Annotated in this window: 53 protein-coding genes (1 of these 53 running past the window's edge); 10 read left to right on the top strand and 43 right to left on the bottom strand. The window is 45.6% G+C overall.

Translation table 11 applies throughout. The features are described from left to right. Positions 1-187: hypothetical protein (locus OH459_RS21870; RefSeq protein ID WP_269988711.1), on the bottom strand; the 187-nt coding region annotated here is incomplete at its 3' end. 183 nt (positions 188-370) lie between these two features. On the opposite strand from OH459_RS21870, the gene OH459_RS21875 reads away from it, so the two are divergent. Continuing rightward, entirely contained in the window at positions 371-733 is a 363-nt protein-coding gene (locus tag OH459_RS21875) for a hypothetical protein (RefSeq protein ID WP_147270063.1), read from the top strand. Positions 734-787: 54 nt separating this feature from the next. Here OH459_RS21875 and recR read toward each other — a convergent pair whose 3' ends face one another. The 7 genes from recR to OH459_RS21910 form a co-directional block, all read right to left on the bottom strand. After that, positions 788-1387 (bottom strand): recombination mediator RecR, encoded by a 600-nt coding sequence (recR, locus tag OH459_RS21880; protein WP_017817816.1) that lies wholly within the window; start codon positions 1385-1387, stop codon positions 788-790. 30 nt (positions 1388-1417) lie between these two features. Then, on the bottom strand, positions 1418-1747 hold the full coding sequence (locus OH459_RS21885) for a YbaB/EbfC family nucleoid-associated protein (protein WP_005432961.1): 330 nt from the start codon (positions 1745-1747) through the stop codon (positions 1418-1420). An 82-nt stretch (positions 1748-1829) separates the two neighbouring features. Then, a complete protein-coding gene (gene dnaX / locus OH459_RS21890) occupies positions 1830-4004 on the bottom strand; it encodes a DNA polymerase III subunit gamma/tau (RefSeq protein ID WP_269988716.1) in 2175 nt (724 codons plus the stop codon). An 8-nt stretch (positions 4005-4012) separates the two neighbouring features. Further along, positions 4013-4558: an adenine phosphoribosyltransferase gene (gene apt / locus OH459_RS21895; protein WP_005452085.1), complete on the bottom strand. Its 546-nt coding sequence runs from the start codon at positions 4556-4558 to the stop codon at positions 4013-4015. 166 nt (positions 4559-4724) lie between these two features. Beyond that, complete coding sequence (locus tag OH459_RS21900; RefSeq protein ID WP_005452088.1) at positions 4725-5129, bottom strand: YbaN family protein; 405 nt, start codon at positions 5127-5129, stop codon at positions 4725-4727. 15 nt (positions 5130-5144) lie between these two features. After that, positions 5145-5276, bottom strand: a complete 132-nt coding sequence (locus OH459_RS21905; RefSeq protein WP_005452089.1) for a hypothetical protein — start codon at positions 5274-5276, stop codon at positions 5145-5147. A 227-nt stretch (positions 5277-5503) separates the two neighbouring features. Further along, positions 5504-6610 carry a response regulator gene (locus tag OH459_RS21910; RefSeq protein ID WP_005452090.1) on the bottom strand — a complete coding sequence of 369 codons (1107 nt, stop codon included), beginning with the start codon at positions 6608-6610 and terminating at the stop codon, positions 5504-5506. 284 nt (positions 6611-6894) lie between these two features. Here OH459_RS21910 and OH459_RS21915 point away from each other — a divergent pair, with 284 nt between their 5' ends. Further along, complete coding sequence (locus OH459_RS21915; protein ID WP_005452091.1) at positions 6895-7770, top strand: LysR family transcriptional regulator; 876 nt, start codon at positions 6895-6897, stop codon at positions 7768-7770. 75 nt (positions 7771-7845) lie between these two features. Here OH459_RS21915 and purF read toward each other — a convergent pair whose 3' ends face one another. The 10 genes from purF to fabB form a co-directional block, all read right to left on the bottom strand. Next, a complete protein-coding gene (gene purF / locus OH459_RS21920) occupies positions 7846-9360 on the bottom strand; it encodes an amidophosphoribosyltransferase (RefSeq protein ID WP_009698549.1) in 1515 nt (504 codons plus the stop codon). Between the two features lie 36 nt (positions 9361-9396). Next, complete coding sequence (locus OH459_RS21925) at positions 9397-9888, bottom strand: CvpA family protein (protein WP_005432921.1); 492 nt, start codon at positions 9886-9888, stop codon at positions 9397-9399. Between the two features lie 61 nt (positions 9889-9949). Continuing rightward, positions 9950-10546: an SPOR domain-containing protein gene (locus OH459_RS21930; RefSeq protein ID WP_049536866.1), complete on the bottom strand. Its 597-nt coding sequence runs from the start codon at positions 10544-10546 to the stop codon at positions 9950-9952. A gap of 14 nt (positions 10547-10560) precedes the next feature. Continuing rightward, positions 10561-11823: a bifunctional tetrahydrofolate synthase/dihydrofolate synthase gene (gene folC, locus OH459_RS21935; protein WP_269988719.1), complete on the bottom strand. Its 1263-nt coding sequence runs from the start codon at positions 11821-11823 to the stop codon at positions 10561-10563. A gap of 46 nt (positions 11824-11869) precedes the next feature. Further along, positions 11870-12796, bottom strand: a complete 927-nt coding sequence (gene accD, locus OH459_RS21940; protein WP_005452095.1) for an acetyl-CoA carboxylase, carboxyltransferase subunit beta — start codon at positions 12794-12796, stop codon at positions 11870-11872. 196 nt (positions 12797-12992) lie between these two features. After that, complete coding sequence (gene truA, locus OH459_RS21945; RefSeq protein ID WP_005452100.1) at positions 12993-13787, bottom strand: tRNA pseudouridine(38-40) synthase TruA; 795 nt, start codon at positions 13785-13787, stop codon at positions 12993-12995. A gap of 87 nt (positions 13788-13874) precedes the next feature. Beyond that, positions 13875-18779: a FimV/HubP family polar landmark protein gene (locus OH459_RS21950; RefSeq protein ID WP_269988721.1), complete on the bottom strand. Its 4905-nt coding sequence runs from the start codon at positions 18777-18779 to the stop codon at positions 13875-13877. A gap of 199 nt (positions 18780-18978) precedes the next feature. Then, positions 18979-19992 (bottom strand): aspartate-semialdehyde dehydrogenase, encoded by a 1014-nt coding sequence (locus OH459_RS21955; RefSeq protein WP_005448028.1) that lies wholly within the window; start codon positions 19990-19992, stop codon positions 18979-18981. Then, complete coding sequence (locus OH459_RS21960) at positions 19989-21122, bottom strand: 4-phosphoerythronate dehydrogenase (protein WP_269988725.1); 1134 nt, start codon at positions 21120-21122, stop codon at positions 19989-19991. The genes OH459_RS21955 and OH459_RS21960 overlap by 4 nt, the downstream gene beginning before the upstream one ends. Before the next feature lie 328 nt (positions 21123-21450). Further along, positions 21451-22662 (bottom strand): beta-ketoacyl-ACP synthase I, encoded by a 1212-nt coding sequence (gene fabB, locus OH459_RS21965; protein WP_005448024.1) that lies wholly within the window; start codon positions 22660-22662, stop codon positions 21451-21453. A 128-nt stretch (positions 22663-22790) separates the two neighbouring features. Here fabB and mnmC point away from each other — a divergent pair, with 128 nt between their 5' ends. Further along, complete coding sequence (gene mnmC, locus OH459_RS21970) at positions 22791-24809, top strand: bifunctional tRNA (5-methylaminomethyl-2-thiouridine)(34)-methyltransferase MnmD/FAD-dependent 5-carboxymethylaminomethyl-2-thiouridine(34) oxidoreductase MnmC (RefSeq protein WP_269988727.1); 2019 nt, start codon at positions 22791-22793, stop codon at positions 24807-24809. Positions 24810-25085: 276 nt separating this feature from the next. On the opposite strand, the gene OH459_RS21975 is transcribed toward mnmC, so the two are convergent. From OH459_RS21975 to OH459_RS21985, 3 genes are all read right to left on the bottom strand, one after another. After that, positions 25086-25610 (bottom strand): NADPH-dependent FMN reductase, encoded by a 525-nt coding sequence (locus OH459_RS21975; RefSeq protein WP_005448020.1) that lies wholly within the window; start codon positions 25608-25610, stop codon positions 25086-25088. A gap of 177 nt (positions 25611-25787) precedes the next feature. Further along, positions 25788-26051, bottom strand: a complete 264-nt coding sequence (locus OH459_RS21980; protein ID WP_005448019.1) for a YfcL family protein — start codon at positions 26049-26051, stop codon at positions 25788-25790. A 15-nt stretch (positions 26052-26066) separates the two neighbouring features. Beyond that, entirely contained in the window at positions 26067-26597 is a 531-nt protein-coding gene (locus OH459_RS21985; RefSeq protein WP_061065313.1) for an elongation factor P hydroxylase, read from the bottom strand. 327 nt (positions 26598-26924) lie between these two features. Here OH459_RS21985 and OH459_RS21990 point away from each other — a divergent pair, with 327 nt between their 5' ends. Further along, on the top strand, positions 26925-27548 hold the full coding sequence (locus OH459_RS21990; protein WP_005433103.1) for a trimeric intracellular cation channel family protein: 624 nt from the start codon (positions 26925-26927) through the stop codon (positions 27546-27548). Positions 27549-27631: 83 nt separating this feature from the next. Here OH459_RS21990 and aroC read toward each other — a convergent pair whose 3' ends face one another. Then, positions 27632-28717: a chorismate synthase gene (aroC, locus tag OH459_RS21995; RefSeq protein ID WP_269988730.1), complete on the bottom strand. Its 1086-nt coding sequence runs from the start codon at positions 28715-28717 to the stop codon at positions 27632-27634. Positions 28718-28938: 221 nt separating this feature from the next. After that, a complete protein-coding gene (gene prmB, locus OH459_RS22000; RefSeq protein WP_005433096.1) occupies positions 28939-29871 on the bottom strand; it encodes a 50S ribosomal protein L3 N(5)-glutamine methyltransferase in 933 nt (310 codons plus the stop codon). A 61-nt stretch (positions 29872-29932) separates the two neighbouring features. Here prmB and smrB point away from each other — a divergent pair, with 61 nt between their 5' ends. Further along, a complete protein-coding gene (gene smrB, locus OH459_RS22005; protein WP_005433105.1) occupies positions 29933-30463 on the top strand; it encodes an endonuclease SmrB in 531 nt (176 codons plus the stop codon). A 103-nt stretch (positions 30464-30566) separates the two neighbouring features. Here the strand turns inward: smrB and sixA are convergent, their stop codons facing one another. Beyond that, a complete protein-coding gene (sixA, locus tag OH459_RS22010) occupies positions 30567-31031 on the bottom strand; it encodes a phosphohistidine phosphatase SixA (RefSeq protein WP_005438776.1) in 465 nt (154 codons plus the stop codon). A gap of 377 nt (positions 31032-31408) precedes the next feature. On the opposite strand from sixA, the gene OH459_RS22015 reads away from it, so the two are divergent. Next, on the top strand, positions 31409-34186 hold the full coding sequence (locus tag OH459_RS22015; RefSeq protein WP_269988733.1) for an insulinase family protein: 2778 nt from the start codon (positions 31409-31411) through the stop codon (positions 34184-34186). Positions 34187-34256: 70 nt separating this feature from the next. On the opposite strand, the gene fadJ is transcribed toward OH459_RS22015, so the two are convergent. Beyond that, on the bottom strand, positions 34257-36371 hold the full coding sequence (fadJ, locus tag OH459_RS22020) for a fatty acid oxidation complex subunit alpha FadJ (protein WP_269988735.1): 2115 nt from the start codon (positions 36369-36371) through the stop codon (positions 34257-34259). Further along, a complete protein-coding gene (gene fadI / locus OH459_RS22025) occupies positions 36371-37678 on the bottom strand; it encodes an acetyl-CoA C-acyltransferase FadI (RefSeq protein WP_269988737.1) in 1308 nt (435 codons plus the stop codon). Before fadI ends, fadJ begins: the two co-directional genes overlap by 1 nt. 631 nt (positions 37679-38309) lie before the next feature. On the opposite strand from fadI, the gene OH459_RS22030 reads away from it, so the two are divergent. The 4 genes from OH459_RS22030 (at position 38310) to OH459_RS22045 (ending at position 42778) form a co-directional block, all read left to right on the top strand. Further along, positions 38310-38885, top strand: coding sequence for a sigma-70 family RNA polymerase sigma factor (locus tag OH459_RS22030; RefSeq protein ID WP_026000239.1), 576 nt, complete (start codon positions 38310-38312; stop codon positions 38883-38885). Beyond that, the gene (locus tag OH459_RS22035) at positions 38878-39609 is read left to right on the top strand and encodes a DUF3379 domain-containing protein (protein ID WP_009698563.1); all 732 of its coding nucleotides are present in this window, start codon (positions 38878-38880) and stop codon (positions 39607-39609) included. The genes OH459_RS22030 and OH459_RS22035 overlap by 8 nt, the downstream gene beginning before the upstream one ends. A 298-nt stretch (positions 39610-39907) precedes the next feature. Then, entirely contained in the window at positions 39908-41176 is a 1269-nt protein-coding gene (locus OH459_RS22040; RefSeq protein WP_017189317.1) for an outer membrane protein transport protein, read from the top strand. Between the two features lie 309 nt (positions 41177-41485). Continuing rightward, entirely contained in the window at positions 41486-42778 is a 1293-nt protein-coding gene (locus OH459_RS22045; protein WP_269988740.1) for an outer membrane protein transport protein, read from the top strand. A 90-nt stretch (positions 42779-42868) separates the two neighbouring features. On the opposite strand, the gene OH459_RS22050 is transcribed toward OH459_RS22045, so the two are convergent. From OH459_RS22050 to OH459_RS22130, 17 genes are all read right to left on the bottom strand, one after another. After that, entirely contained in the window at positions 42869-43648 is a 780-nt protein-coding gene (locus OH459_RS22050; protein WP_009698566.1) for an MlaA family lipoprotein, read from the bottom strand. Positions 43649-43846: 198 nt separating this feature from the next. Next, on the bottom strand, positions 43847-45064 hold the full coding sequence (gene ccmI / locus OH459_RS22055; RefSeq protein ID WP_005447982.1) for a c-type cytochrome biogenesis protein CcmI: 1218 nt from the start codon (positions 45062-45064) through the stop codon (positions 43847-43849). Beyond that, positions 45064-45549: a cytochrome c-type biogenesis protein gene (locus OH459_RS22060; protein ID WP_005447981.1), complete on the bottom strand. Its 486-nt coding sequence runs from the start codon at positions 45547-45549 to the stop codon at positions 45064-45066. The genes ccmI and OH459_RS22060 overlap by 1 nt, the downstream gene beginning before the upstream one ends. Next, complete coding sequence (locus OH459_RS22065; protein ID WP_005447979.1) at positions 45546-46100, bottom strand: DsbE family thiol:disulfide interchange protein; 555 nt, start codon at positions 46098-46100, stop codon at positions 45546-45548. Before OH459_RS22065 ends, OH459_RS22060 begins: the two co-directional genes overlap by 4 nt. Then, on the bottom strand, positions 46101-48086 hold the full coding sequence (locus OH459_RS22070; protein WP_005447977.1) for a heme lyase CcmF/NrfE family subunit: 1986 nt from the start codon (positions 48084-48086) through the stop codon (positions 46101-46103). Further along, the gene (gene ccmE / locus OH459_RS22075; RefSeq protein WP_005447975.1) at positions 48083-48568 is read right to left on the bottom strand and encodes a cytochrome c maturation protein CcmE; all 486 of its coding nucleotides are present in this window, start codon (positions 48566-48568) and stop codon (positions 48083-48085) included. The genes OH459_RS22070 and ccmE overlap by 4 nt, the downstream gene beginning before the upstream one ends. Then, entirely contained in the window at positions 48565-48771 is a 207-nt protein-coding gene (ccmD, locus tag OH459_RS22080; RefSeq protein WP_005447974.1) for a heme exporter protein CcmD, read from the bottom strand. Before ccmD ends, ccmE begins: the two co-directional genes overlap by 4 nt. A gap of 11 nt (positions 48772-48782) precedes the next feature. Further along, positions 48783-49526 carry a heme ABC transporter permease gene (locus OH459_RS22085; protein WP_005447972.1) on the bottom strand — a complete coding sequence of 248 codons (744 nt, stop codon included), beginning with the start codon at positions 49524-49526 and terminating at the stop codon, positions 48783-48785. Between the two features lie 109 nt (positions 49527-49635). After that, positions 49636-50304 carry a heme exporter protein CcmB gene (gene ccmB / locus OH459_RS22090; protein WP_005447970.1) on the bottom strand — a complete coding sequence of 223 codons (669 nt, stop codon included), beginning with the start codon at positions 50302-50304 and terminating at the stop codon, positions 49636-49638. 1 nt (position 50305) lies between these two features. Further along, complete coding sequence (gene ccmA / locus OH459_RS22095) at positions 50306-50923, bottom strand: cytochrome c biogenesis heme-transporting ATPase CcmA (RefSeq protein WP_005447968.1); 618 nt, start codon at positions 50921-50923, stop codon at positions 50306-50308. Positions 50924-51122: 199 nt separating this feature from the next. Beyond that, positions 51123-51614 (bottom strand): DUF2802 domain-containing protein, encoded by a 492-nt coding sequence (locus OH459_RS22100; protein ID WP_005447967.1) that lies wholly within the window; start codon positions 51612-51614, stop codon positions 51123-51125. A 14-nt stretch (positions 51615-51628) separates the two neighbouring features. After that, the gene (locus OH459_RS22105) at positions 51629-52123 is read right to left on the bottom strand and encodes a chemotaxis protein CheW (RefSeq protein WP_005438733.1); all 495 of its coding nucleotides are present in this window, start codon (positions 52121-52123) and stop codon (positions 51629-51631) included. A gap of 36 nt (positions 52124-52159) precedes the next feature. Next, on the bottom strand, positions 52160-53281 hold the full coding sequence (locus OH459_RS22110) for a chemotaxis protein CheW (protein ID WP_074050751.1): 1122 nt from the start codon (positions 53279-53281) through the stop codon (positions 52160-52162). Continuing rightward, positions 53271-54050 carry a ParA family protein gene (locus OH459_RS22115; protein WP_005448395.1) on the bottom strand — a complete coding sequence of 260 codons (780 nt, stop codon included), beginning with the start codon at positions 54048-54050 and terminating at the stop codon, positions 53271-53273. Before OH459_RS22115 ends, OH459_RS22110 begins: the two co-directional genes overlap by 11 nt. Positions 54051-54058: 8 nt before the next feature. Further along, entirely contained in the window at positions 54059-55174 is a 1116-nt protein-coding gene (locus OH459_RS22120) for a protein-glutamate methylesterase/protein-glutamine glutaminase (RefSeq protein WP_005448394.1), read from the bottom strand. A 29-nt stretch (positions 55175-55203) separates the two neighbouring features. Then, positions 55204-57444 carry a chemotaxis protein CheA gene (locus tag OH459_RS22125; protein ID WP_269988776.1) on the bottom strand — a complete coding sequence of 747 codons (2241 nt, stop codon included), beginning with the start codon at positions 57442-57444 and terminating at the stop codon, positions 55204-55206. A 9-nt stretch (positions 57445-57453) separates the two neighbouring features. Further along, positions 57454-57671: the 3' portion of a protein phosphatase CheZ gene (locus OH459_RS22130; protein WP_005448392.1), read on the bottom strand. 523 nt of this gene lie beyond the right edge of the window; the window shows 218 of its 741 coding nt (coding positions 524-741); its start codon lies off the right edge, out of view — the gene reads right to left on this strand; it ends in the stop codon at positions 57454-57456.

The following is a 57671-nucleotide window of genomic DNA, read 5'->3' on the forward strand; positions in this document are numbered from 1 at the left end:
TTAACATCTTTATTGAATTTTGATTTTCTATGTTCTCAATTGAACCTATCTTTATCTTCTTATCAAAAGTAAGAGTTTTTTTACTCTCATAACGATCTGAAGACTTATCCTTTTGAAAGGAAAATAAGGTAAAACTAATGACAATTAGCATTATAAAAAAAACAAAAAACCATATATTTTTGGTCATCAACACATCTACAACTCAACAAACATAAATACGAGCAATATAATAAACCCCAAAAATGAATGAAATTGATTTTATAAAAACTTAGACTTACACCTCAAAAAAATACAAAAAATTAATATTTTGGTTTATTTTATAGATAATGCAAATATGATAATAAAATCAAATACAAACATGGCTAGAAATATGAAAAAAATACTATTAGGCGTATTTTGCGCATTACTTTCTTGTAACGGTATAGCTCAAACAAATGCGGGGGCTGGACAAAAATGGTATGGTCCATTCACCATCGATAAAGTAGCTAGGTATTGGGATGGAGCGCATAAAATGTCGGTTCACGTTAATGAAACTCCAGAAACTCCTTGTGCTGTATCTAACACTGAAAAAAAATTCACTTATCAACCTAATAGTGCTGAAACAGCCATGGATATGTTCTCGGCAGTTGCAACCGCTCAAGCACAAAACAAGAGAGTGATGCTTTTGATTGATCGCGCTTGCCACAATGTCCTAGGCTTGAACTTGCACGGTGTCGAGATTTTGAGTGACTAATTGCTTCTCAAAACCGCAAGATCAAAAAAGCCGCTGAATTCAGCGGCTTTTTTATTAAATCTTGTGTCGACCTAAGAGTGAGTGTGACAAGGTTGTCCCATCTACGAGTTCAAGCTCACCACCTACAGGTACACCATGTGCGATGCGGCTGGCGTCGACTTGGTGTTCTTTACATAATTCTGCAATGTAGTGTGCTGTTGCTTCCCCTTCTACCGTAGGGTTGGTAGCAAGGATCACTTCAGAAATATCACCTCGGCGCAGACGGTAGTCAAGAACATCAAGACCAATATCACTTGGACCAATTCCGTCCAGCGGTGATAAGTGCCCCATAAGTACAAAGTATCGACCTGAGTATTGACCGGTCGCTTCTACTGCAGCGATGTCTGCCGGGCTTTCTACTACACAAATTTGACCGTTTTCTTGGCGTTTTGGGTTAGTACAAATATGACAAATTTCTTCTTCAGTGAAGGTACGACACTCGGTGCAATGACCGATTTCTGTCATTGCTTGGCTCAGCGCGTCTGCTAGTTGCAGACCGCCTTTTCTATCACGCTGTAACAAATGAAAGGCCATACGTTGCGCCGACTTGGGACCTACCCCAGGTAGACAACGTAAGGCCTCCATCAATTGTTCCAGCATATGACTGGTACGCATTGAAAATCCGCTTAGTTAGAATTCAGCAGATTAGAATGGCATTTTCATACCTGGTGGTAGTTGCATACCGCCAGTTACAGAAGCCATTTTCTCTTTTTGAGTCTCTTCAACGCGACGTGCTGCATCGTTGAATGCTGCAGCGATTAGATCTTCTAGCATCTCTTTGTCGTCTTCCATCAGACTTTCATCGATTTCTACACGACGCACACTGTGACTGCCAGTGATTGTAACTTTAACTAGACCAGCACCAGACTCGCCAGTTACTTCCATATTCGCGATTTCTTCTTGAAGCTTTTGCATGCGATCTTGCATTTGCTGGGCTTGCTTCATTAGGTTGCCCATACCGCCTTTACCAAACATGTTTATCTCTCTGGTTTAATTAGGTGTTGCATCTGTTAATGGGGTTATCACTTTATGTTTTCAACCCCATTCCGTTCAATTTTTAGATAGGGCGTACACTATCTTTATCAAGCTCTGCTGTAAATCGACGTTCGATGAACTGTACGTGTGGATCGTTTTCTAAACTGATCAGAGCCTGTTGTAATTTCTCTTGGTAGAGCCTATCTCTTAACTCTAGCGGGGTTTCACCATTTTCACCGACATCAATGCTTAAATGGCACTCTTCCCCTAGCACTGTATTGAGAGCATTTAATAACTCGCTCTGCGCTCTATCGGTGTTGAGGTGAGCTTGATTGCCTCTTAATTGTAGTGAAACCGTTGAACCTTCTTTATCAAAGTGCGAGTTCAAAGCCAATTGTTCCACCAATTTAGGTGTGTCCATTTGGCTAATTAGATTCGCCCATTCACTTCTTTCTAGAGATTCATCCACCAGCTTTTGCGCCATTTCTGGCGTTTTTTCATGTTCTAACGCTTGTTTGAGCTGCGTCGGTGTCAGTTCCGTATTGGCTTTCTTTTCGACCGGTTTTGTTGGTCGCCAACGGTATGCCTCATCATCTGGCTCTTGATTTTCAGCTTGAGGAGTAGATTTAGGCGACACCTGCGCAGAATTGCCATGCAATTGCGCTAAACGGTCAATAACCGATTCTTTTTGTGCAGGTGCCGCTTTAGGCTTTTTTGGACCACCAGTCGGAGCCGTTGCTTGTTGTTGTCCTTGACGCTGTGAGCGCAATTGATGGCGTAAACCACTCAAATTACCGCGAGAAGGCGCACTTTGTTGTGGCTGAGACTGTTGAGGAGCGTGCTGCGTTGGCGCAGGATTCTCACTCATTGGTGGAGCCATGTCATATTGCGGTGGTGCCATATCGTATCCACCCTGATACTCAGGTTGATACTGTGGCGCTTCGTTCTGCGTCGCTGGTTGGCTCATCCGTTGAGAAGCTGCATGCTGTGGCGCTGATTGCGCTGGGCGGCTTTGCATCTGCTGCATTGGCGCTTGTGCTGCAGGTGTTTGTTGCTTCGATGGCTGCAGTTGAGGTGATTGCTGCTGTGGAGCAATTTGTGGTTGGCTCACTGTCGCAGTCGGCGCGACTTGAGGCTGCGATGAGGTAGAAATTACGTTTGCGTTGTTATTTGCTGACGGACGGAATGCCATCATACGCAATACAATCATTTCCATGCCGACGCGACCATTTGGTGACAGCGTCAGGTCTTCACGACCTTTCAAGGCGATCTGGTAGTAAAGCTGAACATCTTGCGGTGTCAGAGCTTTACTTAATAATTCAATTTTTTCAGCATCAGGCTGCGATTGGTCCAAAGTCGAAGGCAGAGCTTGGTGCATCGCAACACGATGAAGCTGAGAAGCTAATTGCTGTAGTAACCCATCCCACTCTACACCATTTGATGCGAGTAGTTGGATTTTATCCATCGCTTGTTGAGGTTGCTTACTACTGATTGATTCCAGCAAATGGATAGCTTGGTCTGTATCAATCGTACCCAGCATATGGCTAACGATGTCAGTTTGAATCGTACCATTACCAAGGGCGATAGCTTGGTCAGTTAAGCTCAGTGCATCGCGCATACTGCCATCTGCAGCGTGCGAGATCATGCCAAGAGCTCTTGCTTCTGCAGAGACTTGCTCTTTTTCCAGAATATGGTCAAGTTGCTGATGGATATCATCAACACTGATTGGCTTAAGATGGAACTGCAAACAACGTGACAAAATCGTCACTGGCAGTTTCTGTGGATCTGTCGTTGCCAACAAGAACTTCACATACTCTGGCGGCTCTTCCAATGTCTTTAACAGCGCGTTGAAAGAGTGACGCGAAAGCATGTGTACCTCATCGATGAGGTACACTTTAAAACGTCCGCGCGCGGGTTTGTATTGAACGTTGTCTAACAGTTCACGAGTATCTTCAACTTTAGTACGAGAAGCTGCGTCGATTTCAAGTAAGTCTACAAAGCGACCCTCATCAATCTCACGACAAGTATCACATTTCCCACAAGGGTTAGCAGTGATCCCTGTTTCGCAGTTCAAGCCCTTAGCGAACAGGCGGCCAATTGACGTTTTACCAACGCCTCGCGTGCCACTGAATAGGTACGCATGGTGTAAGCGATTTTGCGCTAACGCGTTTTCCAGAGCAGTTAAGACATGACTTTGTCCAACCACTTGATCAAACTTGTTAGGACGCCATTTTCGCGCTAAAGCTAAATAACTCATTGAATGTATTAGTGTCCTTCAAACTCGCAAATGCTGTATACGTTAAGACCTAGACCTTCTAGGCGCTTATCACCACCAATTTCTGGTAGGTTAATAACGAACGCAGCGTGCTCTAATTCACCGCCAAGCTGACGGATCAGTTTTGTTGTTGCTTCGATTGTACCGCCAGTCGCTAGCAGATCGTCAACAACCAATACTTTATCGCCTTCTACGATTGCATCAGTATGAATCTCTAGCGTATCCACACCGTACTCAAGCTCATAAGATTGAGCCACAGTAGGACGAGGTAGTTTGCCTGGCTTACGCACAGGGACAAAACCCACACCCAGTTCAAGTGCTAGAGGCGCACCAAATAGGAAACCACGAGCTTCTGTGCCGACCACTTTCGTGAAGCCCATGTCTTTGTAACGTTCAACTAATAGGTTAATCGTTGCTTGGTACGCTTTTGCGTCTTCCAGTAGGCTAGTTACGTCGCGGAAAAGAATGCCTGGTTTTGGGTAATCTTGGATGCTTTTGATGCTAGATTTGATCAGCGAAATTGTTTCTGTAGTCATAATACCGATTTACTTAGATTGGCTCATCACCCTCTGTTCTTATCGCAGTATATATGAGGGCAATAAACAATAGGTTTTCAGCGCGACGTACTCATTATTTTAAAAGTTACAGGCGCTGAAAATACAAACGCCCACTCGAAGAGCGGGCACACTATTCTCTACAATCTTAGTGATTTTCTTCTCGGTCAGCAACCAGCTCAGTCACAGGTAGACGCATAAACCAGCTCAGTAAAACGATTAGCATCACTAAAAGCGCAATTTTTACCCAGACAATGGGAGCAACCAGAATAGATACGGTAAAACTGAGCACGATAAATACAGCACCACGCTGCTTCACTTTTCGTGTAACCGCTCGGTGTTTGTGCCAGTTTTCTAACATAGGTCCGAACGTTTTATGCTCATGCAGCCAACGATGAAAAGCAGGACTACCACGCATAAAACAGGCGCTGGCTAATAGAATAAAAGGTGTGGTTGGAAGTAATGGAAGGACGATACCAGCAATGCCAAGTATCATGCAGAGTCCACCAGCAATATTGAAAAAGTAACGCTTAATACGAATGGTGGACTCCAAAAAACAATCGTTTAATTAAAAACCTGCGTAACCGTTCAGTACGCGAATCCAGGTTAGCGTTGCAGGTAAAGTTGGGATCAAAAGAACTGCAATGAAACCTAAAAAGTAAAAAATATTATAAGGCTCTTTAAAATCTTTGTCTGCCATGATGCTTCTTCTCACTTGTTGACTTAGCTTTCTCCCAATTACATATCGTTAAATTATCGTTACGCAAATGGGTCATTATTGTTTTAAGCGCTGACTATACCTTAAACAGCAAACGCTAAACACCAACAAAAAGTAAGGCTATTGTGAGAATGATTATTAATAAGATATAGGATTTTAAACAATAAAAAAAGCAGCACATGAGTGCTGCTCGTGAATTTCTAAATTCATTACATTAAACGATTCAATCGTACAATGTTTAGGCTAAAGCTTGAGGTCCCTAAGCAGCCAATTGAAAGCTGTCCACCTGTGGTAATTGGAAGTTCGCGGGTAATAAAATTCTTCATACTACCATCACCAAGACGATTGCCGGCCGCGATGTGTTGATTAACATGTCCATCAGACCACTGGCTGTCCAGACCTGCCGGCAATATAGAGACTGACGATGATGCTAAATCAGCCACGCCGAACACTGCATTTACTGCACCTGCACACTCTGAACATTGTATGCCCTTTTCAATGATCTCAACCATGTCTTTAAGATCGGCACTAAAGCTTTTTAAGTTGCGTAGATAATCATCAAACAGAGCTCTCACCAGTAATGTGGTTGCTACGCCGTCTTGCTGCAGTGAAGCCGAATCCACAAGGTAGAAAGCAAATTGCCCGTTCATTAACCATCGGTAGTCAAACACCAATGGCATCACGTCTGTCGATTGCAGTAATCGGTACGAGCACTTCCAATCTCCCTGAGAGGTGTCTTTCTCAGGCAATAGAGCGTGCAACAAATCACGCGCTGCATTCGGGTTTTGCTGTAGATACTCAAGATGCCAATGAAGCTCTTGGTCATCTGGCATCTCTCCACCATCATCAACTCGGAACCACTGGCTCGAAAAATCTCGTTGTTCAGCAAAGTGGCAGTCCGAATCTTCCAGCGTATTGTCAATCGCTTGAGAGAGATGGTGATAATTTCCAATAGGTTTTGGTAGGAAGTCTTTGATACCAAATCGAAGCGCTTTTGCCACGTCAGACATTTCGTCTGTACCTGACACCACGATCAATGGCATCGATGGATATTCTAGGCTTACTTCCTCCACAAACTCGATTCCGTCTAAAACGGGCATGGATAAGTCGCATAAGACAAGGTCAGGCTCGCACTCACGCAATTGCTGCAGTGCTTCTAAACCGTTTTCAGCTTCTACTACCTTGTAACCCTGACTTTCTAAATAGGCACTAGTTACTCTACGAAATATGGGGTCATCGTCCACCAACATGATGAGCTTGTGATTGACCACTTCCTGCGCCGAGACCATTGCCGTTTGACCGTGAGTCTTAAACATACCTTTGCACCTCACAAAGCTCAGTCAAAAAACAAATTTATACGTTATTATTTTTGTTGTATTCACATCTTACAAAACGTTGTGCAGCAAGACGTCAGGCCCTTTCACCTTGTTATAAACCGTAGCCTTAAATTGACGTTTATACAAATATTCCATGGTTTATCAGTATTTACTAAGAGCGTCCTGCTGTGTTCAAATGGTGCAACATGTTGACTTAAAGCAAACTTTGATCACAAAGTTAATTATAAATTAGCCATAAACGGTAATTTAATGTGTCTGGAAATATGAAATTAGATGATCTAAACCTGTTTCGATTGGTTGTCGAAAATGGGAGCTATACCGCAACTTCGCGAAAAACCATGATTCCGGTGGCAACCATCACCCGACGCATTCAAGCGCTAGAAGACTCTGTCAATCTTCGATTGCTGAACCGTCATGCGCGTAAGCTTTCTCTCACTGAAGCTGGAGAACGCTTTTACCATGAATGCTCACCTCTGCTGCAACGCCTAACCTCGACAGCTGAGGAAATTACGGATGACTGCCGCGGTGCATCGGGCAAAATCAAAATTTCTGCGCCGTACAATCTGACGAAGCGCATGATGATGCCAATGTTCAATTCGTTCATGAAGCAGTACCCAGATATCAACATTGAGTTGACGACGGAAAGCAATGCGGATCAACTTGATCCGACCGAATGGGACGTGATCTTCCGTGTCGGTCCGCAACGTGATTCAAGTCTGATTGCACGCAAAATTGGTGAAGTAAAAGATATTTTGGTTGCAAGCCCTGACTACTTAACGGCGAACCCAGCTCCAAATCACGCTGAGGAGCTTTCTAACCACTCTTTGCTAAAAGGCTCACCGCTTATCAAGTGGACACTGATTAACAGCAAAGGAGAGTCTGTGGTGAACGTAGAGCGCGGTCGTTTTCAAGCAAACGCACTTAACGTGGTTCGTAGCTCTTGTTCAGAAGGTTTAGGTATTACTTTGATGCCTGACGTGATGATCAAAGAGTACATCGAAAGCGGCGATCTTGTGCGCGTACTACCAGATTGGAGCGCAAACCCGCGTGACATCTACATGCTCTACAACCACAAAGACCACTTACCTGAAAAGGTACGCTTATTCATCGACTTCGTAATTGCTTACAACATTCACTAAGCTAAAAACATAAGCCGATAGAAAACAAAAACCAGAGCCGAAGCTCTGGTTTTTTTATCTCTTGAGAAGTGCGATTTAAGCGCCTTCGTTGTGCAACTCTAAGTTTGCTAGGTCTTGCTGGATTTCGCGCTGTGTTTTCGCATCATCGTTGCGCAGACCATCAAGGAAATCCAGATATTGCTGGTCAATATCACCCGTCACGTACTCACCGTTAAATACGGATGTATCAAACGTAGTGATGTCTTGGTTACCAAGACCAACTGCCTCGACTAAATCATCGAGACGTTGATAAATCAGAGCATCCGCACCGATTTGCTTGCAGATGGTCTCGTTATCGCGTCCATGAGCAATCAGTTCTGTCGCACTTGGCATGTCGATACCGTAAACATTCGGGAAACGAACTTCTGGCGCGGCAGAAACCATAAACACTTTGTTCGCACCGGAATCACGAGCCATCTCAATGATCTGCTCTGAAGTCGTACCACGTACGATAGAGTCATCGACTAGCAGAACATTTTTGCCCTTGAACTCAGAGCGGATCGCATTGAGCTTGCGACGTACCGACTTCTTACGTTGCTGTTGTCCCGGCATGATAAAGGTACGACCTACGTAACGGTTTTTCACAAAACCTTGGCGGTATGGCTTATCAATCGCTTGAGCAATTTGCAGTGCGATATCGCAAGATGTTTCTGGAATAGGAATAACCACGTCGATGTCTAAATCTGCGTAGTCTTCGCTGATACGCTCACCGAGCTTCTTACCCATTTCAACACGAGCACTGTACACTGAAATCTTATCGATGAATGAATCTGGACGAGCAAAGTAAACGAACTCAAAAATACATGGGTTCAGCTTAGGGTTGTCAGCACACTGCTTAGTGTATAGCTCACCATCGAATGTCGCGTAAATTGCCTCACCAGGCGCAACGTCGCGAACAAAATCGAAGCCAACAGCATCCAATGCGACAGATTCTGACGCCACCATATACTCGGTTCTGCCGTTTACTTCTCGCTTGCCAAGACAAAGAGGACGAATGCCGTGAGGGTCACGAAATGCAATCATACCGTGACCAATGATCATCGCTGTTACTGCGTATGCACCGCGAATAGTGCGATGCACATTAGTCACCGCGCGGAACACGTCTTCAGAAGTTACGTTACCTTTAACGGTGTCGATTTCATGAGCCAGTACATTAAGAAGCACTTCTGAGTCTGAAGTGGTGTTGATATGGCGGCGGTCTTTTTCAAACAGTTTCTGACGAACTTCATGAGCGTTTGTCAGGTTACCGTTGTGGGCAAGTGTAATACCGAAAGGAGAGTTTACGTAGAAAGGTTGAGCTTCTGAGGCGCTTGAGCTACCTGCAGTAGGGTAACGAACATGACCAATACCCACCTCACCTTGCAAGCGTTGCATGTGTCTTGCTTCGAACACATCCTTCACTAAACCGTTCGCCTTGCGCAGACGAAAACGATTGCTTTCTATGGTACAAATACCAGCGGCATCTTGGCCACGATGCTGTAACACCGTTAACGCGTCATAAATAGACTGGTTTACAGGCGTTGTGCCCACGATTCCAACAATACCACACATGTCCTAATCCTCGATTTGCGACAGTAGCTGGCACTACTAGATAGTGCCAGACAGAAAACTTGATGTTGCTTTTAAATGCTCGAAGAATGGGGCGATGATACGGCTGAACTCAGGGACCAACTGTGACTCTTTCCACCAATCCGAGCTTGGGAATGCAGTAAACGCATCCATAAAAAACAGCACCGCAGAAACAATCAGTACTCCGCGTAAACCACCAAACACCACACCGAGAATTCGATCGGTTCCTGATAGCCCTGTTTTTTGTACCAGTTGACCAATGACGTAATTCACCACTGCACCAACCACTAGGGTTGCGACGAATAACGCCGCAATTGCGGCTCCGTTTCGAAACATTTCATCTTCGATGTTGGTGAAGTACACCGCCAATTTGGCGTAGTAGTTACTGGAGATAAAAAATGCTCCGAACCAAATCACCAAAGACAAAGCTTCTTTAGCAAAACCGCGAACTAAACTGATCAGAGCTGAAAATCCGATCACACCTAAAATGACAAAATCTAACCAATTCATGTTTTCTTCATCTTAAGTTGGCGCGCATTTTAACAGAAAAAATGCTGACGCAAACGTTTTCTTATGGATTTAATGGCTTAAATTTAAGCAATTGACCTTTTGAGCCTGTAATTTTTTGTAATTCCTTGACCTGTCGTTCAAGTTTACTTTTTGATACATCAGGACCAACAATTACTCGAGTAAAGGTATTCTCTTTTTTTACATGAGCTTGATACCCGCGCTTCTGTAAATCCTCTACTAATGCAACTGCATTCTCATGATTTTTCAGTGCCATCAATTGAATGATCCAAGCCGAATCCTCATATTGATTTTTTTCTTCAACCGGACGAACAGCGACCTCTACCTTTTCAGGCTGCTTGTTCGCGTGTTCAGGTTGAGTGGCAGGCTCTGTTTTTGGTACAGAAACGTCAGCTGGAGACACTTCAGATTCATCCACCGTCGCAGTTACCGGAGATTCTGGTAACGAAACGTTGTCTTCTTCAGGTTCCAAGATTTCAAAGTTTTCCACATCGCTATCAAGTTCTGGTTTGATAGGAATGCTGGCAAACTCTTCTTTGTAGTGCAGTTTCTTACCATCTAGGACGTCAGGGAGCACAATGACCCCCACCGCTACTAGAATGATGGTGCCGACTAAACGACTTTGGAATTTACTTGCCATCAAATTACCTTTGATTACTCATTATTTGATTGCCAATGCTCCAACACCTCGCCCACAGTATGGAAGGAACCAACCACCAAAATGACATCGTCGTGAGCTGCGTGAGTCTTCGCGCTCTCAAACGCCTCTACTGGAGCTTGGAACTCAACTTGACCTTGAGGTAAGTATTGGCACAGTTCATCTGCTGTCGCTGCTCGTGGACCTGTCAGCGATGCTGGATACCATTGCGTTGCAATTGGAGTTAATGCTTCGATTGTTGCTTTGATGTCTTTATCGTGCAGCATAGCAACCACAACGTGGATGTTCTTATCCGCGTATTGACGTTTCACCTTCTCAACCAAGTATTCAGCTGAATGAGGGTTGTGTGCAACATCAAGGACGATTTCCGGACCCGTTTGCAAAACCTGCATTCGGCCAGCCAAGCGAGCATTATTCAAGCCATTAACGATATTAATGTCAGTGATTTGCAATTCTGACGCGCCGAGAGCCATTAACGCTGTTGCTGCATTCGGTAACGGTAGAGATGGCAATGGCAGCTCTTCTAAATCAAATGCGCCACTGCTCCACTTCCAACCTTTCTCAGTTACCTGGTAATCAAATTGAATACCGACTTGGAAAAACTCAGCTTGAATATCATCAGCATGGGCAGCAACCGTCGCTGGCGGTGTTGGCTGACCACAAATTGCAGGCTTGCCCGCACGGTAAATACCGGCTTTCTCGAAGCCAATCACATTGATGTCATCGCCCAGCCAATCAACATGGTCGATAGCCAAGCTAGTGATCACAGACACGTCATGGTCAACCACATTAGTCGCGTCTAAGCGTCCACCTAGACCAACTTCTAACAGGACCACATCCACTTTCTCAACTTGGAAAATACGAAGCGCCGCTAACGTACCAAATTCAAACAAACTTAGGCTTATCTCGCCACGCTGTTTTTCGATGTAATCGAACGCCTCACAGTGTTTGCTATCTTCTGCATCGACGCCATTGATACGTACTCGCTCATTGTAGCGAATCAGGTGTGGTGAACTGTAAACACCGACAGAGTAACCGGCATCTAATAGAATGGCTTCCATCAACGCACATGTTGAGCCCTTGCCATTGGTGCCGGCAACAGTAATCACAGTAGGAGCTGGTTTGGTAAGGTTAGCCTTTTGCGCTACCGCTTGAACGCGGTCTAAGCCAAGGTCAATCGCTGAAGTGTGGAGATTTGTTAAATAATCAAGCCACATCGTTAGAGGAGATGTGGCTTGAGGAATAGAGTTTTGGGTCATCTAACTTTAACCATTAATTTCTTTGGTTTTTATGTTAGTTGATACTTTACCCTTTTTCGTCCGCTTCTGGTACAGAATATGGCTCTTCATTTGGAGATTCGTTAACCGAAACCACCATAGGAGACTTGTGGTTAGTTAGCTTAGCTACTAGACCACCCACACGCTGACGCATTTCACGACGGTCAACGATCATATCGATCGCACCATGCTCAAGAAGGAACTCGCTACGTTGGAAGCCTTCAGGAAGATCTTCACGTACTGTCTGTTCAATTACACGGCGACCAGCAAAGCCGATAAGTGCTTTAGGTTCACCAATATTGATGTCACCTAGCATTGCCAAACTTGCTGATACACCGCCCATTGTTGGGTCAGTCAGTACAGAGATGAATGGCAAGCCTTTCTCAGAAAGACGCTCAAGTGCCGCACTGGTTTTCGCCATTTGCATTAGAGACATCAACGCCTCCTGCATACGCGCACCACCACTTGCTGAGAAACAAACAAGTGCACAGTTGTTTTCAATTGCTGCTTCTACTGCTTTTACAAAGCGCGCACCAACAACAGAACCCATTGAACCGCCCATGAAAGAGAACTCAAAAGCACACGCCACTAGTGGCATGCCCAACAATTCACCTTGCATTACGATCAGTGCATCTTTCTCACCACTGCTCTTTTGTGCAGCAGAGATACGCTCTTTGTAGCGTTTAGAATCTTTAAACTTCAGTTTATCTTGCGGCTCAAGCTCAGTACCAAGTTCCACACGGTTACCTTCATCTAGGAATGTTTCTAGACGACGGCGCGCTTTCATACGCATGTGATGGTTACACTTAGGACAAACTTCTAGGTTACGCTCAAGCTCAGCGTGGTATAAAACCTGCTCACAAGAAGTACATTTGGTCCACACGCCTTCAGGAATAGAAGCTTTACGTGAACTTACTAGGTTGCTTTTCTCTAAAATCTTTTCAAGCCAACTCATGGAAGACCTTTTCTCTCAACTCTTCCGCTTCATTGCGAAAGATATAAATTCGGGAATATTGCGGATGGATTAAAACATATCTTGCCGCGACTGTAGATAAAAAACTGGTTGTACCTATTTTTGATATCATTAATAACGCACAGTTTCAGCACGTATCCAGCCTAAAGTACCGATATTTTGAAACAAAATCGCAAATTTAGTTCAAATTATCTGGCAAAAACAACGGACCGATCGGCACTCGTGGCAATCCAAACTCTTCTGGGTAGTCCACATCCACCAAATATAAGCCTTCAGCTTTGGCGGTCGCGCCTGCTAATTTGCGGTCTTTCGCTTCTAGTAGCCATTTTATCCATTCTGGTTTTTCTTCACCACGACCCACTTTGATCAAGCTACCGGTGATGTTTCGCACCATATGATGAACAAATGCATTGGCTTTGATATCAATCACGATGTAGTCACCATGACGAGTTACGTTAAGGTGCATCAAGTTACGGAATGGGCTCAATGATTGGCAATGCGCAGCACGGAATGAGCTAAAGTCGTTCTCACCCAATAGATACTGCCCTGCTTCATGCATTTTCTTCTCGTCGAGTTCACCATGGTAGTGGCTCACCCCAGAATTCAAAATACCTGGACGCAGTGCATGATTGAAGATGATGTAGCGATAACGACGCGCAGTTGCAGAGAATCGAGCATGAAAGTCATCGTTCACTTCCACTGCCCAGCGGACAGCGATATCACTTGGCATGTTTGCATTTGCACCCATAGTCCAAGCCACCATTTTACGACTCACGTTGGTGTCAAAGTGAACAACCTGACCAGTGCCATGCACACCAGCGTCTGTACGACCTGCACACTGAACTTCAACAGGGTGATTAGCTACCACAGACAATGCTTTTTCTAGCTCTTCTTGGACGCTTTTCACTTCTCTTTGACGTTGCCAGCCAAAGTAGTTTGTACCGTTGTATTCGATACCTAATGCGATTCTCATTTTAACCTTCGAACTCTAAAATGGGGCGGGAAGTATATACGTAAGTCCTTCCAGATACAAAAAGGGCAGCGTTTGCTGCCCTTTTTGTTACCTACCGTTAATCGTATCGATGAGGTTTTTAGCCTCTCGGCGAATATCATCTTCTCCGTAGACAATCGCTTCTTCTAGCAACTTAATCGCGCCTTGAGGATCGTTCATCTCAAGGTAGATTTTTGCGAGATCCAGCTTACCTGCAGCTTCTGCATTGGTATCTACATCGACATCGCCAATATCACCAATCACGTCAGGAAATTCGTTCAGACCCACATCGAGTTTGAGATCTTGCTCTTCAAACTCGCCACCGTCTTTATCCACTTGCGCCATCAATTCATCAATCGTCATGAATTGATTCTTCTTAGGATCAAAGTCCGTTAAGTCTTCTTGCTCACCCCAGTTTTCTTGCGCGATTTCTGGCTGTGCTAACGCGTCAGACGAACTCCATACTTCACGCTGATCTTCTGGTACCTCTGTTGCTGATGAAGTACTTTCTGGCGACAGTTTAAAGCCGTCCCAGTCATCACCAACATCCAGCATAGTCTCGAAGTCCATACCAGCGCTTGCAATCGTGTCACTATCTAGCTTGCCATCAAAGACCTCAGATTCAGCATTTTCCGATAACAGGTTCGCCATCGCTGATTCTTCGAAGTCATTTAACTCTGACTCAAAGGCATTGTTCGCTTCTGGCTCCACATCGGCACTGAAAGCTTCTGGTTGCGCAAAGACTTCGAACAAAGCATCGTGGTCATTATCAGCTTGCAACACTGGCTGAGGCGTTTCTAAGCGCTCATTCGATGCTTCTGGACTAATAGTGTCAGATTCAGCAGTTGATGGTTCTTCTGCCATTGATGCTAGCGCATCTTCTTCGCTGAATTCAGGAAGCTCTAAGTCGTCGAAGTTGAACTCTTCTTCTGCTTCCGCAACTGGCGCTTCAAGATCGGCTGTTTCCGATTCTGTTAGCGCTGGCTCCTCTGCCATTGACGCTAGCGCATCTTCTTCGCTGAATTCAGGAAGCTCTAAGTCGTCGAAGTTGAACTCTTCTTCTGCTTCCGCAACTGACGCTTCAAGATCGGCTGTTTCCGATTCTGTTAGCGCTGGCTCCTCTGCCATTGACGCTAACGCATCTTCTTCGCTGAATTCAGGAAGCTCTAATTCATCAAAGTTGAACTCTTCTTCTGCGTCCGCAACTGGTGCTTCAGGCTCAGCCATTTCCGATTCTGTTAGCGCTGGCTCTTCTGCCATTGACGCTAGCGCATCTTCTTCGCTGAATTCAGGAAGCTCTAAGTCGTCGAAGTTAAACTCTTCTTCTGCTTCCGCAACTGGCGCTTCAAGATCGGTTGTTTCCGATTCTGTTAGCGCTGGCTCCTCTGCCATTGACGCTAACGCATCTTCTTCACTGAACTCAGGAAGCTCTAATTCATCAAAGTTGAACTCTTCTTCTGCTTCCGCAACTGGTGCTTCAACATCGGCTGTTTCCGATTCTGTTAGCGCTGGCTCTTCTGCCATTGACGCTAGCGCATCTTCTTCGCTGAACTCAGGAAGCTCTAATTCATCAAAGTTGAACTCTTCTTCTGCGTCCGCAACTGGCGCTTCAAGATCGGCTGTTTCCGATTCTGTTAGCGCTGGCTCTTCTGCCATTGACGCTAGCGCATCTTCTTCGCTGAATTCAGGAAGTTCTAAGTCGTCGAGGTTGAACTCTTCTTCTGCGTCCGCAACTGGTGCTTCAGGCTCAGCCATTTCCGATTCTGTTAGCGCAGGCTCTTCTGCCATTGATGCTAGCGCATCTTCTTCGCTGAACTCAGGAAGCTCTAATTCATCAAAGTTGAACTCTTCTTCCGCGTCCGCAACTGGCGCTTCAACATCGGCTGTTTCCGATTCTGTTAGCGCTGGCTCCTCTGCCATTGACGCTAGCGCATCTTCTTCGCTGAATTCAGGAAGCTCTAAGTCGTCGAGGTTGAACTCTTCTTCTGCGTCCGCAACTGGCGCTTCAGGTTCAGCCATTTCCGATTCCGCTAACGCTGGCTCTTCTGCCATTGACGCTAGCGCATCTTCTTCGCTGAATTCAGGAAGTTCTAAATCGTCTAGGTTGAACTCTTCTTCATCGATATTAGATGCAGTTGAGTTAGCTGCAACTGGCTCTTGCTCTGTTTTGCCCTCTGGCTCAATATCATCAACTAGCCAATCTTCCTCTTGAGGAATACCAAATTCATTTTCAACTGTGTTCGGCGTCGGAGTGAAAGCAGGCTCTTCTTCAATATCAGAAGTTGCAATAGATTCACTTTCAGCTTGGTTCACTTGTGGCACGTCGTCTGATGGAAGCTCCGCTGTATCAAGCTGCTCAACAGATTCTTCTTCCACCGCTGGTTCTTCAACTGATGTTTCTGGCTCGGATTCAAGCTCCGCCTCATCCGCGAATTCCGTTTCACCGCCAATCAATGCGTCAAGCTCTGCAGCAAAGTCCGCACCTTCTTGCTCTGCAGGTTTTAGAGCTTCGCTGTCGGTATCGAAGAGATCATCCAGCTCCGTCATTAACGGGTCATGCTTTGGTGAAGCATCTTCTAGGTCACCAAAGAAATCATTGCTGTTGAAATTAACATCGGATTCAGACTGCTCGGCTTCAGCTTCTGTGCTGAGAGGCTCAGTCTGAGGCTGACTTTCAGCCTCTGGTTGGTTGTCACTAAGCAGCGCATCTATATCCAAACCGGAATCTAATCCAAGTGCCGCTTTTTCATCTTCTAAATCTAATGTTGATTCGACGCCAGCAGTAGGTTGAGGAGTCGAAGTTAACGCTTCTTCTACAGGCTCTAAATCATCAAAACCAAGCGAGGCAAGCAGGTCTTCATCATCTTGAATGTTCTCTGGTTCGTCATCTTCACGAATTAGATCATCAAATGGGTCAATTTCACTGTTCGGTTCGCTGTGCGATTCTTCGTTATCGTCATCTAACAGCTCGTCCAACAAATCAACGCTATTTTCATCAATGTCTGCCAGAGCATCGTCATTCTCGAAACCTGATAGCTTTTCTAGCTCATCAAGCGGATCAAAGTCATCGTCGGATGAGTCCTCATCATCAAAGCCAATCAATTCGTCGAGTAAATCGGTACTGTCTTCGTCGATCGCAGGCTCTTCGCTCAAGCCTGCGATATCCTCTAGCTCTTCAAGAGGGTCAAGCTCGTTAAGGGACTCACCATCATCTTCGCCGATCAACTCATCAAGAAGCGCCGATGCGTCATCTTCACTTGAGTCGTTTTCTGTTAGACCGGAAAGCGCCTCAAGTTCATCAAATACATCATCATCTGATTCGCTTGATGTTGGTTGCTCGTATTGTGCTAGCAGTTTATCGATGTCATCGTCCGTTGCTTCACCAGCTGAAAATGCGTTCTCAGTTACAGCTGGCTTATCTTCTTCAACGTCCAGATTGAGATCATCACCATCTAGGTCAGCAAACAAGTCGTCCAACATTGCTTGGTCTACGCCATCTGTTTGCAGCTCTTCTGCCGGTTCATCAGCTGCGAGTAATTCAGCAAAAGCATCATCAGACATCGCATCAGAACCATCTTCGTCAGAAAGATCGAAGCCAGCATCATCGTCATCTAGCACTTCAAGTTCAGGTGCCACCTCATCCAAGGCGCGCTCCATTTCTTCAAGACCCAGGGCTTTTTCTTCGCCATTAACCTTGATGCCATTGCTAGAGGAATCAAATTCATCAAAGCCAACGTCTAAATCGCCATCGTCACCGATGCCAGCAAATGGGTCCTCGCCATCATCACCTTCAAGATTGAAGTCAAGCTCGTCATCATCAAGGTTCCCGAAGACATCCTCTTCTTCAGTTTGCTGTTCTTCTTGTTCGAATAGGTTTTCAGCTTCGTCATCATCTCCGAACAAGTCGTCATCAAGGCTCAGCTCTTCGTCTAATTCATCTGCAGCTGCTAAACCAATTGGCGCAGCAAGAGGATCTGTACTTTGCTGCTCTTGCGCAGCCGCTTCTTCCTCTTTCGCTTTCGAGCGACGACCAAGCATCATCACGACTAACAAGGCGATTAACGCACCCGGAATCAACGCAGCAAGACCAACAAGCCAGCCATTCGATAGAATTTTATCCATCGTACTTGGCTGCATACGCTGTTGCTCGGCAACACGCTGACGCTCTTCAGCTAACAATTTTTCAACTTCTGAGCGAATACGCTCTTCGTCATTCAACGATGTTTTCAGCGTTTCAACTTCGCTTTGTACTTCAGAAAGCATCAAACGCAGGCGATGATTCTTCTCTTCCAAAGACTCCAATTCACTTTGCGAGCCTTGCAGCTTGTCTTTCAGCGCACTGACTTGCTTCTCGCCTTCTGGTGAGGTGGTCACTGCAGGCACTGGCGTCTCAGGTTTTACCACTTTTACCAGCTCTGGTTTCGGAGCTTCTGGTTTCGCAGCCTCTGGTTTTGGATCTGGCTTTGCGGTTTCAACCACTGGTTTTGGCGGCTCAACTTTCGGTTTTACAGGTTGAGTAGGCGTTGCTTTTGGCTGAGTGAGTCGAGCTTCATGCGCTTTCATAATGGCAACAGCTTGCGCAGTTGTTGCGCTTTGCACTTGCTCCAGAGAAGGGACACGTAATCGACTTCCAGGAATCAATTCGTGGATATTCTGTTTATCAAACGCTTGAGGGTTGATTCTATAGATGGCGAGCAGCGTTTGTTGTACGGAAACATTTCGAGAAAGTCGCAATTGAGAAGCGATCGACCATAAAGTCTCATTTTGACCTGTCGGGCCAAAGAAGCGCGACGGTTGGTCATTTTTAGGTGGAGCGGGCAACGCTCGTTCAATCTCCTCAGCAAAGCTCGGAGACGCTTGCACTTCACCAGAGGGTCCTACAAGACGAATACCTTCGGCTTGAACCAATGACGATGTCTGAGTCGCGCTCATCAGCACAAGGGCTGCTAACAAACGCTTATAATTTTGACGCATAGAAGGCTCAGTTTGGTGCTAGTAACAATTTGAAATAGTGATCGGTTAAATATATCGGATATAGCCCTCAAAACTATAGCTTTGAGGGTAAAAAATGTGTGGCTCTCACCATATTCGTACTAATCTCACACAATTTTACGCTATTCGAACAAAAAAGCCTCGCATAGTGCGAGGCTTTAAGGTTCTTAACGTGGTCGACTTAGTAGTAATCGCGAATCAGAACTTCTGCAATTTGAACTGCGTTGGTTGCTGCGCCTTTACGAACATTATCGGCAACAACCCATAGGTTCACGCCACTGTGATGGCTAATATCGTTACGAATACGACCAACCATTACATGGTCTTTGCCGCCCGCATCACGAACTTGTGTTGGGAAGTCTTCACCGTGGAATACTTCAATACCATCTGTTTGCTCAAGTAAGTTAATCACTTCTTGTGCATCGATTGGTGAGCGAGTCTCAATATGAACCGCTTCTGCGTGACCATAGAATACAGGTACGCGTACACAAGTTGGGTTTACTGTGATTGATGGGTCGTTAAAGATCTTTTGCGTTTCCCACACCATTTTCATTTCTTCTTTGGTGTAGCCGTTTTCCATCATCTGGTCGATTTGTGGAATACAGTTAAACGCGATCTGTTGAGAGAATTGCTTCTTGTCAGCAGGTAGACCATTTAGCAGCTTCGCTGTTTGACCTGCTAGCTCATCAATACCTGCTTTACCTGCACCCGATACAGATTGGTAAGTTGAAACGTTAATACGTTCAATGCCCACTGCATCATGAATTGGTTTTAGTGCCACCAGCATTTGGATGGTTGAACAGTTCGGGTTTGCAATGATATTGCGGTTACGAAATTCTGCAATCGCTTCTGGGTTTACTTCTGGCACAACCAAAGGAATGTCATATTCGTAACGGAAGTTCGACGTGTTATCGATAACGATAACACCTTCATCAGCGGCAATTGGTGCCCATTTTGCTGACAGTTCGCCACCAGCAGAGAACAGTGCGATGTGCGCTTGAGACCAATCGAATTCTTCTACGTTTTGAACACGTACCGTTTTACCATTGAAGCGGTAAGTCTTGCCTTCACTACGCTCACTCGCAAGTAGGAAGATTTCACCTACCGGGAATTTGCGCTCTTGAAGCACTTCCAAAATTGTTTCACCGACCGCACCGGTCGCACCTAATACGGCAACATTGTATTGCTGGCTCATTGACTTACCTCAACCTGAAAACCTAGTTCTGCTAATGGTGCAAGATTGCATGTTTCGTTACCCATTAGCGTGACAGCGCTGTACTCGCGGCGATCCCAGTAGTTTTTACGCATCAGGTCAAAAGAGCCTGGCTTACTGATTTCGCGGCGGAAAAGAGCGTCATCTTTACGCACATCATAGATTAACTGCGTGATGTTGTGCAGCGTTGCTTCATCCCATGCTCTGTCCAATACCATAGTAGGAACAGGCGCGGTTGGCAGTAAATCGCTGGCATGCGCACGTAATTCGTTATTTAAGAACTCACAGTAGCTATTGAAAATCATTGTTGTACCGCGAGCTTTCCCTTCCAGACCATAGCCTGCAACGTGAGGGGTTGCGAATGCTAGCAGAGGCAGAAGCTCCATATCAACCTCTGGTTCAAACTCAAACACATCGAGTGCCGCTGTAAAGCCGTCGTTTTTCAGTAAACGTTGCTTTAGCGCTTGGTTGTCAACGACCGGACCGCGCGCGGCATTGATAAGAATTTGATCGCTACGAAGACCATCTAGCACTGCCTCATCAATCAGGTGATGCGTTGGATGTGGACCATCTTTAGTGATAGGCGTATGCAGCGTAATGATGTCAGAACGTTCGATCAGCTCGGCTAGCGGAGTGAAGCTGCGAGAATCACCCTCTTCTTGTTTAAATGGATCATTGATGAGCACGTTTATGCCCATGCCTTTCAAACATTTTTCAAGGTAGCTACCGACTTGACCCGCGCCAATAATACCAACGGTTTTATCGAAAACTGAGAAGCCTTGTTGTTGTGCTAGCACCATCATGACGCTGAACGCGTACTCGGCAACACCAACTTTGTTACAACCAGGTGCTGCGGTGAAGAAAATACCTTTCTCTTGCAATAGCGCTTGATCAACATGATCCATACCTGCGGTTGCTGTACCAACGAACTTCAGCTTGTTTGCTTTGCTGATCAGTTCTGCGTTTACTTTGGTAACTGAGCGAATCATTAGCGCGTCGACATCGACTAAATCATCGGCGGTTAGTGTACGACCAGGTTTTAGAATCACTTCACCGAGTTGGCTGAATAGCTCTTCAGCGTACGGCATATTTTCATCAACAATAATTTTCATAGCGCCAGCGTTTAACATCCATTTGTATGAGTTCGTTTATTCGCAAGATGCGAAGCTAAAGCGATTGTGCCCTTTTCTTGAAAAATCTCAACAACTATACCCAAGTGACTTTCCTAAACAGGTTTCAGAAAAGAAAAAGCCCGGCTAAATTAGCCGGGCAAAGTTCCAGAACAAAAGGATCCTATCCCGCTCTCCTTGGGATAGAGTCTGCGTCTGTTCGATCAGTTTGACTGATCAAGCTCTGGAAACTGGTTTGTCGGTCCGTTGACGCCATTTGAGAAAATCATAGTGACATTCCGACCAACAAATTCAGTTAGCTTTGAGTCGCTTACGCTTGGTACTTTTTGATTACCAATGTCGCGTTTGTACCACCAAAACCAAAGCTGTTTGACATAACCGTCGTTAACTCAGCTTCACGAGCTTCCGTTACGATGTCTAGACCTTGTGCTGCTTCATCCAAGTTAGAGATGTTCACACTTGGGGCAATGAAGTTGTTGTCTAGCATTAGCGTTGAGTAAATCGCTTCGTGAACGCCAGCTGCACCTAGTGCGTGACCTGTCATTGCTTTTGTCGCAGAGATTGCTGGGCTGTTATCACCGAATAGTTCTTGGATAGCGCCTAGCTCTTTCACGTCACCTACTGGAGTAGAAGTGCCGTGGGTATTGATGTAGTCGATAGCATCAACATCTTGCATTGCCATCTTCATACAACGAACGGCGCCTTCACCTGATGGTGCTACCATGTCGTAGCCATCAGAAGTCGCACCGTAACCTACGATCTCACCGTAGATTTTCGCGCCACGAGCTAGAGCGTGCTCTAGTTCTTCGATAACTAGCATGCCGCCGCCACCAGAGATTACGAAACCGTCACGGTCTGCATCGTAAGTACGAGATGCTTTGTCTGGTGTTTCGTTGTATTTAGTTGATAGTGCGCCCATCGCATCAAACATCATAGTTTGAGACCAATCTAGCTCTTCACCACCACCTGCAAAAACGATGTCTTGTTTACCAAGTTGGATAAGCTCCATCGCGTGACCGATACAGTGTGCAGACGTTGCACAAGCTGAGCTCATTGAGTAGTTCACGCCACGAATCTTAAATGGTGTTGCAAGACACGCTGATACTGTTGAAGACATAGTACGTGGAACCATGTATGGACCTACGCGTTTTACGCCTTTTGCACGCATCGTGTCAGTTGCTACTGTTTGGTTTAATGCAGAAGCACCACCAGAACCAGCAACGATACCTGTACGATCGTTTGAAACTTGTTCTTCAGATAGACCAGCGTCTTCAATTGCCTGCTGCATTGATAGGTATGCATAAGCAGCCGCATCACCCATAAAGCGCATCTGCTTACGGTCAATAAATTCTGCTGGGTTGATTTTCAGATCACCCCATACCTGCGAACGCAGACCGTTTTCTTTAAACTGCTCAGACGCAGTGATGCCAGATTTGCCCGCTTTAAGAGACGCTAGAACTTCTTCGACGTTGTTACCGATACTTGAAACAATACCCATACCGGTGATTACGACTCGTTTCATTATGACATTCCTATAATTCAAAAATCCGCTAGATAATAACTAAGATAGTCAACAAAAGTGGTCAGCTTTCCCAGAAATTCGTACAATCGCCGAATTCTAACCGCGCCAAATCACATATTTGCACCATTATGACTTCGATTAAAAACGCAGAACTTGGTTGGAACGAAGCTGGTACACCGGTTTCTGACCAATTTGATGATGTTTATTTCTCCAACGTAAACGGTCTCGAAGAGACGCGTTACGTGTTCCTCAAACAAAATCATCTACCAGAAAGATGGCAGGAATTTGACCAAAGACGTTTTGTTATTGGTGAAACCGGATTTGGCACAGGGTTGAACTTCTTAGCCGTGTGGCAATGGTTTACCGAATTTCGTCGCGAATATCCAGAGGCAACCCTAAAAGAATTGCATTTTGTTAGCTTTGAGAAGTACCCACTAAGCAAAGCTGATTTAGAAAAAGCGCATCAATCATGGCCAGAATTGGCAGAGTTTGCCGAAAAACTGCAACAGCACTATCCAGCAGCAGTGCCTGAGTGTCATCGCATTGTTTTAGAAGACGGCGCTATCACACTCGATCTTTGGTTTGGCGATATCAAAGACTGCATGCCGCTTGTTCCTTATGAAGAGCAAGGCTTGATTGATGCTTGGTTCTTAGATGGTTTTGCACCGAGCAAAAACCCAGAAATGTGGAACCAAAACCTATTCAACGGTATGGCAAAATTGGCGAAACAGGATTGTACGGTCGCAACCTTTACGGCAGCGGGCTTTGTGCGTCGCGGCTTAAACGAAGCGGGCTTTGCAATGAAAAAAGTCAAAGGCTTCGGCACCAAACGTGAAATGATTGCAGGTTCGATGGAGCAGCGTGAAGCGCATTCAAACCACCTACCTTGGTTTAACCGCACGGCCTCGACCAATCATAATTCCATCGCGATTATTGGTGGCGGTATCGCTAGCGCGGCTTTGGCTAAAACGCTGATTCGTCGCGGTCAAAATATCACGCTTTACTGCAAAGAAGCTCAACCTGCAGAAGGCGCATCAGGCAACCGCCAAGGCGCAGTGTACCCATTATTAAATGGTCCACACAAAGGCGTTTCTCGTGTATTCGCTCCGGGCTTTTTGTTTGCCCGTCAGTTTGTTGACCAAGCAGCGCAAGATATCCAATTTGATCACGATTGGTGCGGCATTACTCAGCTGATGTGGGATGACAAGTCTGCAGATAAATTAGAGAAAATGCTTGCTGGCAATTTCACACCAGAGTTAATTCATAAACTATCTGCTGAAGAGACCGCAGAGAAGATAGGCTTGCCGATTGATATGGCATCGGTTCACTATCCTCTTGGCGGTTGGTTATGCCCTGCTGAACTCACCCGAGGCTTGATAGCTCAATTGGATAAAACAGAACTTTTTGAAGCGAAGTTCGAGCATCAAGTCGAGTCGCTCGCTTGGGACGAATCGCGCAAGGTTTGGATATTGAAAGCGAACGGTCAAAGCTTTGAACATTCAACTGTAGTGGTTGCTAATGGCAGTGAGTTCCAAACACTAAGCCAAACCGCTGATTTACCAATGGGTCAGGTAAAAGGTCAAGTTAGCCACGCACCAGCGACAGAAACTTTGTCCAAGCTGAAAACGGTACTGTGTTACGACGGTTACATGACACCTGTTAACCCGAATAATCAGCACTTGTGCATCGGTGCAAGCTACGACCGCAGCCACCTCGATTACGAGTTTGACGAGGATGCGCAAAAAGACAACGCTGAGAAATTGGTGAAGTGCCTGCCGAACCAAACTTGGACGAAAGAGGTGGATACCTCTGGTAACTTGTCACGCCAAGGTATTCGCTGTGTTAGCCGTGACCACCTTCCGTTTGTAGGGAACGTAGGCGACTTTGAAACCATCAAAACGCAATATGCGGATCTGCAAAATCAACAAGAGCAAGACGTTGACGCGATTCACCAGTTCCCTAACCTATTCTGTTTCCTAGGTTTAGGCTCTCGTGGTTTGAGCTCAGCACCTCTAATGGCAGAAGTGTTGGCATCACAAATCTGTGGCGATCCGTTACCACTGCCTGTTGATGTCCTGACTGAGCTGCACCCTAGCCGTATGTGGGTAAGAAAGCTACGTAAAGGGAAGGCAATTACTGAGGTGTAATTTGCTTTTAGTATTTCGCTGAAAGCAAAAGTCTGTTGCTATTCCTGTTAAAGACGAACGAATGCAGTTGGGGATCTCTCGATTCATTACACAAAAAAGATCCCCTACTCAATCATTCTTCCTTCTAGGGAATGTTCGAATTTAAGTCTTTAACTTTAACAGCTAACAGGAGCACCTCATTCAGCGACCTTCTAAACGAAAACTCCCTCGTCATTCCCAATAACGACAAAGGAGTGTAGTCGGGAATCTCTCGGTTAATGACACAAAAGAGAGACCTTAATTCAATGTCGCCACTGCTGCTTTCACTTGATCTGCAAGTTCCGCATTACGGAACTTGCCCGCTTCTAAATCAAAGTTATCGTAGAAGCTTGGAATAGATTGCGATGCTTTCACTTCCGCCCCAAAGTAAGGTGCAGAGCCTGTCGCCGCAGCGAGTACCGTTTGTGCACCACCAGGACCTGGTGAAGTCGCTAAGTACACCGCTGGTTTATTTTGGAATACGTTACGCTCGATGCGTGTCGCCCAATCGAATAAATTCTTATATGCTGCTGGGTAAGAGCCATTATGCTCAGCAAAAGAAATCACCAAAGCGTCTGCTGTTGCGATGTCAGCAAGAAACGCTTTTGCGCCCTCTGCCTGACCAATTTCCTTCTCTTTGTCTTCGCTGAACAAAGGAACATCGTAGCTATTGAGATCTAACACTTGCACGTCTGCACCTTCAACAAGATTGGCAGCGTAAGTCGCGAGAGTTTTATTGATAGAGGTAGAGCTAGTAGAAGCGCCGAATGCGATAATTTTCATGGTTGTAGTCCTTTGTTCACGTTTTGTACTAACAAGAGTAAGAGGTGAACGAGTGTGCTACAACCACAAAAATTTTAAGGAGAGATTCGAAAATTTCGAAGGAGTTTAATTCAACTCTTTTTGCTTCAACCAGAGGTTTAGCGCAACCTGTCGAAGCTTATAAAAACTGATGGTGGCTTAAGCTTGTGCTTGAAGCTCTTGCCAAAGGTCGTTAACAATCACGCGATCTGCTGGTGTTAATTCTGAACGCGCTTCTTCAAGACTGTTTTCGATGCGAGATTTCAACTCAGCCACATCATTAATACCTTCTTCTTCACACGCCGCCGCAGACAGAGAAATGTGACCACGTAAATAACCACCAGCAAACAATTCATCATCCGATGCGGTTTCAATGCGTGCATCAATCAGTTCTAGTAGTTTTTCTTCAAATTCAATAATCATGGAGCTTCTCTGAGGTTATTTAACGATAAAGTCAGACGTTTCCAGCGGCTTGGTTTGGTAAAAGGCACGCAACGCATCCGATAGCATTTGTACGCGCGGCGGAAGACCGTTTTCTAAAATACCCATTACTTCATTGTGCACTTTGTGCATAAAACCAAGACGATCTGGTTCAAAATCGCCGTGTAGATTGTCACAACTAACGTTAAAAGGGAAGTCAGCACTTTTCGCGAGAATCCACTCATAAGCTTGGGGGCGAACTTCAACTTTTTCGAACTCAGCTTGAACCTCTGCTGTACGACCATCTGGCTCGTACCAGTAACCAAAATCTTCTAGCAAACGGCGCTCTGGTCCTGCTACACACCAATGGGCAATCTCGTGTAGTGCTGACGCGTAAAAGCCACGAGCAAAAATAATCCGATGATGTGGGTGCGCTTCGTCAGCCGGTAAGTAGATAGGCTCATCACCACCAAGTTCTAATTTGGTATTAAAAGACTCAATAAACGTGTCGTTGAAGATGGTGATAAGGTCTTGATATTCGTGATTCATCATCGATTCTGTAATTCAAATTGATATGCGGTGCGCATTGTCGCTGTTTTTCTTACACAGGTAAAGCCACACAACATGTTTGGTTATTAGCTGAGTTAATCTGAAAGTCGCTTTCTCCATACAATTTCTCATTCGTCACAGATCACATTTCCCACTACACTCACGCCTTATTTTTACGCTTAATGATGGCGACTTCAACGCTACTTAAAGCGAGATTCTTTTTGGATTTAAGCCTATCCCCAAGGCTTAGATCTTGTTGGTAAGTTTTGCTGCTGTTTTCCTTAACCTCAAGGACATAACAGAGCCCTTTTATTTGAGTGTCCCCTTATGCTGCTAAGTGTGTTGTATATCATTGGTATCACGGCTGAAGCCATGACTGGTGCATTGAGTGCCGGCCGAAGAAAAATGGATTGGTTTGGTGTTATGTTGGTAGCCAGTGCAACGGCAATCGGCGGCGGTACAGTACGCGACATTTTGCTAGGTCACTACCCATTAGGTTGGGTAAAGAATCCTGAATTCTTAGCAATTACATGCGTTGCGGGTGTACTGACAACTGGCTTGGCGAAGTGGGTAATCAAGCTGAAAGGTCTGTTCATTCGTTTGGATGCGCTAGGCTTGATCGTATTTAGCATCATCGGCACCAAGGTAGCGATTGGCATGGGCTTACACCCTGGCATTTGTATGGTGTCAGCACTTGTAACTGGCGTATTTGGTGGTCTGCTACGTGATTTGATTTGTCGTCAAACGCCGCTTGTGCTGCATGAAGAGCTTTACGCCTCTGTAGCACTTATCGCATCAGGTTTGTACCTAGCGTTACTTGAGTTCAACGTACCGGACGTAACCGCGACGATTGTGACTCTGATTACTGGTTACATGTTGCGTATGGCGGCAGTACGCTTTAAATGGCGCTTGCCTTCATTCCACTTGGAAACCGAAGGGTCGATTCACTGATTCAAATAGAAACCTATTGAAAGACATGAAAAAGGCTGCTCATTGAGCAGCCTTTTGTGTTTCTATCGAGTTAAGCTTCAAACTTAAATCTTTGGAGTCTCGGTTTGTACGCCATGGTTTTGACCACGGTGGCGTAGCAAATGGTCCATAACGACAATAGCCAGCATCGCTTCTGCGATAGGCACAGCGCGGATCCCCACACAAGGGTCATGACGACCTTTAGTGATCAGCTGAGTTGGTTCACCTTCTTTAGTGATAGTCTCACCTGGCACCGTAATGCTTGAGGTTGGCTTAAGCGCGATGTTTGCAACAATCTCTTGACCAGTAGAGATACCGCCAAGAATGCCGCCCGCGTGGTTACTACCAAAGCCTTCTGGTGAAAGCGTATCACGGTGCTCGCTGCCTTTTTGGTTTACCACATCAAAACCGTCACCGATTTCCACGCCTTTCACCGCATTGATGCTCATTAACGCGTGCGCGATGTCTGCATCCAAACGATCAAATACAGGCTCACCAAGACCAACAGGCACGTTGGTCGCCACGACCTGAATTTTAGCGCCGATAGAGTCGCCTTCTTTTTTCAGATCACGGATAAGTTGATCAAACGCTTCCACTTTGTCTGCATCTGGGCAGAAGAATGCGTTGTTTTCGATTTCATTCCAATCCACTTTATCGATTGAAACGCCACCCATTTGCGACAAGTAAGCGCGGATTTCTACACCGAACTCGTCTTTTAGGTATTTCTTAGCGATTGCACCAGCCGCCACACGCATTGCCGTTTCACGAGCAGACGAACGACCGCCACCTCGATAGTCGCGCATACCGTATTTTTGGTGGTAAGTGTAATCAGCGTGTCCTGGACGGAACTTGTCTTTGATGTCTGAGTAGTCTTTAGAACGTTGGTCTGTGTTCTCGATCATCAGACCAATTGAAGTACCTGTGGTTTTACCTTCAAAAACGCCAGAAAGAATTTTTACTTCGTCCGGTTCACGACGTTGGGTAGTGTAACGTGATGTGCCAGGACGGCGACGGTCGAGATCCGTTTGCAGATCTGCCTCAGTGATTTCCAAACCTGGAGGGCATCCGTCTACGATACATCCTAGTGCGATACCGTGACTTTCTCCGAATGTCGTTACTCGGAAATGTTGTCCGATACTGTTTCCTGCCATTACTTCCTCAAGTTCTTGTCGCCACGCTCTCCATGAGCGCAACTGCTTTTCAATTCTTCGTGGAATCATAGTGGCGGTATTACGTTTTGATGTAAAGCCCGATTTGGCGGAAAAAACAAAACAGCCGAAATTTTCCAAGCTCAGTGCGAAGCGGATAAAAAAACACCGAGCACTGGGCTCGGTGTTTTCATTGTTTATTTGAATGGTTTATTTCGACAGGCTTAGTCTTTGTACAGTTTGAACTCTTCTGCACACTCAACCAGCTGGTCACGCGTTAGCATGAATACGCCGTGACCACCGTTCTCGAACTCAATCCAAGTGAATGGAATTTGTGGGTACTGTTCCATCATGTGAACCATTGAGTTACCGACTTCACACACAAGAATACCATCGTCTGTTAGGTAGTCTGGTGCGTTAGCAAGAATACGACGAACCAGTTTTAGACCGTCAGTACCTGCAGCAAGACCTAGTTCAGGCTCGTGCGTGAACTCGTCTGGTAGACTGTTCATGTCTTCTTCGTCCACGTAAGGTGGGTTAGACACGATCAGGTTGTACTTCTCTTTTGGAAGGTCGCGGAACAAGTCAGAGCGGATTGGGAACACTTGCTGCTCCATGCCGTGATCTTGTACGTTTTGCTCAGCCACTTGTAGAGCGTCTGTAGAGATGTCGATCGCGTCAACTTCTGCTTCAGGGAAAGCGTGCGCACAAGCAATCGCGATACAACCAGAACCCGTACATAGGTCCATGATGCGCGTAGGCTCTTCCACCAACCAAGGTTGGAATTCCGCTTGAATCAATTCACCGATTGGAGAACGTGGCACAAGTACACGCTCATCAACGAAGAACTCAAGACCACAGAACCATGCTTTGTTGGTTAGGTATGCAGTTGGTGTACGCTCGTTAATGCGTTTTACTACACGCTCAACAATACGCAGACGCTCGCTTGTCGTAAGGCGAGAGTTCAATACGTGCGGAGGCACATCAATCGGCAAGTATAATGTTGGCAGGATAAGCTGAACCGCTTCATCCCACGCATTATCAGTGCCATGACCGTAAAACAGGTTAGCGGCGTTAAAGCGGCTTACCGTCCAACGAATCATATCTTGAAGGGTATGGAGCTCCGATACCGCCTCTTCTACAAAAATCTTATCCAAAATTGCCTCCGAAAAGCGCTACAATACTGCCATAAATTGTAAAAATGAAATTGTTTACCTAATGAGCAAAAAAGACACCGAACACGATGACGATTTCGCCTTGTTTAAGGATGCAGTACAGGGCGTAAAAAAGTTGCGACAGGATACCATAATCCAGCAACCAAAAAAAAATACTAAGCAAAAAGAAATCACACGCTCAAACCGTGAAGCGAGTGATTCTGAATTTTACTTTTCCGATGAGTTTGTCCCGCTCTTAAATGCGGATGGACCAACTCGCTACGCGCGTGATGATGTTTCGACTTATGAAGTGAAACGTCTTCGTCGTGGCGTGTACGTGCCTGACGTCTTCCTAGACATGCACGGCATGACACAACAAGAAGCCAAGCGAGAACTCGGTGCGATGATCGCGTACTGCGTGAAAAATGAAATCCACTGTGCGTGTGTACAACACGGCATCGGTAAGCACATTCTGAAGCAGAAAGCGCCGCTTTGGTTAGCTCAGCATCCAGACGTAATGGCATTCCACCAAGCGCCTCTAGAGTTTGGCGGCGATGGTGCCCTACTGGTGCTGCTTTCTATTCCTGAGAAATAACTCACCGACTTCGAGAAGTACTTCTCGGACGAGCAAGAACGACAAAGGCAGGTTAACCCTGCCTTTTTGTTTTTCTCGAGCCATCATCCCGAGAGGTGGTGCTCTATGGCGTGATATGCCAAAGCACTTCACCGCGTTGTGTTTGCGGATCAAATTCAATGCACACCAAGCCAGATGTCGGGAACATTGGCGGCGTCATGTCTTTCACAAATTCCGAGGTAAGGTAGCCCACCAGCGGCAAGTGCGACACAAACAGCAGAGACTCCAGCTTCTCAACTTCAATCAACGCATTAGCGAAATCAAACACTTGGTCGGATTGACCGTAAGGCGTGATGTCTTCACACGTTTCGATGCTTTTCGCCGAAAAGTGTGCGCTGATTTCTTGCCAAGTTTGCTGCGCTCGAATGTACGGGCTCACCAGTACTTTGTCGAATTGAGCAAAACCTTGCTCTTTACATGCTCGGGCAACTGCTTCCGATTCAGTTCTGCCTCTTGGGGTCAGTTGTCTTTCTGCGTCGGTGTTCGCAAAATGCTCAGCTTCACCGTGACGCAAGATAAATATTTTCATGTTATTTCCTAGGGATAGCTAACGCTACCAAAAGGTTGACTGCTATCTTTATACGGATAGCGGGCTAACTTTAATAATGTCGAAACAAAAATACTGATATAATTATCGGTTCATTATACCAATTCGCTTGCTAAAGATAGCGACTTTCTTAACAATCTATTAAAAAGAATATACTCAGTTCATCACATTCTACGATGAAGTTATGAACTCAGTGCATTCCTTCAAATAGCTCGAACCCCATAGCAATTTGCTGATGGGCTTATGCAGTACTCTTACGAATAACAAAAATGCGGCAAGCAGTATTTGTCGAAGCGCAAACTTTGCGCCTCCCCACTCGGGGATCATAATTACTGTAATGCGAAATCTGGAGACGCATCGTGCACCTAAGTCCAAACGATTCAAATCAATACCGCTACATTACATTGAGTAATGCCCTGCGCGTGTTGCTGATTCATTCCGACACGGCTCAACAGTCGGCAGCAGCCCTAGCAGTAAACGTTGGACACTTCGATGATCCGATGGATCGTCAAGGTCTGGCACACTATCTAGAACACATGCTTTTTTTGGGTACGGAAAAATACCCTAAAGTGGGCGAGTTTCAAAGTTATATTAGTCAACATGGTGGCACCAACAACGCTTGGACAGGCACCGAGCACACCTGTTTCTTCTTCGATGTCACACCAACTGCTTTTGAAACCGCGCTTGATCGCTTCAGCCAATTCTTTACCGCACCACTGTTTAACGAAGAAGCGTTAGACAAAGAACGCCAAGCGGTCGATTCCGAATACAAGCTCAAACTGAATGACGATTCTCGCCGTCTGTATCAAGTCAACAAAGAAGTCATCAACCCAGAGCACCCGTTTTCAAAATTTTCTGTCGGTAACTTAGATACACTTGGCGATCGCGAAGACAAATCAATTCGAGACGAAATTGTTGAATTTCACCACTCTCAGTATTCTGCTGACTTGATGACGCTGACTTTGTTTGGTCCGCAATCTCTTGATGAGCAGCAAACGTGGGTAGAAACCATGTTTGCCGACATTCCAAACCACCAACTACGCGGAAAGTCGATCGATGTGCCTATCGGCACTGAAGAAAGCACAGGCATCTTGGTTCAAGTCGAACCAATCAAAGAGTTCCGTAAACTGATTCTCACGTTCCCAATGCCGGGAATGGACGCGCACTATAGCGTGAAGCCCCTTTCCTACTTTGCTCACCTGTTGGGTTATGAAGGTGAAGGCAGTTTAATGCTTCAACTCAAAGAGAAAGGCTGGATTACCTCCCTCTCTGCAGGTGGCGGTGCGAGCGGCAGTAACTACCGCGATTTCACCGTAAGTTGCACCCTGACGCCGAACGGCTTGGATCATATCGATGACATCGTTCAAGCGGTATTCCAATATATCTCCATGATCAAACAAGATGGTATGGATGAGTGGCGCTACTTGGAAAAACAAGCGGTGTTGGAATCTGCTTTTCGCTTCCAAGAACCATCGCGTCCAATGGATTTGGTCAGCCATTTGGTGATCAACATGCAGCACTATCAACCGGAAGACACGGTTTATGGTGACTACAAAATGGCAGGCTATGATGAAGCACTCCAACGCTCATTACTTCAATATCTTTCGGTTGAAAATGTTCGCGTCACCTTGATAGCGAAAGGCTTGGAATACAACCAAACCGCGGAGTGGTACTTCACGCCTTACTCGGTAACGCCGTTCAGCGAAGAACAACGCCGTTTCTATCAACAAATCGACCCAAGTTGGCAATTCATTCTCCCAGAAAAGAACCCATACATTTGCTACGAACTCGATCCAAAACCGTTTGAAAACGGTGGCTCATTGCCGGAGTTGGTGGAAGATGTAGAAGGCTTCCGTTTATGGCACTTGCAAGACGATGAATTCCGAGTACCAAAAGGCGTCGTTTACGTCGCCATCGATAGTTCACACGCGGTAGCATCACCGAAAAACATCGTGAAAACGCGACTATGTGTTGAGATGTTCCTCGACTCTCTGGCAAAAGAGACGTATCAAGCTGAAATCGCAGGTATGGGTTACAACATGTATGCTCACCAAGGCGGCGTCACGCTTACCCTATCGGGTTTTAGCCAGAAGCTGCCACAACTGCTGGAAATGATTCTGCATCGTTTTGCGGCACGTGAGTTCAGCCCAGCCCGCTTCGAGACCATTAAGCAGCAACTGTTACGTAATTGGCGAAATTCATCGCAAGATCGTCCTATTTCACAGCTTTTTAATGCACTAACAGGCTTACTCCAACCGAACAATCCACCATTCGCAACATTGGTTGAAGCATTGGAAGAGATTGAAGTGGATGAGCTGTCAGTGTTTGTTGAATCGATTCTTGCCGAGTTGCATGTTGAAATGTTTGTTTATGGCGATTGGCAGCGTCAGCAAGCTCATGACATGGCAAACACATTGAAAGACGCACTTCGTGTAAAAGAACAACGTTACGAAGAAGCGCTTCGCCCACTCGTCATGCTGGGTGAAAACGGCAGTTTCCAACGCGAAGTGAACTGTAACCAGCAAGACTCAGCTGTAGTGATTTATCACCAATGCGAAGACATCTCGCCTCGTAACATTGCACTTTATTCCTTGGCAAACCACCTAATGTCGGCAACCTTCTTCCACGAGATCCGAACTAAACAACAGTTAGGCTACATGGTTGGTACAGGGAACATGCCACTTAACCGCCATCCGGGGATTGTGCTTTATGTACAGTCACCGAATGCTGCACCAGCCGAACTGGTTACCTCAATCGATGAGTTTTTAAATGCGTTCTACATGGTGTTGTTAGAGCTCAACGAATACCAATGGCACAGCAGTAAGCGCGGATTGTGGAACCAGATTGCAACGCCTGACACCACATTGCGGGGAAGAGCGCAGCGCCTATGGGTAGCAATTGGCAACAAAGACACCGACTTTAATCAGCGTGAAAAAGTGTTGGAAGAGCTTAAAGAATTGACCCGCACCGATATGATTCGCTTTGTGGTCAATGAGCTTAAACCTCGTACTGCTAATCGTTTGGTGATGCATTCACAAGGCATCGCCCATGAAGACGCGCCGCGAATCAATCTTGGCTTAGAGGTTGGCTCGATAGAAGAGTTTCAACTGCGCCCGAAAGACTTCGGTCTCGGGTAAATCATTGTAATTAGCACTGATACAAAAAAGGCTTGCATCACGCAAGCCTTTCTATTTTTGGCGCTAGTCGTTAATCGTAGAAGTTACGACCTTCACCAGCGCGAGTGAGTAAGCCATCACACGGCGCGTAACGATCGCCGTATTTCGATGCAAACTCGTTCATTTTCTCAACCAGTTCTTTCAAACCGAATTGGTCCATGTAACGGAACGGACCACCTAGGAATGGTGGGAAACCAATACCAAAGATCGCACCGATATCACCATCGCGTGGAGAGCGGATAATACCGTCGTCTAAGCAGCGAACCGCTTCGTTTAGCATCGGCAGTACACAACGCAATGCAATGTCGTTGTCGCTCAGTTTAGATTCTGGCGTCAGGTTCAATAGCTTGTACACGGACTTATCGACTTCTTTCTTCTTACCTTTGTAGGTGTAGAAGCCTTTCCCACTCTTACGACCTTTTCGACCGTCATTCAGTAGTGTGTCGAATACGTCTGGACCTTTAAATCGTTCGCCTAATTCGTTAACCAAGATCGGCATGATCTTAGCACCGATATCAACACCGACTTCATCCAACAATGTGATAGGACCAACTGGGAAACCAAAATCAAGCAGCGCACCATCAAGTTGTTCGATTGGCTCATTTGCCAGCAAGATGTGCGCAGCTTCGTTCATGTAAGGCGCAAGAATACGGTTTACATAGAAGCCAGCTTTATCTTTCACGACGATTGGTGTCTTACCTTGCTTCTTCGCAAGTGCAACAACCGTAGAAATGGTCTCTTCTGACGTAGTTTCATGAGGAATCACTTCCACCAGTGGCATTTTTTCTACCGGACTGAAGTAATGCAGACCGACGATGTTTTCTGGACGCTCTGCTTTTTCTGCAATTTTGTGAATTGGTAACGAAGACGTGTTGGTCGCAAAGATGGTCTCTGGTTTTGCATTCGCTTCAATATCCGCAACCATCATCTGTTTAAGGTCAAGATCTTCAAACACCGCTTCAATAACCACATCAATATGATTGAAGCTTGTGAAATCAACGCCCCCAGACAGTTGCAGCATTTTCGATTGCAGGTCCGCTTTCGAGATAATACGGCGCTTACGCTGCTTTTCGAACAACTTATAGTTGTAGTTCAACGCGTTAAGCACGCCATCATTGCTGACGTCTTTAATACGTACTGGCACTTTCGCCTTCGCAACAGATACATGGCTGATGCCTGCCCCCATTAGACCACCACCCAACACGCCAACTCTGTTGACAGCTGCTGGCTCGGCTTCCGCACCGTTTTCTTTCTTCATTTCAGTGGTAGCAAAGAAAATAGAGCGCAGTGCTTTCGATTCCGAGCTCATCACCAATTCGCCAAAGCGCTTCGCTTCAAGCTCTTGACCTTGAGCAAAGCCTTTTTCAAGACCGTGCTGAATGACTTCGAGAATCGCAACCGTTGCTGGATAGTTACCGCGGGTCTTCTCATTGGTTTTCTTCGCGGCTTGCTCAAACACAAACTTACGACCTAAACCACTGCCCGACATCAACTTCTCTTTTGTCGATTGCTTCTTCTTACCTTTGTTCTTCCCTTTTTCGATAAGCTGCTTAACTACATCAAGAAGAATCGTCTCTGGTACACACGCATCAACAACGCCAAGTTTTTTCGCTTTCTTGGCACGCAGTTGTTTACCTGTAAGGATGAGGTCTAACGAAGGCAACAGACCAATCAGACGAGGAAGGCGCTGAGTACCACCAGAACCAGGCAACAAACCAAGTTGCACTTCAGGCAAACCAAGACGCGTTTTATCGGAATCGGTACACACACGGTAGTCACACGCTAACGCAAGCTCTAAACCACCGCCTAAACATGGACCGTGAATCGCAGCAACAACTGGATAAGGCAGATCAGACAGTTGCTGGAATAACTCTTGCCCCTGCTTAGCTAATGCTTCAGCTTCACTCGCCGTTGTGCACGCTTCAAGCATACGAACATCGGCACCGGCAACAAAGTTATCTGGTTTTAGGGAATGAATGATCACCCCTTTCACGCCGCTGGTGTCTTTTAGTTGAGCGAAGATCTCTTTCATCTCATCTGCAAACGCCGCTTGCAGCGTGTTCATTTTCTCATTTGGCACATCGATGGCTAGCCAAGCAATGTTCTGCTCATCAATCTTTAGACTAAATGCTTTTTGCTCGCTCATTACTCAACCTCCAAAATCATTGCTGCACCAAGACCACCTGCGGCACATGCGGTATTCAACGCAAGACCACCGCCACGACGTTTAAGCTCACGCAGCGTTTGCGTCATCATACGTGCACCAGTTGCGGCAAATGGGTGACCGTAGGCAATGGAACCGCCAAGGACGTTGAACTTATCCATATCGATTTCACCTATCGCTTTCGAGCGATCTAGGTTTTCTTGGGCAAATTTATCAGAAGCAAACATCTTCACGTTTGCCAGTGCTTGGGCAGCGAAGGCTTCATGCATATCAATAAGCGTCAGGTCTGAAAGCTCTAAACCTGTGTTCTCCAACACTTTTGCTGTCGCGTATGTTGGTCCCATTAGCATGTCCATTTCTACACCAATGGCTGAGAACGCATAACCGCGGATGTAGCCAAGTATTTCCATACCAAGCTCTTTCGCTTTGCCTTCACGCATTAGCATCACCGCCGCACCACCATCGGTTAATGGTGTACTGTTCGCCGCTGTTACGCTGCCGTATTGACGGTCGAAAGCCGGACGCAGTTTTGCGTAGCCTTCTAATGTCGAATCATGACGAATGTTGTTATCTTCAGAGATCCATTTTTTGTAAGGTTCTGGGAAAGCCGTCATCACTTCGTCTTGGATTTTGCCGTCTTTCCAAGCTTGCGAAGCTAGAGAGTGAGAACGGTGCGCCAAAGCGTCTTGCTCTGCACGAGTAATGCCGTGTGACTTCGCCATTTGCTCGGCAGTTTGCCCCATTGAAAGCCCAGTCGAGTACTCAGCCACAGCCGGCGGTACTGGCATTAAATCTTTAAAGCTGAGTTTTTTGAGAATGTTGAGCTTTTGACCCAGCGTTTTGGTTTTACTTAGCGCAAGCAAGTTCGCGGCAAGTTTCTTAGAAACACCAATTGGTAGAACCGATGAAGAGTCCGCACCACCCGCGATACCAACATCAATGCTGCCCGCCATAATGCTCTCAGCAACATTGACTGCAGCTTGGAAGCTAGTCGCACACGCGCGAGTAACACTGTAAGCGTCAGTGTGGATGTGCATTCCTGTACCAAGCACAATTTCACGTGCAATGTTTGGCGCTTCTGGCATTTGAACTACTTGTCCAAATACCACTTGTTCGATGAGTTTCGGATCGATGTCTGTGCGAGCAAGCATTTCGCTCACTACCATTTTGCCTAAATCGACCGCTGGCACCTGGCTGAACTCAGTGCTTTGACGAGCAAAGGGGGTTCGTAGCCCTGCGACAATAGCAACACGTTCACCGTGGCGTGTTTTCACTTCCTGCTTGCCCATTGTTTCTCCTTAAATACAAGAGGTCTGACCTGATGCATTGTAATCAGTTTGTTAAATTTATCAAACATGCGTTTAAATAAACGTGAAGCGAGTAGATCTATTGCTCTAGTTCGTTGATTCTTAGGCGATTAAGAATGATTAACTATAGTGAGTTAAAATGAAGAGAAGTGTGCGGAAGGTAAAATTGAAGCAAAAAAAAACCACACAAAACTGTGTGGTCGGAATATCTATAAAACAATTAACATACGCCAATTGTAAAATTAATCAGTTTCCTGATTAGGAGAAAGTAAAGTCAGCCTTCAAAAGGAAGTGTCATCTTGCTCAACATGTTAGTCGTCAATGACTAACTAGATGACAAGATGTACTATAGCCCCTTCACTGCATCAGATTTTGAAATAGATCAATTTTATGGTGATTTTATAGTTTCTGAACGTATCAAAGTACGAAAGAGTCTTGATCACTCTAAAATAGTTGCATGAAAACGCTTATTAAAACTATATAGAATAATTTATCATCACTTCAAATAAGTGCTTGATCATTGAAGAAGTATATTGTGCTGCTGCGACACTACATCTCGATGTAGTCGGATCGTTCATAAATACAATCGGTATATATGACCTCACAGAGCAAGATGGAGGCTCCTGTGGCAATATTTAAAATGTTTGGAAAGAAAAATTCCAACAGTCCGGTCAACTCTGATATGGACAGACAAAGAAAATACGAAGCTCTTGTTCGGGGCTATCACAGAGACTTGTATCGCTACGCTTACTGGTTATGCAAAGACAAGGCGATTGCAGAAGATTTGGTTCAAGAAACCTGTTTGCGCGCATGGAAGTCACTGGATAGTCTTCAAGATGAAAAGGCAGCAAAATCTTGGCTTATTACTATATTGAGACGAGAAAACGCGCGCCGCTTCGAGCGTAAACAATTTGATTTGGTTGATATCGATGACTACGGCAATGATGCTAAAGTTAGCGATGACCCACATCATCAGCAGGAATGGCTACAAGCTCAGATAATGAAGCTTGACGTCGAATACCGTGAGCCTTTGTTTCTTCAAGTTGTTGGTGGTTTCAGTGGAGAAGAAATCGGCAGCATTCTTGATCTAAACAAGAACACTGTAATGACGCGCCTTTTCCGCGCCCGTAATCAATTAAAAGAGATGTTGGATTCTCAAGATACTCAGAGAGGACAAAAAAATGGATGATTTAGAATTTCGTCGTCGTATTTTGTCGGATCCAAAACAGAAGGATGAAGAGATTCTTCAAGCTTTAGCTGAGAACGACGCTAACAGTAAGTTTGTTGATGACGTTTTGGATCTCGACCTTAAAATCAAGCAAGCCATGAATGTGGATGTGCCTGAAGATCTAGCCGACAAAATTCTGTTTAATCAAACGTCAAATGCGCTTGATGACGATAATGTGGTTAGACCGAACTTTGCTCGCAAAGCAATGGCATTGGCTGCATCGGTTGCTTTTACTGCTGGTTTATTGGTAGGTCAAATCAACTGGGGGAACGTTATTGTCTCTCCAGCTCAAGCGAGCCTAGCAGATACCGCAATGAAACACGTGGTGGCGGAAGAGTCATTTGTACGCAACCTCGATGAGGATGTTTCAAGCAAGCAAGTAAACGCGAAAATGATGCCGTTCCATTACCAACTTAATGGTAGCTTTCCATACCATGTTTACTACTTAAACCATTGCGGCTTTGGTGAGTCAAACGCCCTTCATATGGTTTTCCAAGGTAAAGAAGGCAAAGTAACCATGTTTGTTACTGACGTGAAGAGCGACCAGAAAGTCGATTTTGATAAAGATGGTATGAGCGGTGTTGTGAAGCCTGTGGGTAAAGCCAGCATGATTCTTGTTGGTAACAGCGGTGAAGACATCGATGCTATTGCAGCAAAACTTGCTCCAATGATGGAGCCGATGTAATAACTTCAGCGAAACGACACTACTAGCTACTAAAAAGCCGCTAAATTTCGAAATTTAGCGGCTTTTTGTTTATGAATAACACAAAAAGCATTCACGCCAACTATTGAGTTTAGAGTCAAAACTCTAAATCATGCACTTTAGGTGCAATTTCCCGACATTTAGACATCATTTCTGCAATTTTTATTCAAATTTATCCAATGGTCGGATTTGTATGGTCCACTCTTAATACTACTATCTGCGCCACTGAGCAAAAGCTCAACTTATCGTCCAAAGAGACGAAACTAATAAGGAATAAAAAATGACTCAGAATACGCGTCTGTTTAAAAAGACTCTCCTAGCAGTGACGGTTGCAATGGCATCTGGTCAAGCAATGGCGGCTGGTTTCCAGCTAAACGCACAATCAGCGACTGGTATCGGTCGTGCATTCGCCGGTGATGCGGTAATTGCAGATAACGCTTCTGTAATGGCTCGCAACCCTGCGGCAATGGCTCTATTTGACAAAACTGAGCTATCTCTTGGTTTTGAAAGTATTACTTCTCTAATTGAAGTAAAAGACGTTACATATTCGGGAACATTCACTGGTCCTCAAGATGTTGCAGACACTGATGATGTCGGCGGCACTTCAATCGCTCCAAACATTCACCTTATCGTACCTGTTAATGAAAAATTTGCATGGGGTGTAAACGCATACTCAAACTTCGGTACTAAAACTGAGTTTTCAGATAGCTATGTAGCAGCAGAGTATGGCGGTCTTACTGACGTTAAAAGCTTTAACTTTGGTGTAGCTGGTTCATACCGTCTAAACGAACAATGGAGCTTCGGTGCAGGTCTAGACCTAATTTACGGTCAAGGCACAATGAAGCGCGTTGCAGGTAAAGGTTTTCCACCTATGAACATTGGACCAGTACCAGCTGCAGGTACTCCACTGTTAGACGTGGATAAAGCTGATGGCTTTGCCTTTGGTTTCAATGTTGGTACTGTGTTTGAGTTAGATGAAAACAACCGTTTTGGTCTATCTTACCGTTACAGCCCTGAGTTTGAAGCTGAAGACGACAAAGGTCAGAAGATCACACTACCTCTACCAGATATGGCTGAATTCTCAGGTTACCACAAAATTACCGACACTAAATTCGCAGTTCACTACTCTATCCAATACATTGGTTGGAGTGCGTTTGACAAAATTGAATTCGAGAACCTACAAGATTCTGTACTGACTGGCAGCTATGACAAGCCTTACGAATGGCAAGATGGTTGGCACTACTCAATCGGTGGTACTTACTACCTAAACAACGACTGGACACTACGTGCAGGCTACATGTACGACACTAGCGCACAAGATAAAGTGACTTCTATTTCAGTGCCAGACTCAGATCGTCAGTGGTTCTCTGCAGGTTTCACATACCATATCGACACCAAGTCTAACGTAGACTTTGGCTTTACTTACCTAATGGGTGATGATGTTAAAGTTAACGAGAATACAACCGTAGGTGTTGAGCTAAGTAAAATTCAAGCGACAACGCATGCAGATGCTATCCTATTCGGCTTACAATACAGCCGCAGCTTCTAAGCATCACGTAGCAAGCTAATATAAACACTCTCTATATAAAAGGCTGGAATTCCAGCCTTTTTTCTTATCTATCGTTTTACATTCACCCAATTTGGGCGCACACGTGTAATCAAAACTCACAATTATGACTCACAAGTGTTCGCTGAGTTTTTTTCACACCGCCATTACAGTTAGTTATATCTTCTAAATATATTGAAATATATAGACAATTCACCTGAAAACACTGTTTTATTGGCTTTTCATTTTTAAAGTAATAACTCTAGACGTAAACTTTCGCCCCACGTTATAAATAACTCAGCGAACATTACAATGAAAACCAACAAGACTCTCCTATCAACAGCAGTGGCATTCGGTCTACTTAGTACTTCAAGCGTTGCAAACGCAGCAGGTTTCCAACTTGCAGAATACTCTGCGACTGGTCTAGGTCGTGCATACGCTGGTGAAGCGGCAATGGCTGATAACGCAAGTGCACAATGGCGTAACCCAGCTATGCTAACTTACCTAGAAGGCACACAAGTGTCTGTTGGTGCTATCTATGTAAACCCAAACATCGATGTTGATGGCACGTCGACTTACGTGAATGGTCCAAACGCTGCAAACTCTCATGACTTTGCACACGATGCTGTCATTCCGAACTTCTACTTTTCTCACCAATACAATGACGAATTTGCTATTGGCTTTGCCCTTGGCACTAACTACGGTATGGAAACGGACCTAGGTAAAGATTTTGCCGCAGCTAACTTTGGTAACCAAGCTAGCGTATTCTCAATGGAAGCGAACCTAAATGCAGCATACAAGCTAAACGAAAAGCTTAGTGTTGGTGGCGGTATCCGCTATGTCATGGCAGATGGCAGCTTCGGCGCAGTTATGCCACCACAGATGGGTGACAAGCTAGCAGGAACCACTCTTAAATACATGGAAGGTGACGATACGGCATGGGGCTGGCAAGTAGGCACTGCATGGCAAATCAACGCTAATAACCGTATTGGTTTTGCTTACAAATCTGAAGTAGATCTAACACTAGAAGGTTATGCAAAAGGTCTTGGTTTCAACCCAGCAGATCCAAATGCTCATAAAAATGGCTCGATGGACCTAGCTCTGCCAGCAACAGCGGAACTAGCAAGCTACCATCAGTTAAATGAACAATTAGCGATTCATGCAAGCATCAACTGGACTAATTGGAGTAGTTTTAAAGAGCTAGTAGCCGACTTCCCAGGTGAAGCATCAAATTTGATCAAAGAAGAAAACTGGGAAGATAACTACCGCTTCGCTGTAGGTACTACTTACAAACTTGACCAAAAATGGACGCTACGCTCAGGTGTTGCATACGACACTTCTGCTGTGAGTGACGAAAACCGTACAGCTACTATCCCTGAAACGGATCGTCTATGGTTAAGTATTGGTGCTGGTTACGAATGGTCTAAGAATCTAACACTAGACGCTGGCTTTACCTATATTTTTGCGAAAGATGCTTCAATGTATGAAGGTCGCACTGATGGTATGCCACCAATGAAAGATCCTGCTACATTTGGTGGAGAATTCTCTGGTGAAGTAACAGGTAACGTATGGCTAATCGGTGTTCAAGCGAACTACAAGTTCTAATCTGAACGCTATTTATCGATAAAAGAAAGTTACCGATAAAAAGAAAGGCTTGGTTTTCACCAAGCCTTTTTGTTTTTCTGTATAAAGCGATTAAAAGTCTTCTTCTAAATACTCATCTAAGTACGCTTCTTCTTCCGCATCTACTTCATCAGTCGTACTGATTTCTGCTTTAAAGTTTTGACGTTGAATGTAAACGTCACGAGTTAATACATATGGATCAGGCGATGCTTCAAGCTGTGCTTCTTGTGGTACTAACAGAGCACGTTTTTCCATACCTTCCAGCGCCCATTTACCTAAGCCTGCCCAGAAGTTTAGGTATGAAAGTGGCAAGTACATACCATCCACAGTGTCTGTCACTTCACGCAATGTATATGGACCGTAGCCTGGCACCATAAAATATGGACCGTTACCTACACCATAGTGACCAACCACACTACTAAACTCTTTGTTGTCGTACTTGGTGATACCAGCAGCCGTTGCAACGTCAAACAGACCTAAGATACCGAATGTCGAGTTAATCCAGAAGCGGTTAAAGTGATCAACGGCTTTAGTGCCATTTCCCATAACTAGGTTATTCACCACACTCGCAGGTTCGTCTAAGTTAGCTAGGAAGTTAGCAATACCAGAACGAATTGGCACAGGCGTGTAATCAACATACGCAAGAGACACTGGGCGAACTAAATACGGGTCAAGATAATCGTAGTTCAGTTCCCACATTGTGCGGTTGAAACTTTCCAATGGATCATAAACATCAGAAGTTGTTTGATTAGTTTCGTTTTCTTCTGTTACCGCTTCCTCGGGTGCAGTTGAACAGCCAACCAGTCCAACAGCGAACAGCAACAAGAAGATGGATTTACCCTTGTTATACATTCTACGTTCCATAACGACGATTAATACCCCTAAATGACCTGTGTTTTACGTACGTTTAGTACTTTGGAAAAAGTCATTTGGGTATATAAGTAAAGGCCAGCATGCGCTGGCCTTTTTTATTCTACTCGATAGTTGGTAGTCATACCACAAAACCGTCCTAACAATCCTTAAGTGTCAATTATTAGAGACGTTCATGAATTATTGATACTGTTTATCTATCATCACTTCTACTGGCTGACCAAAATCAACGACTTGGCTTTCACCATGCCAATCTTGGTCACGAGTTGCAACGTTACCATCCGAGTCAACACGAACGCGAACCATCAACTTATCTAGAGAAGATAGCTTCTGACCGTCCATCATCGCATTACCATCATCTAGTACAACTGTACGAGGGAATGTACCTAATGGGTAGCGAGCTGCCGCGACAGGCATCGGAGAACCATCTGCGCGATGTACTGACACAATCAATACCGCATTTGGATCAAGTTGAGCTTCTGGAGCTACGTTAATAGTCACTGCCACACTCTTGTCTGGAGAAACCGCTTCACCCATTTGCTTACGTGCACTTTCGATACTGCGACCTAGCATTTCATAGCGGCTATCTTCAGGACCGATCATTTGTTGCATGATACCCCAATACTTAATCGCGGCTGGGAAATCTTGGCGCTCAAATGCATCAAACGCAAGTAGAGAGAAGACACGTAGGTCAACGTAATCTTGTTGCATCAGTTTACCAAGCAGAGAACGAGCCGTAGCTTGATCCATCTCGTCTTGGGAAAGCATCAGAGCTTGTGCGTAACCAAGTTGAACATCTGGATCTTTTGGTTCTAGCTTGTACGCTTTTTCCATTGCATCAATGGAAGTCGTCACATCTCGGTTCGCCAAAGCAATACGACCTAATAGCAACCAACCGGTTGAGTCTTCAGGTTGGTAATGCAGGCGTGTACGCAGAGCCAAAGAGAGATCAGCCATTTCATCATCACTGAGTGGCTCAGATGCTGCAGACATTAGCTTTTTAGAAAGTTCAGGAAGGTTATCGTTTACTTCCTGCCACTTCACAACGTCTTGAGATGCGCCAAACTTGTAGTAAAGACCGTAGCTCAATACCACTGTCAAAATCACTGATGGGATCAAAACAGCAATCGGAGAAACATGTGTTTCCTTTTGCTTTTTATCACCAGGGATATCGTCCAGAAGAGATTGCTTCAGATCGGAAATCAAATCATCTTGGCTCTCGACTAGACCTTCGTCTGTTTCTTCAGCAAGCTCAGATAGGCGGTCTTTATAGAACGCTTTGTTAAGCTCATCACGTAACACTTCATCGTTGTTGGCTTTTTGCTTAAGCAGCGGCAGTGCAACTAAGACACAAGCTATCAGCGTAAGAACAACGGTAGAAACCCAAAATAGTGTCATTACTTCTTATCTCCGTTGTTCTCTTCATCAAGCAATGATTTGAGACGCGCTTCTTTTTCTTCGTCCCATTGTTCGTTACTTGCTTGAACTGCTTTTGCTTTTGATTTACGGCTACGCAGCACGATTAAACCAAAGCCACCTAATACCACTGCTAGTGGACCTAGCCACAGAATTGCAGTCGCAAAAGTAAACGGAGGATTGTACGTTACGAAGTTGCCATAACGAGCAATCATGTAGTCCACGATCTCATCTTTCGACTTACCTTCTTTGGTCATTTCGTACACCTTATGGCGTAAGTCTTGAGCCAATTCTGCATTCGAATCAGAGATGGTGTTGTTCTGACATTTAGGACAACGAAGAGTATGACCAAGCTCTTTGAACTGCTGTTCTTGCTCTAGATTGTCAAACTCATACACTTCAATCGCTGCATGAGCAGCAAGAGAAAATGTCATCGCAGCAAAAGCCGCTAAGAAAAACTTTCTCATTGCTTCGCCTCCTCAACCAACTTGGTGTACAGCGGCTCCAACGTTTCCGCCCAGTTGCGAGGGTTTACATCACCAACATGACGGTAACGGATCACACCGTTTGCATCGATGATAAATGTCTCTGGAGCACCGTACACACCAAGGTCTAGGCCTAGCATGCCGCTACCATCAAACAAGCTGATCAGGTATGGGTTACCCAAATCGTTCAGCCAACCTACCGCTTTATTGCGATCATCTTTGTAGTTCATGCCGATGATCTTCACACCTTTCCCTGCAAGCTCATTGAGGTACTTATGTTCAGCGTAACAAGTCGGACACCAAGTCGCCCAAACGTTAAGCAACAGTGGTTCGCCTTTAAAGATCGACTGATCGTACTGTTTACCAGGTTCAGCTAAATCCTCTAGATGGAACTCAGGTACTGGCTTACCAACCAGTACTGACTCAAGTTTCGTTGGATCGTCACCCTCTTGGTTGCGAACCAACTGAGTTGCGAAGATACCCGCCAATACCATGAAAGCTACCAACGGGATAAATAAGACTTTCTTATTCATTTATTTTGCCTCCTGCTCCGCTAGCTTTGACTTATCGCCTTTCTTAGCCGTTTTGCGGAAGCGGTAACGTCTATCAGAGATAGCAAGCGCACCACCCAAAGACATGATCAATGAACCAGCCCAGATCCAACGAACGAATGGTTTGTAGTAAATACGTACTGCCCAAGAACGGTTATCTTCTAGACGCTCACCCATCGCAATATATAGGTCACGAGTGATACCGCGGTCGATTGCCGCTTCAGTCATCATCGACTTCGCTGTACGGTAGAAACGTTTTTCAGCGTGCAACGTGTTCACATACTTACCATCATTCGTGATTTCAAAGTCCGCGATGTAACCATCGTAGTTTGGACCATCTTTGTCACGTAGACCTGAGAAGTAGAAATCATAACCGTAAATCTTGAAGTGCTCACCCGGAGCCAAACGCACGTCACGTTCGATACTGTAGTTTTGCACCATCGCAATACCAATCACAGTAACGGCTAGACCAATGTGACCAAGCATCATTGCCCAGTGGCTACGTTGAAGTTTACGAACACCTTCGCCGAAGCTGTGACGGTGAGTAGCACGCTCGTACAGTTCAAAGCCATGCATTGCAATGATCCAGATTGCCATTACCCAACCGATGTAAGCCATCGCTGAGAAGAAATCGGCGAACAGGAATACACACACAGCACCTAGTGCGAAAGCAAGCACACCAGAAACAATCATTGGCTTAATAAGCTTAGATAGATTGTCGCGTTTCCAACGAATCATAGGACCAATACCTAGTAGGAAGGCGAACGGCATCATCAACCACGCAAACAGCATGTCGAAGAATGGTGCACCGATAGATACTGAACCAAGACCAATTTGTTTGTGAACCAATGGTAACAAGGTACCAACCAAAACTACGACTAGCGCAGCAATCAGAAGCACGTTGTTAGCAAGCAGCGCGTTCTCACGCGACACCAAATCGAAATTACCACGTACGCGAACCGCTGCCCCTTTCACTGCGAATAGCAGGAGTGAGCCGCCGATAACAAAGACTAGGAAACCTAGGATAAACATACCGCGTGATGGATCAGACGCGAACGCGTGTACCGATACCAAAATACCGGAACGCACTAAGAAGGTACCTAACAAACTCAAAGAGAATGCAGAGATAGCAAGAAGTACCGTCCACGCTTTAAATGTACCGCGTTTTTCGGTTACCGCTAGAGAGTGCATCAGTGCTGTACCCGCTAACCAAGGCATGAATGATGCGTTTTCTACTGGGTCCCAGAACCACCAGCCACCCCAGCCAAGTTCGTAATATGCCCACCAAGAACCTAGTGCGATACCTAGTGTTAGGAATACCCAAGCAGCGGTTGTCCAAGGACGAGACCAACGAGCCCAAGCCGTATCAAGACGACCAGTCATCAAAGACGCAATCGCGAACGAGAAGGCAACCGAGAAGCCTACGTACCCCATGTAAAGCATAGGTGGGTGAACAATCAAACCTGGGTCTTGAAGAAGCGGGTTCAAGTCACGACCATCTACCGGGAAGAAAGGCAAAGTGCGTAGGAACGGGTTCGAAGTCAGGATGATAAATAGTAGGAAGCCCACTGAGATCATGCCCATAACAGCAAGTACACGCGCAACGGATTCTTGTGGCATACCACGGCTGAAAGTAGCGACCGCGACTGTCCACGCAGCTTGGATAAGTACCCAAAGCAGTAGTGAGCCTTCGTGCGCGCCCCAAACAGCCGTTAAGCGGTAGTACCAAGGCAGTTGGCTATTTGAGTTACTTGCAACGTATTGGAGCGTAAAGTCGTTGGTGTAGAATCCCCAACATAAAATCGCAAATGAGAAAAACAGCATGACGAACATCGACCATGAAAGTGGTCGTGCTGTGTTCATCAGCATAGTGTTGTTATTTGATGCGCCCCATAACGGCAATATGCTTAGCAACAATGCCATTGCTAACGAAAGTATGAGGGCAAAGTGACCGATTTCAGCAATCATTGGCCGCTTCCTTGTTTCTGTTCTGATGTGTACTGCAGAGGCTCGTGAGTCTTCTTCATTGCTTCTGCAATTTCAGGTGGCATGTACTCTTCATCGTGTTTTGCCAACACTTCAAAAGCTTTTACGGTTGTTGCGTCTTCAAGAACACCTTGAGCAACAATACCCTGACCTTCGCGGAACAAATCAGGAAGAATACCTTCGTACACGATCGTCACTTTAGGACCCACGTCGTGCAGATCAAAGCTCACTTTTAGTGACTCTGGGTCACGGCGAACTGAGCCTACAACCACCATGCCGCCGATACGCAAACGCTGACCAACTTCTGGTTTAGTACCGTCAGGTTTACCATTTACCAATTCCGTCGGCGTGTAGAATAGATCCATATTTTGGTTCAACGCATAAAGCATCAAACCAATGGTTGCACTAATACCGATAAAGATCGCCAGAACGATGCCTAGCCTCTTTTTACGTCTCGGGTTCATAACGTGTTCTCCATATTCTTCGCCGCGTCGACTCGCGCTTGACGATCAATTTTCGCTTTCACTTCTTTTAACAACGCATCCCCACGGCGGATACTCGAAATTAAAAGAATGATCATAGATAAGAAAGTAATACCAAACGCGCTCCATACGTAACCTGCGTAGCCACCCATGGCAAAGAGTTCGCTCAGAGATTCAAAATGCATATTCAATTACCTCACTGAGTTTTTTCAGCCGCGAGTTTTTGCACCCAAGGGCGATGACTCTCTTTGCTGATAATTTCGTTACGGAAGCGCACCATCGTTACCGCGCCAAAGAAGAACGCAAAACCAAAAATGTTTAGCAGCAACGGCCAAAGCATATTGGATGAGATGGATGGTTTTTCAAATTTGGTGATTGTCGCGCCTTGGTGAAGCGTATTCCACCACTCAACAGAGAAGTGGATAATCGGTAGGTTGACCACACCAACGATTGCCAAAATACCCGCCGCTTTTGCCGCTGTCTTTTGATCGTCAAACGCGTGGTAAAGTGCAATAACACCAAGGTATAAGAATAGAAGAATAAGTTCAGAGGTTAGACGAGCATCCCATACCCACCAAGTGCCCCACATAGGTTTACCCCAAACGGCACCCGTTAACAGAGCAATAAAGGTGAATACCGCACCAATAGGCGCCATGGCCAGTGCTGCCATGTCAGATAGACGTACTTGCCAAACCAAGCCGATAAATGCAGCTATAGCCATCGACATGTACACGCCCATAGACCAAATAGCCGAAGGTACGTGGATGTAAATGATTCGGAAACTATCGCCTTGCTGGTAATCCGAAGGTGCAAATGCGAGCCCCCAGACGGTACCAACCGATAGGCATACGAGGGCCAATACAGAAAACCAAGGAAGAAACTTACCGCTCAGGTGATAAGCTGCTTCTGGCTTGGCATAAGGATGTAGCCATTTCCACATGTTAAGTTCTCACTCTTACTTCAGGGACACTGTCCAGAGGGTCGAGACCGTAGCAGTGCTTTAATAATAATTCTTTGATCAAACGTCGCTAAACGCGCACTTTACTGAGTTAGTTAACACTAACTCTCAATGCTGCGCTGATGGCGAATGGTGTGAGAGTGACAGCCCCCATCAACATTGCGCCTAAAATCGCTAATTGCCCGTTATACGCCATACCCAGTGCTGCGGCATCAATCGCGGACGTAGCGAAAATTAGAATTGGGATGTAAAGCGGGAGAATTAGCAAACTTAAAAGAACGCCGCCTTTTTGTAACCCAACAGTCAGTGCTACACCAATAGCACCGATAAAACTCAACGTCGGTGTACCGATGACCAATGTCAGTACAACAGACAGCCAAGTATTAAAATCAAGAGATAATAGAATCGCCAACAATGGACTGATTAAGATCAGAGGCAATCCCGTTAACAACCAGTGAGCTATGACCTTGGAAATCACAACAAGTTGCAGTGGGATCGGCATTAGCATCATTTGCTCAAGCGCACCATCTTGATAATCATCACGGAATAGACGTTCTAATGATAATAAGGCGGATAGCAACGCAGCAACCCAAACAATGCCTGCTGCAATACGTGCTAACAAATTAGGCTCTGGACCGATGCTAAGAGGGAAAAGTGTGATAACAATGATGAAAAACCACAAAGGGTTCAAGATGTCTGCTTGACGGCGAAATGCAATCAAAAGCTCGCGGCGGATAATGGTCGACATTGCCGAAATCATATTAGTCACCCAGTTTTATTTTTCTAAGTTTCGGGCTGTCTGCAAACATATCTTGGTGTGTCGTTAAAATCACAATGCCACCATTGTCTGCATGATTTGCAAACAACGATTCAAGCACCTTCACACCTTGCTTATCGATTGCAGTTAACGGTTCGTCCAAAATCCATAAAATTTGATTACTTAGCCACAGTCGTGCCAATGCAACGCGACGCTGCTGTCCTGCAGAAAGTTGTGCTACAGGCACATCTTCTCTGCCTGCAAGACCCACTTGGGTTAAAGCAGCAAAGATTTCTTCATCTGAGGAACGATTATTATGGATAGATTGGTAAAAGCGCAGGTTTTCAAACGCAGTAAGTTCGCGTTTAACGCCAGTTTGATGCCCTAGGAACAAAAGGTCCTGATGGAAAACATCACGAGACTTTTCAACCTCTTCGCCTTTCCATTTGATGATGCCTTCTTCTCTGTCCCCTAACCCTGTCACAATACGCAGCAATGTGGTTTTGCCTGTACCGTTACGTCCTTCAATCTGGACCAACTCTCCAGGTTTAATTTCGAATTGCAGGTTTTCAAACAGGACCCTGTCATCACGGATCGCAGTTAGGTTAGAGACTTCTAACATAGGGCTTCAACTAAAAAATGAACGAGTCGCTATATTAGCACAGCTTAGTTGTGACAAAACAGGATAAGAAAGCGATGATGTATGTAAGTTCGTGAGTTTTTGTTAACTTATAGTCACATTTTAATAAAAATAACCATAAGTGATTATAAGTTTTTATTTTAAAAATAAAAAAAGAAGCCGAAGCTTCTTTTTTCATTCTTTATCGACGTCGTCCACGAGGTGGGTATGTCGGATCATCTGATGGTTGACCGCTAAGTGGAGGGATCTTCTCTTGACCTGCCAGTTTTTTCTGCAGAGAAAGCATCAGTTCTGCTTCTGCTTTTGGCAATTCACACTCTTCAATCAACTCATTGATGTCAGCGCCAAGTTGAACCATTTTAGAAGCACGGCTGTACAAACGACCATCTGTATCTGCGTGCTCAAGTTCACGAATGCGCTCATTAAGATGTTGAATCACATCTTGTTGCTCAGTGACCTTTTGACCTAAACCAACGACCACTGAACGCACTTCCAACAATTGCTTGTTTAGCTTTTGCACTTCTTTTTCTGCGTGACGTGCTTGCGCACGCTGCTGGTCCATTTGCTTTTGCAGACCCGCACGAACGCGAATTTGCAACAAAAGCAAAATCAAGAAAGCAAATGCTAGACCGCCCACTAAGAGCGGTAAAGATAGGAAGGTTTCGTCAGCCATGATTCATCAGCCAATTATAGGTGAGCCATCTCATCCCATTCGTCATCAGTTAGCAGCTTGTTCAGATCAACAAGAATAAGTAGCTTGCCATCACGGTTGCTTACACCCTGGATGAATTTCGCGCTTTCGTCCGTACCTACAGAAGGCGTAGTGTCGATCTCAGAAGAACGTAGGTAAACAACTTCAGCGACGCTATCTACTAAGATACCGATAACTTGACGCTCAGACTCAATCACGATGATGCGAGTGTTGTCAGTAACTTCACCTTCCATCAAACCAAAACGTGAACGTGTATCGATAACCGTTACGACATTACCACGTAGGTTGATAATACCCAGTACGTAATCTGGCGCACCTGGAACCGGAGCGATTTCTGTGTAGCGAAGAACTTCGCGAACTTGCATTACATTAATGCCGTACGTTTCTTCTTCTAGTTGGAACGTCACCCACTGAAGAACTTCGTCGTTCGATGTATCTTTCTTCACTTCTACTTCAAAAGCTTGAGACATAGTTAATCCTCGTAATTGTCGTTCCCGACCAAAAATCTAATTCAGTGATTTTACATCTAAACCAGCGTTTAGCATGTCTATAAGTGCTTGGACATGAATTAAAGCACACATTTTTTCTTTCACCATGCCCGCTAGCCAAGGGCGCTTACCTGCTTGTTCACGCCAACGGACTTTGTCGATATTGAGTGTCTCAGTACCCATTAATTGGTTACTTGCCAACCCCCACATGCTTTCACCAAGCATAACGACGTATTGGTAGTTATCTTTGTACTCTTCGTCATGAAGCTTATCAGCCATCACCCACCTCGCAGTGTCGACAACATCAAATTGTTGCTCACGACTGGTTTGCAAACCTAGGTACCATGCAGGACGACCAATCAAATGGTTCAGTTCCGTAATTTGATGGATACCACCGAGCTCATCAAGTGGAACGGCAAACGTCACACCATTAACATCAAAGTACAGCACCTGAAAATCTTCGCTACGTTGCGTGCTTTCCCAAGTGTTTGGCAACAGTGAGCCTGTTTCCGTTTCCAGTTCGGCTTCTGTCTCAATGTGCTGTTCGACTTCCACATCGGCTTCAACGTCAACTTTAGGCTCAAACGCTTCAGTTTCAGATTGAGTCCAAACTGGTTCTAGCTGCTCGGTCTCAACAGCAGGAATCAATTCTTCTTCGATATCCCACTCTTGAATTTCATCCACGGCAACTGCCGCAGCTTCGATTTCAATTTCTGGTTCGATTGATTTAGCTTCGGCTGCGATATCAATCGTGTTTTGATCCAAAATGTCATCGATATCCAACTCTGCCACTACATTGGTGGATTCCAGCTGGCTTAACAATCGTTGAACGTCTTCCAAATTAGGCGCTTCTAACTCAGGTGAGTAAGTATCGCTGTATTGGTACGACTCTGGTTCCGCGTATTGTATTTGTAATTTTGGCTCTGGCTCTGGCTCTGGCTCTGGCTCTGGCTCTGGCTCTGGCTCTGGCTCTGGCTCTGGCTCTGGCTCTGGCTCTGGCTCTGGCTCTGCAGATGATAGTTCTTGAGCGAGTAAGTCAAGCTCTTCTTCTTGCTCAATGACCTCGACCTCTTCGCCAAGCAATGCGCTGAAGTAATCATCGAGCGCCTGTTCACTGGAAAGTACGTCGTTATTGCTCATCGAACGCCAACCTCTCCAAGTAAATCAGCAGTTGCTTGTAAGCAAACACCCCACGACTACCAGAAGCAAAGTGTGATGCTGGTAAATGCTTTAAGCTTGCATCACGGAATTTCGTGTCAATCGGCACCGCAGAAGTCCATACCTGATTCGGATAATCTTTCTTAAGCTGAGTCAGTGTCTGCAACGAAGCTCTTGTGCGCTTATCGTACATGGTTGGTACGATCGTCACTTTAAAGCCACCTGGACGAGACTTCTGCATAATGGTCAAAGTGCGCATCATACGCTCAAGACCTTTCATCGCTAAGAACTCAGTTTGAACAGGGATCAGGATACGATCACTCGCTGCTAGCGCATTGACCATCATTACGCCAAGAATTGGCGGGCAGTCGATCAACACATAGTCATAATCTTCTGCTACGGCTTGAAGCGCTCGTTTTAAGATCAAGCCCATGCCGCTGCGGTTTCCCATCACACGGTCAAGCGTTGCAAGTGACATATGTGCCGGGATGATGTCCATTCCTTCAAGTTCAGTCTCGACGATTAACGGCTTTACTGTCTCACGTGAAAACGTCTTCAATTGGAACAAATCAAACAAGCTCGACGTTACTGCATCCGGATCATAACCAAGGTAAGTCGTCAGTGACGCATGAGGGTCTGTATCAACCATCAATACACGATGACCTTTTTGGCTCAATAGCCCAGCCAACGTCACAGTTGATGTCGTTTTCCCTACCCCACCTTTTTGGTTAGCAACACTCCAAACGATCATGATCTTTCCTACGCTAAGCCCACTTCTACCAACATGCGTTCCGCAATGCGGTCGAGAGGTAAATCTTCTGTAGAGATGCCCGCTTTCGCAACCGCTTGTGGCATACCGTAAACCACACAACTATCTTCATCTTGAGCCCAAATTGTTGAGCCTGCTGATTTCAACATGCGTGCGCCTTCACGACCGTCAGCCCCCATACCTGTCAGTACCATCGACAATACTTTGTCACCGTATACTTTTGCAGCAGAGCCAAACGTAACATCCACACAAGGTTTGTAGTTCATGCGGTCGCCGCCATCGATAATGCGCAGACGAGCAGCACCTGCACGACCGTCGATCATCATTTGCTTACCGCCTGGCGCCAAATAGGCAACGCCAGCTTGCAATACATCACCATCTTGAGCTTCTTTTACTTGGATCTTACAAAGCGTATTTAAACGACTTGCAAAAGCAGCAGTAAAAGTAGCTGGCATATGTTGGATCAACACGATTGGGTGCGGATAGTTTACGGGTAAACGAGTCAGAATTTTTTGCAGAGCAACAGGACCACCAGTGGAAGTACCGATAGCTGTTAACTGATATTTCTTACCTGAAGCGCGGTATTTTGCTGCCACAGGGCGACTTGCAGTTGCTGCGGCAGGCGCAGTATTGCGTGATGCTAATGGACGAGTTGTTGAGCTCGGTGCAGTCGCAGCAGGTTTCGCCATTGGGCGACGCATAAATGCGCGCTTAGAAGCAATTTGAATGACACGTTGTTGGAGTAGCGATACCGCTTCATCACGGTTACGAGCAATATCTTCAAATTTCTTCGGTAAGAAGTCCAATGCACCAGCGTCTAGTGCGTCAAGCGTAGCCTTCGCCCCATCATGAGTCAGGGACGAAAACATTAGGATTGGCGTAGGAGACGTAGCCATAATTTCACGCACGGCAGTAATACCGTCCATGACTGGCATTTCAATATCCATAGTGATGACGTCAGGTTTTAGAGTTTTGGCTTTCTCAACCGCTTCTCTGCCATTAACCGCAACGTCTATCACTTCTAGGCGCGATTCTGAGTTGATGATTTCGCTAACGCGACGACGGAAAAAACTCGAATCATCAACGACTAGTACTTTAATCGCCATCTTATTCCTTTTTTCAACTCCAGCTTCGCTTAAATGCGCGAAGCTGCAGCGTATTGCTTAAGTAGATCTGGCACATCAAGAATCAATGCGATGTGACCGTCACTGGTAATCGTTGCACCTGCCATACCTGGCGTGCCTTGCAATAGGTTATCCAGTGGTTTGATAACCACTTCTTCTTGACCAATCAATGTATCCACCACAAAGCCGACACGTTGGCTACCAATTTGAACGATAACAACATGACCATGACCAATGCGCTCTTCTACACGTGGCGACTTAGAAGCTAACCAGTTTTGTAGGTAGAACAGTGGGATAGACTTATCACGTACGATAATGGTTAGTTGACCATCAACAACGTTGGTACGGCTAAGATCTAAGTGGAAGATTTCATTAACCGATGCAAGAGGCAGTGCGAACGGATGACCGCCAACACCAACCATTAGTGTTGGTAGGATCGCAAGCGTCAGTGGTACTTTGATGGTGATCTTAGTGCCTTTACCCAATTCTGAATCGATATCGATAGAACCGTTCAAGGTGTTGATCGCCGTCTTAACCACGTCCATACCTACACCACGACCAGAGATATCAGAAATCTTCTCTTTGCTCGAGAAGCCTGGTGCAAAAATGAGGTTGAAACACTCTTTATCCGACAAGCGTGCTGCTGCGTCTTCATCCATCATGCCGCGTTTTACTGCGATACCACGGAGTTTATTTGGATCCATACCGCCGCCATCGTCAACGATAGCCAGTTCAATATGGTCACCTTCTTGCGATGCAGACAGAATCACTTTACCAGTACGAGATTTACCCGCTTTCGCGCGGTCGTCTGGCATTTCGATACCATGGTCAACCGAGTTACGCACCAAGTGGATCAATGGATCTGCAAGTGCTTCTACTAGGTTTTTATCAAGATCGGTTTCTTCACCGCGCATTTCAAGCACGATGTCTTTATTTAGGTTACGCGCCAAGTCACGAACAACGCGTGGGAAGCGACCAAACACTTTCTTGATTGGCTGCATACGCGTTTTCATTACCGCACCTTGAAGGTCTGCGGTAACAACATCTAGGTTTGCTACTGCTTTCGACATTTCTTCGTCGTTGCTGTTCAAACCAAGACTTAGTAGACGGTTACGAACCAATACAAGCTCACCCACCATGTTCATGATGGTGTCTAGAGTTGAAGTATCAACACGCACTGTGGCTTCTGCTTGTGGTTTCTTAACCGCAGGCGCTGCTGCTTTTGCTTCTTCTTTTACTGCAACCGGTTTTGCTTCTGGCTTAGGTGCCGGAGCTGGCGCTGGAGAAGGCGCAGCCGCTACTGGAGCAGGCTGAGGTGCTGGAGCTGCTTTTGGCGCTTCAGGCGTAATATTTTCTGATGCTGGTTTAGTCGCAAAATCTAACTCTTCGATAGATGGACCTTTACCCGAACCATGTAATTCGTCGAGAAGTTTTTCAAACTCTTCATCGGTCATCAGATCGCCGTCAGTTGATGCTGACGCAGCAGGAGCAGCCGGCTCTGGCGCTTTAGGCGTTTCTACTGGTGCCACTTCTGATGCCGATGGGCTCTTACCTACGCCATGCAGCTCGTCAAGAAGACGTTCAAATTCATCATCAGTGATATCACCACTGTCTAATGAAGGTGCACTTACTGGCGTTGGAGCCACTGGTGCTGCTGGCGCAGATGCACCCGGAGCAGAACCTTTACCGTGTAACTCATCCAGCAGTTTCTCAAACTCGTCTTGAGTGATTTCATCAACAGAACCCACGCTAGAAGGTGCTGCTTCTACTGGCGCTGCTGGTTGTTCGATAACTGGCTCTGGAATAACTGGTTCTGGCTCAGCAACTGGCACTTCAACCGCCGCAACGACTTCGTCTTCAGACTCAGGTTTGCATAAACGATGAAGTTCTTCCAACAGTGCAGGATCGGCTGCATCCAGTGGTTCACGGTCTTGAACCGCTTGGAACTGATGGTTAACCGTATCAAGCGCTTTTAGCATGGTGTCCATCAAACTTGGCGTGACTGAACGCTGACCGTTTCGCAATACGTCGAACACGTTCTCAGCACCGTGACAAGTGTCAACCAGCTCTGCCAATGATAGGAAGCCTGCACCACCTTTTACAGTGTGAAAGCCGCGGAAAATCGCGTTTAGGAGATCTTTGTCTTCTGGATTATTTTCCAGTTCAACCAACTGCTCAGACAGCAGCTCAAGAATTTCCCCAGCCTCAATTAGAAAGTCCTGAAGAATATCTTCGTCTAAATCGTAGCTCATACGTTACCTTTAAAATCCAAGACTGGACAACAAGTCGTCGACTTCGTCCTGCGATGAAACCGCATCTTCCCTGAGTTCAGGGTGAAGAATCGGGCCTTCTGCTTCGCTTGATTGTTTAATCTTTTTATCTGACGGTTCTGGCAAAACTTGAGTCTGTTCTTCTGGTTTATTTCCAGAAAACACGGTCAAGATCTCAACAAGGCGATCTTCCACTTCATTGACAAGCG

The sequence above is a fragment of the Vibrio sp. MM46 genome (assembly GCF_027587135.1).
Classification (GTDB): domain Bacteria; phylum Pseudomonadota; class Gammaproteobacteria; order Enterobacterales; family Vibrionaceae; genus Vibrio; species Vibrio harveyi.

Coding starts and splice junctions, on each gene's coding strand:
- OH459_RS21875 (WP_147270063.1), top strand. CDS start 371: ATGAAAAAAATACTATTAGGCGTATTTTGCGCATTACTTTCTTGTAAC.
- recR (WP_017817816.1), bottom strand. CDS start 1,387: ATGCGTACCAGTCATATGCTGGAACAATTGATGGAGGCCTTACGTTGT.
- OH459_RS21885 (WP_005432961.1), bottom strand. CDS start 1,747: ATGTTTGGTAAAGGCGGTATGGGCAACCTAATGAAGCAAGCCCAGCAA.
- dnaX (WP_269988716.1), bottom strand. CDS start 4,004: ATGAGTTATTTAGCTTTAGCGCGAAAATGGCGTCCTAACAAGTTTGAT.
- apt (WP_005452085.1), bottom strand. CDS start 4,558: ATGACTACAGAAACAATTTCGCTGATCAAATCTAGCATCAAAAGCATC.
- OH459_RS21905 (WP_005452089.1), bottom strand. CDS start 5,276: ATGGCAGACAAAGATTTTAAAGAGCCTTATAATATTTTTTACTTTTTA.
- OH459_RS21910 (WP_005452090.1), bottom strand. CDS start 6,610: ATGTTTAAGACTCACGGTCAAACGGCAATGGTCTCGGCGCAGGAAGTG.
- OH459_RS21915 (WP_005452091.1), top strand. CDS start 6,895: ATGAAATTAGATGATCTAAACCTGTTTCGATTGGTTGTCGAAAATGGG.
- purF (WP_009698549.1), bottom strand. CDS start 9,360: ATGTGTGGTATTGTTGGAATCGTGGGCACAACGCCTGTAAACCAGTCT.
- OH459_RS21925 (WP_005432921.1), bottom strand. CDS start 9,888: ATGAATTGGTTAGATTTTGTCATTTTAGGTGTGATCGGATTTTCAGCT.
- OH459_RS21930 (WP_049536866.1), bottom strand. CDS start 10,546: ATGGCAAGTAAATTCCAAAGTCGTTTAGTCGGCACCATCATTCTAGTA.
- folC (WP_269988719.1), bottom strand. CDS start 11,823: ATGACCCAAAACTCTATTCCTCAAGCCACATCTCCTCTAACGATGTGG.
- accD (WP_005452095.1), bottom strand. CDS start 12,796: ATGAGTTGGCTTGAAAAGATTTTAGAGAAAAGCAACCTAGTAAGTTCA.
- truA (WP_005452100.1), bottom strand. CDS start 13,787: ATGAGAATCGCATTAGGTATCGAATACAACGGTACAAACTACTTTGGC.
- OH459_RS21950 (WP_269988721.1), bottom strand. CDS start 18,779: ATGCGTCAAAATTATAAGCGTTTGTTAGCAGCCCTTGTGCTGATGAGC.
- OH459_RS21955 (WP_005448028.1), bottom strand. CDS start 19,992: ATGAGCCAGCAATACAATGTTGCCGTATTAGGTGCGACCGGTGCGGTC.
- OH459_RS21960 (WP_269988725.1), bottom strand. CDS start 21,122: ATGAAAATTATTGTTGATGAAAATATGCCGTACGCTGAAGAGCTATTC.
- fabB (WP_005448024.1), bottom strand. CDS start 22,662: ATGAAACGAGTCGTAATCACCGGTATGGGTATTGTTTCAAGTATCGGT.
- mnmC (WP_269988727.1), top strand. CDS start 22,791: ATGACTTCGATTAAAAACGCAGAACTTGGTTGGAACGAAGCTGGTACA.
- OH459_RS21975 (WP_005448020.1), bottom strand. CDS start 25,610: ATGAAAATTATCGCATTCGGCGCTTCTACTAGCTCTACCTCTATCAAT.
- OH459_RS21980 (WP_005448019.1), bottom strand. CDS start 26,051: ATGATTATTGAATTTGAAGAAAAACTACTAGAACTGATTGATGCACGC.
- OH459_RS21985 (WP_061065313.1), bottom strand. CDS start 26,597: ATGAATCACGAATATCAAGACCTTATCACCATCTTCAACGACACGTTT.
- OH459_RS21990 (WP_005433103.1), top strand. CDS start 26,925: ATGCTGCTAAGTGTGTTGTATATCATTGGTATCACGGCTGAAGCCATG.
- aroC (WP_269988730.1), bottom strand. CDS start 28,717: ATGGCAGGAAACAGTATCGGACAACATTTCCGAGTAACGACATTCGGA.
- smrB (WP_005433105.1), top strand. CDS start 29,933: ATGAGCAAAAAAGACACCGAACACGATGACGATTTCGCCTTGTTTAAG.
- sixA (WP_005438776.1), bottom strand. CDS start 31,031: ATGAAAATATTTATCTTGCGTCACGGTGAAGCTGAGCATTTTGCGAAC.
- fadJ (WP_269988735.1), bottom strand. CDS start 36,371: ATGAGCGAGCAAAAAGCATTTAGTCTAAAGATTGATGAGCAGAACATT.
- fadI (WP_269988737.1), bottom strand. CDS start 37,678: ATGGGCAAGCAGGAAGTGAAAACACGCCACGGTGAACGTGTTGCTATT.
- OH459_RS22030 (WP_026000239.1), top strand. CDS start 38,310: ATGGAGGCTCCTGTGGCAATATTTAAAATGTTTGGAAAGAAAAATTCC.
- OH459_RS22035 (WP_009698563.1), top strand. CDS start 38,878: ATGGATGATTTAGAATTTCGTCGTCGTATTTTGTCGGATCCAAAACAG.
- OH459_RS22040 (WP_017189317.1), top strand. CDS start 39,908: ATGACTCAGAATACGCGTCTGTTTAAAAAGACTCTCCTAGCAGTGACG.
- OH459_RS22045 (WP_269988740.1), top strand. CDS start 41,486: ATGAAAACCAACAAGACTCTCCTATCAACAGCAGTGGCATTCGGTCTA.
- OH459_RS22050 (WP_009698566.1), bottom strand. CDS start 43,648: ATGTATAACAAGGGTAAATCCATCTTCTTGTTGCTGTTCGCTGTTGGA.
- ccmI (WP_005447982.1), bottom strand. CDS start 45,064: ATGACACTATTTTGGGTTTCTACCGTTGTTCTTACGCTGATAGCTTGT.
- OH459_RS22060 (WP_005447981.1), bottom strand. CDS start 45,549: ATGAGAAAGTTTTTCTTAGCGGCTTTTGCTGCGATGACATTTTCTCTT.
- OH459_RS22065 (WP_005447979.1), bottom strand. CDS start 46,100: ATGAATAAGAAAGTCTTATTTATCCCGTTGGTAGCTTTCATGGTATTG.
- OH459_RS22070 (WP_005447977.1), bottom strand. CDS start 48,086: ATGATTGCTGAAATCGGTCACTTTGCCCTCATACTTTCGTTAGCAATG.
- ccmE (WP_005447975.1), bottom strand. CDS start 48,568: ATGAACCCGAGACGTAAAAAGAGGCTAGGCATCGTTCTGGCGATCTTT.
- ccmD (WP_005447974.1), bottom strand. CDS start 48,771: ATGCATTTTGAATCTCTGAGCGAACTCTTTGCCATGGGTGGCTACGCA.
- OH459_RS22085 (WP_005447972.1), bottom strand. CDS start 49,526: ATGTGGAAATGGCTACATCCTTATGCCAAGCCAGAAGCAGCTTATCAC.
- ccmB (WP_005447970.1), bottom strand. CDS start 50,304: ATGATTTCGGCAATGTCGACCATTATCCGCCGCGAGCTTTTGATTGCA.
- ccmA (WP_005447968.1), bottom strand. CDS start 50,923: ATGTTAGAAGTCTCTAACCTAACTGCGATCCGTGATGACAGGGTCCTG.
- OH459_RS22100 (WP_005447967.1), bottom strand. CDS start 51,614: ATGGCTGACGAAACCTTCCTATCTTTACCGCTCTTAGTGGGCGGTCTA.
- OH459_RS22105 (WP_005438733.1), bottom strand. CDS start 52,123: ATGTCTCAAGCTTTTGAAGTAGAAGTGAAGAAAGATACATCGAACGAC.
- OH459_RS22110 (WP_074050751.1), bottom strand. CDS start 53,281: ATGAGCAATAACGACGTACTTTCCAGTGAACAGGCGCTCGATGATTAC.
- OH459_RS22115 (WP_005448395.1), bottom strand. CDS start 54,050: ATGATCGTTTGGAGTGTTGCTAACCAAAAAGGTGGGGTAGGGAAAACG.
- OH459_RS22120 (WP_005448394.1), bottom strand. CDS start 55,174: ATGGCGATTAAAGTACTAGTCGTTGATGATTCGAGTTTTTTCCGTCGT.
- OH459_RS22125 (WP_269988776.1), bottom strand. CDS start 57,444: ATGAGCTACGATTTAGACGAAGATATTCTTCAGGACTTTCTAATTGAG.